The 52,237-nt window shown below is 74.3% G+C and carries 55 protein-coding genes, 1 tRNA gene and 2 pseudogenes (1 of these 58 only partly in view); 25 read left to right on the top strand and 33 right to left on the bottom strand.

What is annotated here, in order from left to right; all coding sequences use genetic code 11:
- Positions 1-1,779, bottom strand: the start of a protein-coding gene (locus ACIRS1_RS06810; RefSeq protein ID WP_402837446.1) for a Pls/PosA family non-ribosomal peptide synthetase. 2,214 nt of this gene lie to the left of the window's left edge; 1,779 of the gene's 3,993 nt are visible here — the first part of the coding sequence; its start codon is at positions 1,777-1,779; its stop codon lies off the left edge, out of view.
- 330 nt (positions 1,780-2,109) lie between these two features.
- Here ACIRS1_RS06810 and ACIRS1_RS06815 point away from each other — a divergent pair, with 330 nt between their 5' ends.
- The 3 genes from ACIRS1_RS06815 to ACIRS1_RS06825 all read left to right on the top strand — a co-directional run bounded on the left by ACIRS1_RS06815 (position 2,110) and on the right by ACIRS1_RS06825 (position 4,982).
- A complete protein-coding gene (locus tag ACIRS1_RS06815) occupies positions 2,110-2,778 on the top strand; it encodes a histone deacetylase (RefSeq protein WP_402837754.1) in 669 nt (222 codons plus the stop codon).
- 189 nt (positions 2,779-2,967) lie between these two features.
- Positions 2,968-4,425, top strand: coding sequence for a multicopper oxidase family protein (locus tag ACIRS1_RS06820; RefSeq protein ID WP_402837448.1), 1,458 nt, complete (start codon positions 2,968-2,970; stop codon positions 4,423-4,425).
- A gap of 203 nt (positions 4,426-4,628) precedes the next feature.
- Complete coding sequence (locus ACIRS1_RS06825) at positions 4,629-4,982, top strand: hypothetical protein (RefSeq protein WP_402837450.1); 354 nt, start codon at positions 4,629-4,631, stop codon at positions 4,980-4,982.
- 18 nt (positions 4,983-5,000) lie between these two features.
- On the opposite strand, the gene ACIRS1_RS06830 is transcribed toward ACIRS1_RS06825, so the two are convergent.
- Positions 5,001-5,240, bottom strand: coding sequence for a hypothetical protein (locus ACIRS1_RS06830; protein WP_402837452.1), 240 nt, complete (start codon positions 5,238-5,240; stop codon positions 5,001-5,003).
- Positions 5,241-5,470: 230 nt separating this feature from the next.
- Here ACIRS1_RS06830 and ACIRS1_RS06835 point away from each other — a divergent pair, with 230 nt between their 5' ends.
- Positions 5,471-5,872 (top strand): VOC family protein, encoded by a 402-nt coding sequence (locus tag ACIRS1_RS06835; protein ID WP_402837453.1) that lies wholly within the window; start codon positions 5,471-5,473, stop codon positions 5,870-5,872.
- A gap of 171 nt (positions 5,873-6,043) precedes the next feature.
- Here ACIRS1_RS06835 and ACIRS1_RS06840 read toward each other — a convergent pair whose 3' ends face one another.
- The 3 genes from ACIRS1_RS06840 to ACIRS1_RS06850 all read right to left on the bottom strand — a co-directional run bounded on the left by ACIRS1_RS06840 (position 6,044) and on the right by ACIRS1_RS06850 (position 8,700).
- Positions 6,044-6,535: a hypothetical protein gene (locus ACIRS1_RS06840; protein WP_402837455.1), complete on the bottom strand. Its 492-nt coding sequence runs from the start codon at positions 6,533-6,535 to the stop codon at positions 6,044-6,046.
- Complete coding sequence (locus ACIRS1_RS06845; RefSeq protein WP_402837457.1) at positions 6,532-8,001, bottom strand: tetratricopeptide repeat protein; 1,470 nt, start codon at positions 7,999-8,001, stop codon at positions 6,532-6,534. Before ACIRS1_RS06845 ends, ACIRS1_RS06840 begins: the two co-directional genes overlap by 4 nt.
- 243 nt (positions 8,002-8,244) lie before the next feature.
- Complete coding sequence (locus ACIRS1_RS06850) at positions 8,245-8,700, bottom strand: Lrp/AsnC family transcriptional regulator (protein ID WP_360206921.1); 456 nt, start codon at positions 8,698-8,700, stop codon at positions 8,245-8,247.
- Between the two features lie 76 nt (positions 8,701-8,776).
- On the opposite strand from ACIRS1_RS06850, the gene ACIRS1_RS06855 reads away from it, so the two are divergent.
- Together ACIRS1_RS06855 and ACIRS1_RS06860 are read left to right on the top strand one after the other, a co-directional pair.
- Positions 8,777-9,700: an SMP-30/gluconolactonase/LRE family protein gene (locus tag ACIRS1_RS06855; RefSeq protein WP_402837459.1), complete on the top strand. Its 924-nt coding sequence runs from the start codon at positions 8,777-8,779 to the stop codon at positions 9,698-9,700.
- 143 nt (positions 9,701-9,843) lie between these two features.
- The gene (locus ACIRS1_RS06860) at positions 9,844-10,476 is read left to right on the top strand and encodes a hypothetical protein (protein WP_402837461.1); all 633 of its coding nucleotides are present in this window, start codon (positions 9,844-9,846) and stop codon (positions 10,474-10,476) included.
- A 117-nt stretch (positions 10,477-10,593) separates the two neighbouring features.
- On the opposite strand, the gene ACIRS1_RS06865 is transcribed toward ACIRS1_RS06860, so the two are convergent.
- Positions 10,594-11,046 (bottom strand): hypothetical protein, encoded by a 453-nt coding sequence (locus ACIRS1_RS06865; RefSeq protein ID WP_360206911.1) that lies wholly within the window; start codon positions 11,044-11,046, stop codon positions 10,594-10,596.
- A gap of 370 nt (positions 11,047-11,416) precedes the next feature.
- Positions 11,417-12,337 (bottom strand): patatin-like phospholipase family protein, encoded by a 921-nt coding sequence (locus ACIRS1_RS06870; protein WP_402837463.1) that lies wholly within the window; start codon positions 12,335-12,337, stop codon positions 11,417-11,419.
- A 98-nt stretch (positions 12,338-12,435) separates the two neighbouring features.
- Here ACIRS1_RS06870 and ACIRS1_RS06875 point away from each other — a divergent pair, with 98 nt between their 5' ends.
- Entirely contained in the window at positions 12,436-13,017 is a 582-nt protein-coding gene (locus tag ACIRS1_RS06875) for a TetR/AcrR family transcriptional regulator (protein ID WP_396317044.1), read from the top strand.
- Positions 13,018-13,223: 206 nt separating this feature from the next.
- On the opposite strand, the gene ACIRS1_RS06880 is transcribed toward ACIRS1_RS06875, so the two are convergent.
- From ACIRS1_RS06880 to fusA, 6 genes are all read right to left on the bottom strand, one after another.
- Positions 13,224-14,498, bottom strand: a complete 1,275-nt coding sequence (locus ACIRS1_RS06880; protein ID WP_402837466.1) for a sugar ABC transporter permease — start codon at positions 14,496-14,498, stop codon at positions 13,224-13,226.
- Positions 14,495-15,283 (bottom strand): ATP-binding cassette domain-containing protein, encoded by a 789-nt coding sequence (locus tag ACIRS1_RS06885; RefSeq protein WP_360206900.1) that lies wholly within the window; start codon positions 15,281-15,283, stop codon positions 14,495-14,497. The genes ACIRS1_RS06880 and ACIRS1_RS06885 overlap by 4 nt, the downstream gene beginning before the upstream one ends.
- Before the next feature lie 169 nt (positions 15,284-15,452).
- Positions 15,453-16,547, bottom strand: a complete 1,095-nt coding sequence (locus tag ACIRS1_RS06890) for a substrate-binding domain-containing protein (protein WP_360206898.1) — start codon at positions 16,545-16,547, stop codon at positions 15,453-15,455.
- A 315-nt stretch (positions 16,548-16,862) separates the two neighbouring features.
- Positions 16,863-17,228 (bottom strand): hypothetical protein, encoded by a 366-nt coding sequence (locus ACIRS1_RS06895; RefSeq protein WP_360206895.1) that lies wholly within the window; start codon positions 17,226-17,228, stop codon positions 16,863-16,865.
- 232 nt (positions 17,229-17,460) lie between these two features.
- Positions 17,461-18,357 (bottom strand): neutral zinc metallopeptidase, encoded by an 897-nt coding sequence (locus tag ACIRS1_RS06900; RefSeq protein WP_387903581.1) that lies wholly within the window; start codon positions 18,355-18,357, stop codon positions 17,461-17,463.
- Positions 18,358-18,695: 338 nt separating this feature from the next.
- Positions 18,696-20,837: an elongation factor G gene (gene fusA, locus ACIRS1_RS06905; protein WP_402837470.1), complete on the bottom strand. Its 2,142-nt coding sequence runs from the start codon at positions 20,835-20,837 to the stop codon at positions 18,696-18,698.
- Between the two features lie 583 nt (positions 20,838-21,420).
- Between fusA and ACIRS1_RS06910 the strand changes: the two genes are divergently transcribed.
- Positions 21,421-21,906: an NADAR family protein gene (locus tag ACIRS1_RS06910; protein WP_360206885.1), complete on the top strand. Its 486-nt coding sequence runs from the start codon at positions 21,421-21,423 to the stop codon at positions 21,904-21,906.
- A gap of 89 nt (positions 21,907-21,995) precedes the next feature.
- Entirely contained in the window at positions 21,996-22,778 is a 783-nt protein-coding gene (locus ACIRS1_RS06915; RefSeq protein WP_402837472.1) for an HAD hydrolase family protein, read from the top strand.
- 105 nt (positions 22,779-22,883) lie between these two features.
- Here the strand turns inward: ACIRS1_RS06915 and ACIRS1_RS06920 are convergent, their stop codons facing one another.
- The 3 genes from ACIRS1_RS06920 to ACIRS1_RS06930 all read right to left on the bottom strand — a co-directional run bounded on the left by ACIRS1_RS06920 (position 22,884) and on the right by ACIRS1_RS06930 (position 24,975).
- A complete protein-coding gene (locus ACIRS1_RS06920; protein WP_402837474.1) occupies positions 22,884-23,456 on the bottom strand; it encodes a dihydrofolate reductase family protein in 573 nt (190 codons plus the stop codon).
- 125 nt (positions 23,457-23,581) lie between these two features.
- Positions 23,582-24,322, bottom strand: a complete 741-nt coding sequence (locus ACIRS1_RS06925; protein ID WP_402837476.1) for an SRPBCC domain-containing protein — start codon at positions 24,320-24,322, stop codon at positions 23,582-23,584.
- A complete protein-coding gene (locus ACIRS1_RS06930) occupies positions 24,319-24,975 on the bottom strand; it encodes an ArsR/SmtB family transcription factor (RefSeq protein ID WP_402837478.1) in 657 nt (218 codons plus the stop codon). The genes ACIRS1_RS06925 and ACIRS1_RS06930 overlap by 4 nt, the downstream gene beginning before the upstream one ends.
- 200 nt (positions 24,976-25,175) lie before the next feature.
- On the opposite strand from ACIRS1_RS06930, the gene ACIRS1_RS06935 reads away from it, so the two are divergent.
- The 3 genes from ACIRS1_RS06935 (at position 25,176) to ACIRS1_RS06945 (ending at position 26,867) form a co-directional block, all read left to right on the top strand.
- Positions 25,176-25,733 carry a DUF6328 family protein gene (locus ACIRS1_RS06935; protein ID WP_402837480.1) on the top strand — a complete coding sequence of 186 codons (558 nt, stop codon included), beginning with the start codon at positions 25,176-25,178 and terminating at the stop codon, positions 25,731-25,733.
- A gap of 226 nt (positions 25,734-25,959) precedes the next feature.
- Positions 25,960-26,571: an AAA family ATPase gene (locus tag ACIRS1_RS06940; RefSeq protein ID WP_402837482.1), complete on the top strand. Its 612-nt coding sequence runs from the start codon at positions 25,960-25,962 to the stop codon at positions 26,569-26,571.
- A gap of 53 nt (positions 26,572-26,624) precedes the next feature.
- Positions 26,625-26,867 (top strand): hypothetical protein, encoded by a 243-nt coding sequence (locus ACIRS1_RS06945; RefSeq protein WP_402837484.1) that lies wholly within the window; start codon positions 26,625-26,627, stop codon positions 26,865-26,867.
- 23 nt (positions 26,868-26,890) lie between these two features.
- On the opposite strand, the gene ACIRS1_RS06950 is transcribed toward ACIRS1_RS06945, so the two are convergent.
- On the bottom strand, positions 26,891-28,027 hold the full coding sequence (locus ACIRS1_RS06950; protein WP_402837486.1) for an FAD-dependent oxidoreductase: 1,137 nt from the start codon (positions 28,025-28,027) through the stop codon (positions 26,891-26,893).
- 96 nt (positions 28,028-28,123) lie between these two features.
- Between ACIRS1_RS06950 and ACIRS1_RS06955 the strand changes: the two genes are divergently transcribed.
- Positions 28,124-28,849 (top strand): TetR/AcrR family transcriptional regulator, encoded by a 726-nt coding sequence (locus ACIRS1_RS06955; RefSeq protein ID WP_402837488.1) that lies wholly within the window; start codon positions 28,124-28,126, stop codon positions 28,847-28,849.
- Positions 28,850-28,911: 62 nt separating this feature from the next.
- On the opposite strand, the gene ACIRS1_RS06960 is transcribed toward ACIRS1_RS06955, so the two are convergent.
- The 5 genes from ACIRS1_RS06960 to ACIRS1_RS06980 form a co-directional block, all read right to left on the bottom strand.
- Positions 28,912-29,874 carry a phosphatidylinositol-specific phospholipase C gene (locus ACIRS1_RS06960; protein WP_360206854.1) on the bottom strand — a complete coding sequence of 321 codons (963 nt, stop codon included), beginning with the start codon at positions 29,872-29,874 and terminating at the stop codon, positions 28,912-28,914.
- A gap of 171 nt (positions 29,875-30,045) precedes the next feature.
- Entirely contained in the window at positions 30,046-31,293 is a 1,248-nt protein-coding gene (locus ACIRS1_RS06965) for a hypothetical protein (RefSeq protein ID WP_402837490.1), read from the bottom strand.
- 118 nt (positions 31,294-31,411) lie between these two features.
- Positions 31,412-31,945: a SigE family RNA polymerase sigma factor gene (locus tag ACIRS1_RS06970; RefSeq protein WP_402837492.1), complete on the bottom strand. Its 534-nt coding sequence runs from the start codon at positions 31,943-31,945 to the stop codon at positions 31,412-31,414.
- A gap of 235 nt (positions 31,946-32,180) precedes the next feature.
- Positions 32,181-32,408 (bottom strand): hypothetical protein, encoded by a 228-nt coding sequence (locus ACIRS1_RS06975; RefSeq protein WP_360206845.1) that lies wholly within the window; start codon positions 32,406-32,408, stop codon positions 32,181-32,183.
- A 20-nt stretch (positions 32,409-32,428) separates the two neighbouring features.
- On the bottom strand, positions 32,429-32,626 hold the full coding sequence (locus tag ACIRS1_RS06980; protein ID WP_402837494.1) for a hypothetical protein: 198 nt from the start codon (positions 32,624-32,626) through the stop codon (positions 32,429-32,431).
- Between the two features lie 119 nt (positions 32,627-32,745).
- On the opposite strand from ACIRS1_RS06980, the gene ACIRS1_RS06985 reads away from it, so the two are divergent.
- From ACIRS1_RS06985 to ACIRS1_RS06995, 3 genes are all read left to right on the top strand, one after another.
- Positions 32,746-33,585: a Scr1 family TA system antitoxin-like transcriptional regulator gene (locus ACIRS1_RS06985; protein ID WP_402837496.1), complete on the top strand. Its 840-nt coding sequence runs from the start codon at positions 32,746-32,748 to the stop codon at positions 33,583-33,585.
- Positions 33,570-33,773: a DUF397 domain-containing protein gene (locus tag ACIRS1_RS06990; protein ID WP_402837498.1), complete on the top strand. Its 204-nt coding sequence runs from the start codon at positions 33,570-33,572 to the stop codon at positions 33,771-33,773. Before ACIRS1_RS06985 ends, ACIRS1_RS06990 begins: the two co-directional genes overlap by 16 nt.
- Before the next feature lie 227 nt (positions 33,774-34,000).
- Positions 34,001-34,717 (top strand): hypothetical protein, encoded by a 717-nt coding sequence (locus ACIRS1_RS06995; protein ID WP_402837758.1) that lies wholly within the window; start codon positions 34,001-34,003, stop codon positions 34,715-34,717.
- Positions 34,718-34,824: 107 nt separating this feature from the next.
- On the opposite strand, the pseudogene ACIRS1_RS07000 reads toward ACIRS1_RS06995, so the two are convergent.
- The 4 genes and pseudogenes from ACIRS1_RS07000 to ACIRS1_RS07015 all read right to left on the bottom strand — a co-directional run.
- A pseudogene (locus ACIRS1_RS07000) lies at positions 34,825-34,932 on the bottom strand (YrhB domain-containing protein); the annotation flags it as partial.
- A gap of 156 nt (positions 34,933-35,088) precedes the next feature.
- On the bottom strand, positions 35,089-35,772 hold the full coding sequence (locus ACIRS1_RS07005) for a C39 family peptidase (RefSeq protein WP_402837500.1): 684 nt from the start codon (positions 35,770-35,772) through the stop codon (positions 35,089-35,091).
- A gap of 146 nt (positions 35,773-35,918) precedes the next feature.
- Positions 35,919-36,623, bottom strand: a complete 705-nt coding sequence (locus ACIRS1_RS07010; protein WP_402837502.1) for an SMI1/KNR4 family protein — start codon at positions 36,621-36,623, stop codon at positions 35,919-35,921.
- 87 nt (positions 36,624-36,710) lie between these two features.
- Complete coding sequence (locus ACIRS1_RS07015) at positions 36,711-37,121, bottom strand: PPOX class F420-dependent oxidoreductase (RefSeq protein ID WP_402837504.1); 411 nt, start codon at positions 37,119-37,121, stop codon at positions 36,711-36,713.
- A 188-nt stretch (positions 37,122-37,309) separates the two neighbouring features.
- Here ACIRS1_RS07015 and ACIRS1_RS07020 point away from each other — a divergent pair, with 188 nt between their 5' ends.
- Positions 37,310-37,519, top strand: coding sequence for a DUF4287 domain-containing protein (locus tag ACIRS1_RS07020; RefSeq protein WP_402837506.1), 210 nt, complete (start codon positions 37,310-37,312; stop codon positions 37,517-37,519).
- Between the two features lie 291 nt (positions 37,520-37,810).
- Here ACIRS1_RS07020 and ACIRS1_RS07025 read toward each other — a convergent pair whose 3' ends face one another.
- The 3 genes from ACIRS1_RS07025 to ACIRS1_RS07035 all read right to left on the bottom strand — a co-directional run bounded on the left by ACIRS1_RS07025 (position 37,811) and on the right by ACIRS1_RS07035 (position 39,053).
- Positions 37,811-38,149 (bottom strand): hypothetical protein, encoded by a 339-nt coding sequence (locus ACIRS1_RS07025; RefSeq protein WP_402837508.1) that lies wholly within the window; start codon positions 38,147-38,149, stop codon positions 37,811-37,813.
- Between the two features lie 133 nt (positions 38,150-38,282).
- Complete coding sequence (locus tag ACIRS1_RS07030; RefSeq protein ID WP_402837510.1) at positions 38,283-38,636, bottom strand: VOC family protein; 354 nt, start codon at positions 38,634-38,636, stop codon at positions 38,283-38,285.
- Between the two features lie 90 nt (positions 38,637-38,726).
- Positions 38,727-39,053, bottom strand: coding sequence for an ArsR/SmtB family transcription factor (locus ACIRS1_RS07035; protein WP_387903645.1), 327 nt, complete (start codon positions 39,051-39,053; stop codon positions 38,727-38,729).
- A gap of 145 nt (positions 39,054-39,198) precedes the next feature.
- Here ACIRS1_RS07035 and ACIRS1_RS07040 point away from each other — a divergent pair, with 145 nt between their 5' ends.
- On the top strand, positions 39,199-40,380 hold the full coding sequence (locus tag ACIRS1_RS07040) for an MFS transporter (protein WP_402837512.1): 1,182 nt from the start codon (positions 39,199-39,201) through the stop codon (positions 40,378-40,380).
- 99 nt (positions 40,381-40,479) lie between these two features.
- Here ACIRS1_RS07040 and pgm read toward each other — a convergent pair whose 3' ends face one another.
- From pgm to ACIRS1_RS07055, 3 genes are all read right to left on the bottom strand, one after another.
- Positions 40,480-42,120 carry a phosphoglucomutase (alpha-D-glucose-1,6-bisphosphate-dependent) gene (gene pgm, locus ACIRS1_RS07045; RefSeq protein ID WP_402837514.1) on the bottom strand — a complete coding sequence of 547 codons (1,641 nt, stop codon included), beginning with the start codon at positions 42,118-42,120 and terminating at the stop codon, positions 40,480-40,482.
- A 254-nt stretch (positions 42,121-42,374) separates the two neighbouring features.
- Positions 42,375-42,674 (bottom strand): YciI family protein, encoded by a 300-nt coding sequence (locus ACIRS1_RS07050; RefSeq protein ID WP_360206804.1) that lies wholly within the window; start codon positions 42,672-42,674, stop codon positions 42,375-42,377.
- Positions 42,675-42,779: 105 nt separating this feature from the next.
- Positions 42,780-42,859, bottom strand: a tRNA-Tyr gene (locus ACIRS1_RS07055).
- Positions 42,860-43,652: 793 nt separating this feature from the next.
- On the opposite strand from ACIRS1_RS07055, the gene ACIRS1_RS07060 reads away from it, so the two are divergent.
- Positions 43,653-44,078, top strand: a complete 426-nt coding sequence (locus ACIRS1_RS07060; RefSeq protein WP_402837517.1) for a hypothetical protein — start codon at positions 43,653-43,655, stop codon at positions 44,076-44,078.
- 15 nt (positions 44,079-44,093) lie between these two features.
- Positions 44,094-45,584 carry an FAD-binding protein gene (locus tag ACIRS1_RS07065; RefSeq protein ID WP_402837519.1) on the top strand — a complete coding sequence of 497 codons (1,491 nt, stop codon included), beginning with the start codon at positions 44,094-44,096 and terminating at the stop codon, positions 45,582-45,584.
- A 141-nt stretch (positions 45,585-45,725) separates the two neighbouring features.
- On the opposite strand, the gene ACIRS1_RS07070 is transcribed toward ACIRS1_RS07065, so the two are convergent.
- Positions 45,726-47,237, bottom strand: coding sequence for a multicopper oxidase family protein (locus ACIRS1_RS07070; RefSeq protein WP_360206789.1), 1,512 nt, complete (start codon positions 47,235-47,237; stop codon positions 45,726-45,728).
- Positions 47,238-47,599: 362 nt separating this feature from the next.
- Here ACIRS1_RS07070 and ACIRS1_RS07075 point away from each other — a divergent pair, with 362 nt between their 5' ends.
- The 5 genes and pseudogenes from ACIRS1_RS07075 to ACIRS1_RS07095 form a co-directional block, all read left to right on the top strand.
- Positions 47,600-48,979, top strand: a complete 1,380-nt coding sequence (locus tag ACIRS1_RS07075; protein WP_402837521.1) for a pyridoxal phosphate-dependent decarboxylase family protein — start codon at positions 47,600-47,602, stop codon at positions 48,977-48,979.
- A 289-nt stretch (positions 48,980-49,268) separates the two neighbouring features.
- Positions 49,269-49,955, top strand: coding sequence for a hypothetical protein (locus ACIRS1_RS07080; RefSeq protein ID WP_360206783.1), 687 nt, complete (start codon positions 49,269-49,271; stop codon positions 49,953-49,955).
- Entirely contained in the window at positions 49,952-50,641 is a 690-nt protein-coding gene (locus ACIRS1_RS07085) for a DUF6875 domain-containing protein (RefSeq protein WP_402837523.1), read from the top strand. Before ACIRS1_RS07080 ends, ACIRS1_RS07085 begins: the two co-directional genes overlap by 4 nt.
- A gap of 266 nt (positions 50,642-50,907) precedes the next feature.
- Positions 50,908-51,690, top strand: a complete 783-nt coding sequence (locus ACIRS1_RS07090; RefSeq protein ID WP_402837525.1) for a maleylpyruvate isomerase N-terminal domain-containing protein — start codon at positions 50,908-50,910, stop codon at positions 51,688-51,690.
- 324 nt (positions 51,691-52,014) lie between these two features.
- Positions 52,015-52,237: pseudogene (locus ACIRS1_RS07095) on the top strand (hypothetical protein); the annotation flags it as partial.

Below are 52,237 nucleotides of genomic sequence, written 5' to 3' on the forward strand. Positions count from 1 at the left end.
GTCGAGGTAGTCGGCGAGGTCGCCGAGGACGGGGTGGGCGTAGAGGTCGGCGACGGAGACGCCGGGGTGGGTGGTGCGCAGGTCGGAGGCGAGGCGGGCGGCGGTGAGGCTGGAGCCGCCGAGGGCGAAGAAGTCGTCGTCGGTGGTGGGGGTGGTGCCGAGGAGTCGTTCCCAGTGGCGGGCGAGTCGCCCGGCGGTGCCGTCGGTGGGGGTGGGGCGGTCGTCGGGGGTGTGCTGGGGGGCGGTGGTGGTCAGCGGCCAGGGCAGGGCGGCGCGGTCGACCTTGCCGGAGGTGCGGGTGGGCAGGGAGTCGACGAGGGCGAGGACGGGCACGAGCGGGGCGGGGAGGCGTTCCAGCAGGTGGCGGCGGGCGTCGGTGAGGTCGGGGGTGGTGCCGGGGTGGGGGACGAGGTAGCCGACGAGCAGGTCGGTGCCGGCGGGGGTGGTGCGGACGGCGGCGGCTGCGGCCCGGACGCCGGGCAGGGCCTGGAGGGCGGCGTCGATCTCGCCGAGTTCGATGCGTCGGCCGGCGAGTTTGACCTGGTCGTCGGCGCGGCCGAGGAAGACCAGGCCTTCGGGGTCGTTGCGCACGAGGTCGCCGCTGCGGTAGACGCGGGTGCTGCCCAGGGCGGGGTGGGCGGTGAACTTCTCGGCGTCCTTGGCGGGGTCGAGGTAGCGGGCGGTGCCGACGCCGGCGATGAGGAGTTCGCCGGTGCCGTACCAGGGGACGGGGTGGCCGGCGGGGTCGACGACGGCGATCTCCCAGCCGTCCAGGGGGGCGCCGATGCGCACCGGGCGGCCGGGGAGCAGGCGGGCGGCGGTGGCGACGACGGTGGTCTCGGTGGGGCCGTAGGTGTTCCAGAACTCGCGCTCGGGCGTGGCGAGGCGTTCGACGAGTTCGGCGGGGCAGGCCTCGCCGCCGACGATGATCAGGCGGACGGCTTCCAGGCACTCCTGCGGCCACAGGGCGAGCAGGGTGGGGACGGTGGAGACGGCGGTGATGCGGCGGCTGACCAGCCAGGGGCCGAGGTCGGTGCCGGCTTTGACGAGGGCGCGGGGGGCGGGGACGAGGCAGGCGCCGTGGCGCCAGGCCAGCCACATCTCCTCGCAGGAGGCGTCGAAGGCGACGGAGAGGCCGGCCAGGACGCGGTCGCCGGGGCCGAGCGGTCGGCGGCGCAGGAAGAGGCGGGCCTCGGCGTCGACGAAGGCGGCGGCGGAGCGGTGGGTGACGGCGACGCCCTTGGGGCGGCCGGTGGTGCCGGAGGTGAAGATGATCCAGGCGTCGTCGGCCGGGCCGGGCCAGGCGGGGCGGCCTCCGGGCCGGGGGCCGGGGCCGGCGTACAGGTGCCGTTCGGCGCCCAGGACGGCGCAGACCCCGGCGTCCTGCCAGATCATCGCGGCGCGTTCGTCGGGGTCGTCGGCGTCGACGGGGACGTAGGCGGCGCCGCAGCGCAGGACGGCGAGGACGGCGACGTAGAGGTCGGCGGTGCCCGAGGGGATGCGCACGCCGACCCGGTCGCCGGTGCCGATGCCGTGGCCGGCCAGGACGCCGGCGAGGGTGTCGACCTCGTGCAGCAGGGTGCGGTAGTCGAGGACGGCGGTGCCGGTGTCCAGGGCGGGTGCGTGGGGGTGGGTCCGGGCGGTGGCGTCGACGATGTCGAGCAGGCTGCGCGGGTGGGCGGGCGGGGCCACCGGCCAGCCGGCGGCGGGGGCGGGGTGGGGGTGGGGGTGGGGGTGGTGCAGGGTGCCCGGGCCGACCGAGTCCTGGCGTGCGTCCATGGGGTGGTGTCCTCGGCTCCGTCGGTGCGGGTGCGCGGGTTTCGCCGCGTACGGGTGGTGCGGGGTGTCGCCTGGCGGGAAACGCCCACCCACCATGACTCCGCTGGGAGTTGGCTGGATGCAGCGGAGGTACGGTCAAAGGAAATTCTCATGATCGGTGCCGGCCGGGGGTGGCGGCCCGATGATTCGAAAGTCGTTTCGGGCGGGTGTGGGCGTTTTCGCTGGTGAAGGGTAGCCGCTCGGCGGCCCGGTGCCCGCCGCGCGGTGTGGCGGGCCCGCCGCACGCCCGCCACGGGGCCGGCGCTGCTAGCGTCCCCGTCCGTGAGCGCGATGCGGCCGGGGCCCGGCGCGGCGGCAGGCCACGGCGGCGCTCCGGCGGCCGGGAGCGGCGCGCTGGTCTGGTACGCCGCGTACGGGTCGAACCTGCACGCCCCCCGGCTCGCCCGCTACCTGCTCGGCGGGCGCCCCGAGGGCGGCGCCCTCGCCTGCCCCGGCTGCCGCGACCCGCGCCCGCCGCTGCGGGACGTGCCCGTGCTGCTGCCCGGGCTGCTGTACTTCGCCACCGAGTCCGCGGTGTGGGGCGGCGGCCGCGGCTTCTACGACCCGGACGCCACCGGACCCGCCCCCGGCCGCGCCTACCTGCTGACGCTCGGCCAGTTCAGCGACATCGCCGCCCAGGAGATGTACCGCTCCCCCGGCACCGACCTCGACCTCACCGGGGTGCTCGCCACCGGGCGCGCCACGCTCGGCCCCGGCCGCTACGAGACGCTGGTGCACGCGGGCGAACTGGACGGGCTCCCCCTGCTGACCCTCACCGCCCCCACCGGCCTGGCCGGCGCCGACCTCAACCCGCCCTCCGCCGCCTACCTGCGCACCCTGGCCGCGGGCCTGGCGCAGGCCCACGGCTGGGACAGCCGGCGCACCGCCCGCTACCTGGCCTCGCGTCCGGGTGCGGCCGGGCACTGGAGCGCGCAGGGTGTGCTGGAGGCGCTGGCCTGACCGGCCGCCGGGAGCGGGACCCGGCCCGGCCGGCCCGGGCCGCGGTGTCAGCCGTTCGTTCGGAGCACGAACATCCGAGCGGAAAGCAAGCCGATCTTGAGCCCCGTGCGCAAGGGTCGCCCCGCTGTTCTTCACCGCTTCGGGTGCCGCCAGGCGCCGGGAGCCCGACGTTCTCCCCGGGGGACACCAGTGATCACACGTAGGACCCTGCTCCGGACCGGCGTGGCGGCCAGCGCCACGCTCGGGACCGCCGGCCTGCTGCTCCCCGCGCTCACGGACGTCGCGCAGGCAGCCGACCTCGACGCCTCCACCATCCCGAAGTTCGCCCAGGCCATGCCCGTCCCTCAGCCGCTCGAGCCGTACTCCGACGACGGCGACGCGGACGTCTACAAGCTGACGATGAAGGAGACCACCGCCGAGATCGTGCCCGGCTTCAGGACCGCGGTGCGCACCTACGGCGACAGCTTCCCCGGCCCGCTCATCCAGGCCACCTCCGGGCGCCCCGTGGTGATCCACCAGACCAACCGGCTGAGCGTCGACACCTCGGTCCACCTGCACGGCGGGCACGTGCCGGCCAAGAGCGACGGCGCGCCGATGGACCTGATCGCGGCCGGCGGCGGCCGCCGGACGTACGTCTACCCGAACCAGCAGCCGCACGCGAACCTGTGGTTCCACGACCACGCCCACCACATGGAGTCGGAGAACGTCTTCCGCGGGCTCGCCGGCCTCTACCTGCTCACCGACGACGTCGAGGACGGCCTGGACCTGCCGGACGAGGAGCAGGACGTGCCGATCGCCCTGCGCGACGCCCGCTTCGACAGTGCCGGCCAGCTCGTCTACGTGATGGGCGACCGCCTGCGCAACGTGGTGCTGGCCAACGGCAAGGCCTGGCCGTACTTCGAGGTCGCCACCCGGCGCTACCGCTTCCGCGTGTTCAACACCTCCAACCAGCGGTTCTTCAAGCTCGCGCTGTCCGACGGCTCGGCGTTCCAGCAGATCGGCTCGGACGGCGGGCTGCTGCCCGCGCCGCTGACCACCACGAGCGTGTTCCTCTCCCCCGGCGAACGGGCGGACGTCGTCGTCGACTTCGGCCACTACCCGGTGGGCACCACCCTGGTGCTGAAGAACACCTTCGGCGACCAGAGCGCCCCCACCGCGCAGGTCCTGCAGTTCCGGGTCACCCGCCGGGAGCGCGACGACACCGAGCCGCTCCCGGACACCCTGCGCACGCTGCCCGAGCTGCCGGCGGCCACCACCACCCGCGACTTCAAGCTCAGCATGGACGAGGGCCCCGCCACGCCCGGCGCGATGCCGATGGCCTACATCAACGGCCTGGTCTACGACTCGGACCGGATCGACACGGTGATCCCGTACGGCTCCACCGAGATCTGGACCGTCACCAACACCAACCAGCGGATGCCGCACAACTTCCACCTGCACCTGGTGCAGTTCCGGGTGCTGGAGCGCGGCGGCAAACCGGTCACCTCCGGCCCGGAGTGCGGCCTGAAGGACACCGTGTCGCTGCTGCCGGGCGAGAGCGTCAAGCTGCAGGCGACCTTCACCGGGTACCGCGGCGAGTACCTGTACCACTGCCACCTGATCGACCACGCGGCGATGGGCATGATGGGGACGATGAAGATCGTCTGACGCGGCGGGCGCGCGGCGGGCGGGCCGTCCCGGCGGCCGCGGGGGCGCGGGTGCCCGGGCGGACCTTGCGGCCGCACCCGGCACCGCGGCACCGGGCCGACACGCCGCCCACTGGGGGAAGGTCGCCCACCACCGCCGCCGCGGCTCCTACTGTCGCCTGGCCCCGTTCGGGGCGAAACCCGACAGAAGCGGAGAAAACACCCATGACCCGTACGACCCGCAGCATCACGTGGACGCTGACCCTGCTCGCCGCCGCCGGCGTGGCCGCCGCCGTCCCGGGCACCGCCTCGGCCGACACGGTCTCCGGCGGCAACCACGGGACGGTGATCATCGGCAGCGGCAACCAGGTCGCGGGCTACGACATCATCAACGCGGGCAACGACGCCACCGTCGGCTCCCACAACGGCTCGGGCCAGGTGGCCGGCGGCGCGATGGACGACGCCGCGCAGGTCGCCGGCGGCAACGTCTGGACGGTGATCATCGGCGACGGCAACCAGATCGCCGGCGACGACATCATCAACGCCGAGAACGACGCCACCGTCGGCTCCGACAACTGAGCCCCGGGCCCGCGCCGCTCAGGCGGCGCGGGCCTCCAGCCAGCGCAGCAGGACCGCACGCTCGGTGCCGGTGATCGGGTGGTGCGGGTCCGGGGCCTGGGCCCAGCGGCGCAGGCGCTCCAGCGTCGCCGGGTCGAGATCCAGGTACAGCCGCCAGTGCGAGCGCGAGTGGCAGTCCGGATCGTGCGGTTCGCGACAGGTGTCGCAGTGGGTGAAGTAGGCCTCGATCAGGCGGTGGGCAGTCGACTCGTCCGACATGCGTCCGGCACTCTTCCTCTCTGCCTCACGGCCCGTGGTCTCCCTCCCCAGGGTGCGCGACCCCCCCCCCCGGCCGGGAGGGGACCAAAGTCCCCCGCCCCGACCACCCCGCCCCGACCACCGCGGTCCGGCGCCGGCCGGCGGGACCGCGGTCCTACTCCCTTCGTCGCAGGCCGGGCGGGGCCTGCGACCAATGCCCCGGCGCCCGGCGCCGCCCTACCTTGATCCACATGAGGATTCCCGAGCATCACCGGCACGCAGTCGTCCCCCACGTCATGGTCGACGGGGCCGCCGAGGCGATCGACTTCTACACGACCGCGTTCGGAGCCACCGAGCTCTTCCGGCTCGACGGCGAGGACGGTCGGATCGCCCACGCCGAGATCACCGTCCACGGCGCCACGCTGATGCTCGGCGACGCCCACGCCGCCCCCTTCGCCCCGCCCGCCCCCGGCGCCGCCTCCGTCGCCCTGCACGTCTACGTACCGGACGTCGACGCGCTGACCGCCCGCGCCGTCGACGCCGGCGCCCTGCTGCTCTCCCCCGCCGCCGACATGCCCTACGGCGCACGGCAGTCCATGCTCCGCGACCCCTTCGGCCACGTCTGGATCCTCCTGACCCCCCTCACCACCTGACCTGCCGGGCCCCGCGGGGGGCGTCGGGGCCCGGCAGGTGCGGGCCTCAGCCCTCCAGGCCCAGGCCGGTGCGCATGACCCGGCGCAGGGCCACCCAGTGGTCCCAGGCCACCGGCCACCGGAACGAGCAGGAAGTCGGCCCGGCCGACTTCCCACTCCGGCCGGGTCCGGTCAGCCGCCGGCGATCGCGTGGGCGATGGCGAGGGCGGCCACCTCGACGCCGATCCTGCGGGCGATCCCCAGGGCCCAGGCCCCGGCGGCCTTCAGGTGGGCGAGGGCGCCGCTCTCGTCGCCCTGCCGGGCGGCCACCTCGGCCTGGGCGACGGCGCCCACCGCGGTGTCGTGCTCCAGGGTGACCGCCTCGCTCTTCAGGGCCAGGCGCAGCTGTTCCAGCTGGGCCGCGAGGCCGGGCAGGTCCACCGGCGAGCCGTCCGGCATCCGCAGCTGGATGAACGTGTTGTCGCTGGCCTTGGCGTGCGGGCCGACCGCACCGGCCTGTCCGTCGACGTTGTAGGTGTCGCCCATGGTGAATCCTCCTTCGACGACCACCATCGCCGGTTGCCGGCCCTCGGTGAGGGCGCGCATCAGGGTCGGGAGGTCGGTGGTGTCGTTCTCGCTGAGCTCGATGATGATGATCCTGGTCCGCTGGGAGTCACCGGTCACCGCCGGTCTCCTGCGGCCTGCTCCCGCTCGGTGGCCGAGAGGTCGTCACGGCAGGCCAGCGTCAGGGGGTGGGTGTCGCCGAAGATCCGCTCGTACTGTTCGAGGGTGATCCTCAGCAGCACGACGGCCTGCTGCAGGCGCCCCGCGCTGCGGTAGGCGAGCGCGAGGTCCTGCCGGGTGGCAAGGGTGCGCGGGTGTTCCCCGCCCAGGAGTCGCTCCGACAGGGCGAGGTTGCGTTCCAGCAGCGGAACGGCGCGTCTCAGGTCCCCGGCCGCGCGGTACGCGCCGGCCAGGTTGTTGGCCGCGCCGAGGGTGCCGGGGTGCTCTTCCCCCAGGAGCTGCTCCGACAGGGCGAGGTTGCGTTCCAGCAGCGGGATGGCGCGGCCCGGGTCCCCTGCGGCCACGTACGCACCGGCAAGGTTGTTGCGGCTGGTGAGCGTGGACTGCTGCTCCGGCCCCAGGATCCGTTCGGAGGCGGCGAGGTTGTCCTCCAGCAGCGGGATGGCGCGTCCGAGGTCGCCGGCCGCGCGGTAGGCGCTGGCCAGGTTGTTGCGGCTGGTGAGCGTGGACGGGTGTTCCGGCCCCAGGACCCGGATGCGCTCCGTGAGGGTGGACTCCAGCAGCGGGATGGCGCGCCCGAGGTCGCCGGCCGCGCGGTAGGCGCTGGCCAGGTTGTTGCGGGTGGTCAGCGTGTCGGGGTGCTCGGGGCCCGAGACCCGCTCGAACGCTTGGAGGGTCGCTTCGAGCAGCGGGACGGCCCGGTGCAGGTCCCCGGCCTCCTGGTAGGCACTGGCCAGGTTGTTGCGGGCGGCCAGGGTGTCCGGGTGGTGGGGGCCGAGCAGCCGGGCGGATTCGGCGACGTTCCGCTCCATCAGGGCGGTGGCCTGCTCGAGGTCTCCCGTCGCGTGCGCCACGATCGCCTCGTTGTTGCGGGCGGTGAGGTCCTCGGCGGCGCCGGAGGCCCGGTCCCGGGCGGCGGCGTCCTGCGGGGGGCGCCGGGGGGAACCGTTCCCCCAGGGCGTTCGGACGTCCCCGATGGCACCCGCCTGGATGACGGTCCCGTGGAAGGCACCGCCGTGGATGGTGTTGGAGACGGACTGGGCGGCGATCGAGCGCTCACCGGAGGCGTTGATCGTCACGGTGTCACCGGGTGCCGGGAGCAGCGCCGACCATTCGCGGTAGAGGTCCACGCTCTCGCGCAGGGCCCGCCGCACGTGCATGCGCAGCGCGGCGAGGGCGTCGGGGTCGTGGGTGTCCTGCGCCAGGTCCGCCAGCACCGCTTCCAGGGCGGAGCGCCGGGTGGCGTCCTGGTGCTCCCAGACGGCCCGGAGCAACCGGTGCCCGGTTGCGGCGGCCCGGTCGGCCGTGGTCGGCGGCGACGGTGCGAGCACCTGCCGGCCGTGGGCGGCCACGGCCGCCGTCATCAGCGTTCCGGCCTGCTGGACCATCTCGGCGATGTCTGCCACGAACCGCATCTCCCCTGTGCCGAAAGCGATTTGGGGGAAGCCTAGCGGGACGCCCCGCGGCGGCGACGGGATTCGGCGATGTCCGGGGGGGGAAGCCACCACACTGTGGTCCGGGGTCCGCCGGGGCGGGTGGCGGGGCGGCGGGTGGCCCCGGAGGTCCACTCCCCGGGTGATGGTGGCCTGATGGCCGAACTCCCTTTGCCGCAGCGGCTGTCGATGTGGGGCTGCGGCGCCGGGCGCGTCCTAGCGGGTGGGGGAGGGCGGGCGTTCGAAGAAGGTCTCCAGGGAGACGGTCGCCTGGGTGCCGCTGACACCGTCGATGGCGTACAGGCGGCGCAGCACGTCCTGGAGCTGTTCGGTGCTGGGGGTGCGCACCTTGACCAGGACGGAGGCGCTGCCCGCGATGATGTGGGCCTCCTCGATCTCCGGGATCGCGGCGAAGGCCTGGGCGGAGTCGCCCATCCAGGCCGAGGACTCGACCATCACGAAGGCGAGGACGCCGAGGCCCAGCGCCTTGGGGTCGACGTCGACGGTGGTGCGCCGTACGACGCCGCGTTCGCGCAGTTTGCGGACCCGTTCGTGGGTCGCGCCCGCGGAGAGTCCGATCGCCTTGCCCAGTGCGGCGTAGGCCTGCCCGGCGTCCTGCTGCAGCAGCGCGACCAGCGCGCGGTCGGTCTCGTCGAGGTTCTCCGATGCCATGGTGGAACCATATCCGCTTCTGCCATACTCGTGGCGAACCGAATGAGGTTCGGAGTTGAGCAGCAAGGGGTGGACTGTGTCTGGCAATATTCTGTATGGCCTGTACGAGGTTCTGGACGACCGGTTCCGGGCCGGGAAGTGCGCCAACGGGGACGTGCGGCTGGAGAAGCTGCACGGGGACTGCCGGTGGGCCGAGGGGCCGGTCTACCTGCCCGCCTGGCGCCAGCTGATCTGGAGCGACATCCCCAACGACCGCATGCTGCGCTGGGACGAGGCCACCGGCACCGTCGGCGTCTTCCGCTCCCCCGCCGGCCACAGCAACGGCAACACGCTGGACCGCGAGGGCCGGCTCGTCACCTGCGAGCAGGGCAACCGCCGCGTCACCCGCACCGAGCACGACGGCACCCTCACCGTCCTGGCCGACCGCTACCGGGGCCGGCGCCTCAACTCCCCCAACGACGCCGTGGTGCACTCCGACGGCTCGATCTGGTTCTCCGACCCGGACTTCGGCATCACCAGCGACTACGAGGGCCACCGCGCCGACCCCGAGCTCGACGGCTGCCACGTCTACCGCATCGACCCCGCCGACGGCACGATCCGCCTGGTCGCCGACGGCTTCACCGGCCCCAACGGCCTGGTCTTCTCCGCCGACGAGCGGCAGCTGTACGTCTCCGACAGCCGGGCCCGGCACATCCGCGTCTTCGACGTGCGCGAGGACGGCACCCTCTCCGACGGCAAGGTCTTCGCCGAGGCCCCGGACAGCGGCTTCGACAACATCCGCTTCGACGACGGGGGGCGCCTGTGGGCGGCCGCCTTCGACGACGGCGTGCACTGCTACGACCCGGACGGCACGCTGATCGGACGCCTGCTCACCCCCGAGCCCGTCTCCAACATCGCCTTCGGCGGGCCGAAGAACAACCGCCTCTTCCTCACCGCGACCACCTCGCTGTACTCCGTGGTCATGGCGGTGACCGGACTCCCCCGGGTGCGCCGGGCCTGACGACCCGGCCGCCGCCGGGGTTGCGGGCCGGGACGTTCATCCGGTTCGCCGCGTCGACGAGGCAGACCACCACCAGGACGGCCGGCTGCTCCTGGGGCGAGGTGGCGGCGCCGGCCGTGACGCGGTCAGTAGGTGGTCGGGGCGTGCAGGGCGAGGGTGAAGCTGAAGCGGTCGCCGCGGTAGAGGGTGCGGACCTGTTCGAGGGGCCGGCCGGCGGCGTCGCCGCCCTGCAGGCCCGGGCCGACGAGAGCGGCATCCCGGCCGGCGCCAAGGGCTGGACCCACACCCCGCCCGCCGGCTGGAGCATCGACAACTCCCGGATGCCCGGCGGCGGCGTGACGGAGTGGCGCGGCTGGGCCTTCGCCACCGACGAGTTCTGGACCGCCGCCCAGCTCGGGCAGAGCCGCGAGACGAACGTGCGGGCGCGCAACGTGTTCGCCGTCGCCGACTCCGACGAGTGGGACGACAAGACCCACGGCGCGGGCCAGTTCGACTCCACCCTGGTCAGCCCCGCCTACCCGGTGGCCGGGCCCGGGCGGGCCACGCTGTCCTTCGCGACGGACTACAAGGTCGACGGCCCGCAGACCGGCGACGTGTACGCGGTCTTCGACAACGGCGCCCCGCAGCTGGTGAAGTCCTACCGCGCGGACCTGAACACCGTCGAGCACCTGCCGGTGACGGTGCCGGCCGGCGCGAGCAGCGTGCGCTTCCAGTTCCGCTACACCGGCACCAACAGCGCGTTCTGGACCGTCGACCAGGTCTCCTTCGACAGCTGACGCCGGCGGGCGCCCGCCGGCGCCGAACGCGCGACGGGCCGGCGCCGAACGAATGCCGAACGGGCGCCGCCCGCCGCCCCGGGGTACCTTCCGGGGCGGCGGGCGGCGCCGTACGGGCTACAGCGGCGGGAGCGTGCCGAGCTTGACGTCGCCCGTGTAGTGCTTGCCGAGCGCGTCGAAGTCGTAGTACAGGTGCACGTCGTCGCCCACCAGGTAGAACCTCTGCGTGCCGTTGACGAACGGCGACAGGCCCAGGTGGAAGGTGATGCCCTCGGTCAGGCTGCCCGAGGCGCTGCCGACCTTCTTCTTCCCGAGCAGCGGCACGTTGGCGTAGACCACGATGGACGCGGAACGGGCGGTGGTGTCGAGCGTGAGCGTGGTCTCCAGCGGACCGGTGACGTAGGTCCAGGTCTGCACCTCCGCGGCGGCGGTGGCGACGTCCTGGACCACGACGACCGGGGCCGGGGCCGCGGCCGGGGTGGCGGCCAGGGCCGCCGTGCTGCCGAGACCGGTGACAAGAGCGAGGCCGGCGACCACGACTCCGGCACGACGTACGAAGCGGTTCTTCATGGTTCCCTCCGAATGTGTGAACTGTTCGTCGGGCCCCCCGGGGGTGATGTCTATCAGTCAACTCGACTGTCATACCAGGGTGTTGAACATCACCACCCACTTCGGCGTGCCTCTGGTCTCACTCGTTCGGGTGACTTTCCTTGACTTTGCCATCACCCCCGTGCAGCGGCACTGCGGTGCGGGTCACCGCCTCATCCGGAAGCAACCCCACCGCCGCGGCGGCCCGCCCCGGCCCGCGGCCGCGCCCACGGTGGACCGCTCCGAAGGATCCCGCCCCACCGACCACCCGCCGATGACCACCCGCCACCGACCACCCGCCACCGGGGCGGCCCGGCCCCGGAGCCGCCGGGGGCCGAACCGCCGCACGCCGTCAGGTGGTCGACGCGCCCCACGCCGCCCGTACGGCCCGGGCCTGCCCGCCCGCCTGGCGCAGGCCCTCGCGGTAGGCCTGCTCCCAGGTGCCCCAGTCCGCGCGGTCGGAGTCCAGGACGGCCTGGCCGGCCGGGTCGGGGGCGAGGACCAGTTCGGCGTCCGCCGGCGGGCGCGGGAAGCGGTGGGCCAGCGGCTCGACCACCAGGACCGCGCGGGCGCCGGCGGCGAGGTCGGCGTTGGCGCCGGCGCGCAGCGAGCCGTCCATGCAGCGCCGCCCGTCGGGGAGGGTGACGGGCGGTTCGACGCCGGGGAAGGCGCTGCTGGCGGCGACGGCGTGCAGCAGCGGCAGGCCGTCGTGCGCGCTCCAGACGGCGGGTTCGCCGGTGCCGGCGTCGACGGCGGTGATCAGGAGGTGTCGGGGCCAGGGGTGGGTGCCGATCAGGGCGCGCCGGTTGTCCAGCAGGGCCTGTTCGGCGTCGGGGTCGGCGGTGTCGAGGGCGAGGCGGCCGACACGGCGGCGGGCCTCGGCCGGGTCCAGGCCCTGGCCGAGGACGGCGAACACGGCGCCCGCGGCGGCGGGGTCGGGCCGGCGGGCGCCGGGGCGGGGGGCGGTGCGGCGGGCGGGGTCGACGAGGTGGCGCGGGTCCTGTCCGGTGGCGAGCAGGGCGCCGACCACGGCGCCGGCGGAGGTGCCGACGATCAGGTCGGCGCCGGCCGGGTCGACCCCGGCCAGGTGCAGGCCGTGGACGAGTCCGGCCGTCCAGGCGGCGCCCAGGCGTCCGCCGGGGCCGAGGACCAGGGCCCGGTCGGGCGCCCCCTGCCCGTCGGTCCGGCGGGCGGTGTGGTCCTGCGCCCGGTCGCGTGCCCGCTCGGCGGCGTGGTCCTGCGCGTGGTGCGGTGTGCGGTCGCCGGTGTCCATGGCGGTATCCCCTCCCCGTTGTTGAAACAGTCGTACCATATACTCCTGGTGATCACTGACGCCGCCTCAGCGCGGCACCGGCGGAAGGACGGTCGCCCGTGGGACGCCCCCCGGACCCCGAGCGCCGCGGGCGCACCCTGGCCCGGGCCACCGACTACGTGCTGGCGCACGGGCTGGCCGGGCTGAGCCTGCGTCCGCTGGCCGCCGCGCTCGAGACCAGTCCGCGGATGCTGCTCTACGACTTCGGCAGCAAGCAGGAGTTGGTGGCGGCCGTCCTCGCCGAGGCGCGCCGCCGGGGCGCGGCCCGTCTCGCCGAGCACCTGCCGCCGCACCGCGGGGCCCCGGGCGCCGTGCAGGCCGGCCCGCGCGAGCGGCTGCGGGGGATCTGGGCGTGGATGAGCGCGCCCGAACGCGCCCCGTTCGTACGGCTCTTCTTCGAGGTGCACGCCGACCTGCTGGCCCACCCGGAGAACTACCCGGACCAGGCCGGGGCCGTCACGGACTGGTTCGTCCCGCTGCGGGCGGCCCTGCACGACGTGACCACCGGGCCCGGGGACACCGCCACCCCCACGCTGGTGATGGCCGTGGTGCGGGGCCTGCTGTTCGACCTCACCACCACGGGTGACCGCGAGCGCTGCGACCTGGCCCTGGAGCGCTTCGCCGGCCTGCTGCAGGCCTGAGACCCGCCCGTTCCCGGGGCCCGGTCCGCGGGCCGGTGTCACGTCCGGGCGGGCCGCTTTCCTCCGAGGAGTGACGGCCCCGGGCCCGCGGCCGGGCAGGTCCTCAAGACGCGGACGCCCCGGTGCCCCCGCCGGGAGGGCGGGGGCACCGGGGCGTCGGTGCGCGGCGGAGCCGGCGGTGGAGCCGGCCGCGGATGGTCCGTCCGCTAGCGGGCCGCTGAGGCGCGGGTGCGGCGGGAGACGGAGTCCAGGACGACGGCGGCCAGCAGGACGGCGCCGGTGATCATGTACTGGATGGCCTGGGCCGCGTGGACCATGTCCAGGCCGGTGGTGATGGACTGGATGACCAGGATGCCCAGCAGCGCCGACCAGGTCTTGCCGCGTCCGCCGAACAGGCTGGTGCCGCCGATGACGGCCGCCGCGATGGCGCTCATCAGGACGTTGCCGCTGCCGAGCTGCTTGTCCGCGGAGCCCTGCTGGGAGGCGATGAACAGGCCGCCGAGCCCGGCCAGGAAGGCGGAGAACATGAAGACGGAGATCCGCACCCGGGCGACGTTGATGCCGGCGCGGCGGGCGGCCTCGACGCCGCCGCCGACGGCGAAGATCTGCCGGCCGTAGGAGGTGCGGCGCAGCATGAAGTCGGTGAGGACGACGGCGCCGAGCAGGACGACCAGGGGCAGCGGCAGGCCGCGGTCCTGGTTGAGCATGTAGGCGCCGACCAGGGCGAGGACGGCGAGGGCGCCGGTGCGCAGGGCGATCTCGCCGGTGCTGCGGGCGGGCAGGCCGGCGGCGGTGCGGCGGCGGGCGTCCAGGAGCTGGGCGGCGAGGAAGGCGGCGATGGAGAGGAGGGCGAGGAGCCAGGCGTAGAGGACGTCGCCGTCGCCGAGGAAGTAGGTGTCGAGGTTGGCGACGATGCCGTCGTTGATGTTGTTGACGGTGCCGAGCTTGCCGAGGACGTAGTCCTGCAGGCCGCTCCAGGCGAGCATGCCGGCGAGGGTGACGACGAAGGCGGGGACGCCGATCTTGGCGAAGAAGAAGCCGTGCAGGGCGCCCATGGCGACGGCGGTGGCGAGGGCGAGCAGGATGGCCAGGCCCTCGTTGAGGCCTTCGCGGACGGCCAGGACGGAGGTGACGGCGGCGGCGACGCCGGCGACGGAGCCGAGGGAGAGGTCGATCTCGCCCAGGAGCAGGACGAAGACGACGCCGACGGCGATCAGGCCGGGGCCGGCGATCCACTTGGTGATGTTGGTGAGGTTGTCGGCCTGCAGGAAGTGGCCGGTGACGCTCTGGAAGATGATCGCGATGAGGATCAGGCCGATGATGACGGGCAGTGAGCCGAGGTCGCCGCTCTTGATCTTGCGGCGGAACTCCTCGGCGTAGCCGGCCAGGCCCTGCTGGCGCACCAGCAGCCGGGGGTCGGTGGCGGGGGCGGCGGGGGCCGGGGTGGGGGTGGGGGTGGGGGTGGTCTGGCTGGTGCTCACTTCGCTTCCTCCGCGATGCGTGCCTGGCGCCGGGTGACGGCGTTGTCGGTGGCGCCGGTGATGGCGGAGATGATCTCCTCGTGCGAGGTGTCGGCGACCGGGAAGACCCCGTTGTTGCGGCCCAGGCGCAGGACGGCGACGGTGTCGGCGACGGCCTTGACGTCCGCCATGTTGTGGCTGATCAGGATGACGCCGAGGCCGCGCTCGCGCAGGCGCTCGACGAGGTCGAGGACCTGGGCGGTCTGCTCGACGCCGAGGGCGGCGGTGGGTTCGTCGAGGATGACGATCCGGGGGTCGCCGACCAGGGCGCGGGCGATGGCGACGACCTGGCGCTGTCCGCCGGAGAGGGCGGCGATGGGGATGCGGACGCTGGGGATGCGGATCGAGAGGGTGTCCAGCAGTTCCTTGGCGCGCCGTTCCATGGCGACCTCGTCGAGGGTGCCGCGACGGTGCAGTTCGCGGCCCAGGAAGAGGTTGGCGACGACGTCGAGGTTGTCGCAGAGTGCGAGGTCCTGGTAGACGGTGGCGACGCCGAGGGCCTGGGCGTCCTGGGGGCGCTCGATGCGGACCGGGCGGCCGTCCCAGCTGATGGTGCCCTCGTCGATCGGGTGGACGCCGGCGATCGTCTTGACCAGGGTGGACTTGCCGGCGCCGTTGTCGCCGACCAGTGCGACGACTTCGCCGGCGTGGACGTCGAGGTCGACGTCGGTGAGTGCCTGGACGGCGCCGAAGCGCTTGGAGACCTCGCGCAGCGCCAGTACGGGTGCGCCCGTCACGTGAACCATCTCCTGCGGGGTAGTGCGTGGTGGGGTGGGTGGTGGGTGCGCGCGGGGCGGGGCACGGCCGGGCGGCGCTCCCCGCCGGGGCGGGGAGCGCCGTGGCCGCGTCGCGCGGGCGGGCGTGGTGGCGGGCGGTGCGTCCGGCGGGATGTGCCGGACGGGCCCTGGTGCCGGGTTACTTGATGCCGGCGGCGGTGCAGGCGGCGGCGAAGTCGGCGGTGCAGATGTCGGCGGCCTTGTAGAGGCCGTCGGCGATGACGGTGTCGTTGATGTTCGCCTTGGTGACGACCTTGGGCTCGAGCAGCTTGGCGGGGATGCCCTTGTCGGTGGCGCTGTCGATGGTGGAGGACGCGACGGCCTTGACGTCCTTGCCCTGGAGGAGGTCGACGGCGAGCTCGGCGGCGTTCTCGGCGAGCGGCTTGTAGGCCTTGTAGATGGTGTAGGCCTGGTCGCCGGCGACGATGCGCTGGACGGCGTCGAGGCCGGCGTCCTGGCCGCCGACGGGGACGCTGATGCCGGCGGACTTGAGCTGGGTGATGATGGCGCCGGCCATGCCGTCGTTGGCGGAGTAGACGGCCTGGAAGCCGGTCTTGCCGAACTGGGTGATCGCGGCGCCGATCTTCTGGCCGGCGACGGTGGGCTTCCACTCGCCGGACTGCTCGTAGACGACCTTGCGGACCTTGCCGTCGAGGACCTTGTGCGCGCCGGACTTGAACTGGGCGGCGTTGGGGTCGGCCTCGTCACCGTTGATCATGACGATGTCGGAGTCGGCGGCCTTGGCGCCGAGCGCGTCCAGCAGGCCCTGGCCCTGGAGCTCGCCGACCTTCTCGTTGTCGAAGGAGACGTAGGAGGCGACGGGGCCGGTGGCCAGGCGGTCGTAGGCGACGACCTTGACGCCCTTGGCGGCGGCCTCCTGCACCCAGGACTGGGTGGACTTGGCGTCGAAGGCGTCCAGGACGATCACCTTCACACCCTGGGTGATGAGGGTGTCGAACTGCTGCTTCTGCTTGGCGGCGCTGCCCTCTGCGTTGCTGTAGAGCACCTTGCAGTCCGCGCACAGCGCCTTGACCTTGGCCTCGATGAAGGGGCGGTCGAAGGACTCGTAGCGGGTGGAGGAGGCGTTCTCGGGCAGCAGCAGGCCGATGGACTTGCCGTCTCCGGCGGAGGCGCTGTCCTTCTTGTCGCCGCCGGCCTTGCCGCAGGCGGCCATGGACAGGGCCAGCGATATGCCGGTGGTGGCGATGACGGCGCGACGCATCGTGGCGTTCATGTGGGGGTGCCTCTCCCTGACGTCGCCGCGGCTCTGCGGCGGGGTGTGGGGAGTTAAACCTGAGCGCAGGTATGGCGTCAATAAGTAAATCCATGCAGGCCGAAATATGCCTCTACTCGTTATCTTTGTGAACGCTGGGCCGGGGGTTGAAACCTGGAGGAACCTCCAAACGGTGAGGCGGCGGAGCCGGCGTCGCGGGGCGCCCTTCAAGAGTTCGATCAGCCCGCCGCAGCAGGTCAGGGGCACGTCAAGCGGGAACGGGGGGTGCCCGCCGCTCCCCCGTGCGGCGGGCACCCCCCGGTCGGTGACGTGGCGTCAGGGCCGGTCGAGGGTGATCGAGTTGATCGGGCCCAGGTCGTACCAGACGCCGTTCTGGGCGGCGATGTCGTAGACGCAGTTGCCGCCGCCGGAGCTCTTGCACAGGTGCGCGTGGGCGCCGCCGGACTGGTTGTTCAGCACCCAGTGGTTGCCGTACTGGTTGCTCAGGTTGTGGGCGCCGTAGCTCCAGTACACCTCGCTCGGGCTGGAGGCCGGGTCCTGGTTCTGCGGGTACACGCAGACCGCGCCGTACGGGCAGCCCGCCCAGGAGCCGTCGGCGGCGTCGGCGCCGGTCGCGCCGAGCGTGGTCAGGGCCGCGGTCGCCAGGGCGAGGGCGAGGGCGGCGTGGGTGATCCTGCGCATGGGTGGTTCTCCCTTGGCTGGTGGGCGGCCCTGACGGGTGGTCGGGCCGGTGACCAGCAGCCTAGGAACGCGGGGGCGGCCGCGGTCCCTGACATCTGACAGGGGCGCGCCGCCTCGCCCCGCGCCGCTGCTTCGGCTACGGAGGGCCTGTGCGGCCGCGGGACGCCGCGACCACCGGGCGTCCCCGCGGCGCCGCGGGGGCGGGGCCGCCACGGCTCCGGGGCGGGGGCGGCTACCGGGCGGCGAAGGTGTCGCACCGGGCGAGGTCGCCGGTGCGGTAGCCGGTGGTGAACCAGGCCTTGCGCTGGTCGGAGGAGCCGTGCGTCCAGCGCTCCGGGTCGACCCGGCCGGTGGCCTGCCGCTGGATCCGGTCGTCGCCGACGGCCGCGGCCGCGTCCAGGCCCTGGGCGATGTCCTGGTCGGTGAGGGCGGCGATCAGCGGCCGCCCGGTGGAGGGCTGCGGGGTGGTGGTGGCGTGGTGCGCCCACACCCCGGCGTAGCAGTCGGCCTGCAGCTCCAGCTTCACCGAGGCGCTGTCGGCGCCCTGGCGGTCGCCGCCGACCTTCTGCGTGGTGCCCAGCAGGTTCTGGATGTGGTGGCCGTACTCGTGGGCGACGACGTAGGACTCGGCGAACGGGCCGCCCTTGGCGCCGAAGCGGCTGGAGAGCTCGTCGAAGAAGCCGAGGTCGACGTAGGCCCTGCGGTCGGCGGGGCAGTAGAACGGGCCGACGGCCGAGGTCGCCGGGCCGCAGGCGGTGGAGACCCGGTCGGTGAACAGCACCGTCTCGGCGCCGCGGTAGGCCGCGTTGGTGCGCCGCGGCAGCTCGGTGCGCCAGAAGTCCTGCAGGCTGTTGGTCACCGCCACGATCCGGCAGTCCTGGCGCTTGTTGGCGTCCGCGCCGCTCTTGCAGGCCTGCTGCACCTCGCCGGTGGTGCGGGTGCCGGCGGAGGTGGTGGAGCCGCCGCCGGAGGACAGGCCCAGCAGCTTGGGGTCGACGCCCAGCAGGATCGCCAGCAGGGCCACCACCAGGCCCACGGCCCCGCCACCGATGGCGACCTTGCCGCCCGGGATCCCGCGCCGGTCGTCCACCTGGGAGGTGTCGAGGTCGCCCTGGTCGTCGAACTGCATGCCCCTGCCCGCTTCCGTCGCGCTCCGCCGTGTGCTGCCGCCCGTGCCGTGGTGCACCGCCCTTCCGGCGGTTGCGCCCTGTTCGTCCGCTTCGGTGACGGTCTGTTCCGGTGACGGCCCGCCCAGCCTACGGGCAGCGGGCGGCGGCGCGGCGCAGCGGGGACGACCGGCGGACGGCGGGCGGACGGCGGGCGGACGGCCGGCGGACGGCCGGCGGACGGCGGGCGGACGGCCGGCGGACGGCGGGCGGCGGGCGACGGGCGGCGGGGCGGCGGGCGGTGCGGTGGCGGTGCCGGGGGCCCGCCCCCGCGGGTGGGCGGGGGCGGGCCGTTCGCGGCTCAGGCGGTGGGCGCCGGGGCCGGGGTGTAGCCGGCGGGGCGGGTGGTGAAGGTGGCCCGGCCCTGGGTGCGGCTGCGCAGGCGGGTCGCGTAGCCGAAGAGTTCGGCGAGCGGGACGAGCGCGGTGACGGTGGCCGCGCCGGTGCCGGTGCCGGCGTGGCTGCCGGTGCCGGCGGCGGTGGCCTGGACGTGGCCGCGGCGGGCGGCGAGGTCGCCGAGGACGGTGCCGAGCGCGTCCTCGGGGAGGGTGACGTCCACCTGGGCGAGGGGTTCGAGCAGCTGGAGGCGGCCGGTGCGCAGGGCTTCGCGCAGGGCGAGGCGGCCGGCGGTGCGGAAGGCGAGCTCGGAGGAGTCCTTGGGGTGGGTGGCCCCGTCGGTGAGGGTGACGGCGACGCCGGTGACGGGGTGGCCGCCGAGCGGGCCCTCGGTGAGGGCGTCACGGCAGCCGGCCTCGACGGCGTGCACGTACTCGCGCGGGACGCGGCCGCCGGTGACGGTGGAGGTGAACACCAGGTCTCCTTCGGTGGTGTCGTCGGGCAGGGGGTGGACGTCGAGGACGAGGTGCGCGAACTGGCCGGCGCCGCCGTCCTGTTTGGCGTGCCGGTAGACGAAGCCCGTCACCCCCTCGACGAGGCGTTCGCGCAGGGCGACCTGCGGGCGGCCGACGACGGCGTCGACGCCGCTGTCGCGGCGGACCTTCTCCACGGCGACCTCCAGGTGCAGTTCGCCCAGGCCGGACAGGGTGCGCTGGCCGGTCTCGGGGTCGGTGCGCAGGCGCAGCGAGGGGTCCTCCTCGGCGAGGCGGGCCAGGGCGGTGGCGAGTTTGTCGGTGTCGGTGGTGCGGCGGGCCTCGACGGCGACGGTGACGACGGGTTCGGCGCTGACGGGGGCTTCCAGGAGGATCGGGTGTGCGGGTGCGCACAGGGTGGCGCCGACGCGGGCGGCCTTGGGGCCGATCACGGCGACGATGTCGCCGGCCAGGGCGTGGTCGGTCTCGGTGGCGAGGTCGGCGGTGATGCGCAGGATGCGGGCGATGCGTTCGGTGCGTCCGGTGGCGGTGTCGAGCACGGTGTCTCCCTTGCGGAGGGTGCCCGCGTACAGGCGCAGGTAGGTGAGGCGCCCGGTGGGGGCGGCGTTCACCTTGAACGCCAGGGCGGTGAGGGGCTGTCGGGGGTCGGCGGTGCGCTGTTGGCCGCTGGTGTCGGCGGCGTGGACGGGTGGGGCGTCCAGGGGGGAGGGCAGGTAGGCGGTGACGGCGTCCAGGAGGGGTTCGATGCCGCGGTTGCGGTAGGCGGAGCCGCACAGCACCACGACGGCCTCGCCGGTGCGGGTGAGGTCGCGCAGGGCGGTGGTGAGGGTGTCGGGGGTCAGGGTGGCGTGGGTGCAGTACTCCTCGAGAGCGGTGGGGTGCAGTTCGGCGACCGTCTCCTCCAGGGTGCGGCGGCGCCGGGCGGCGCGGTCGGCGAGGTCGGCGGGGACGGGGCCGGTGGTGAGGGCGCCCTCGTCGTTCCAGGTGTGGGCGCGCAGGTGGACGAGGTCGACGACGCCGGTGAAGGAGTCCTCGGTGCCGATGGGCAGTTGGACGGCCAGTGGGGTCGGGTGCAGGCGTTCGCGGATGGAGGCGAGGGCGGTGTCGAGGTCGGCGCCGGCGCGGTCGAGCTTGTTGACGAAGCCGATCCTGGGCACGCCGTGGCGTTCGGCCTGGCGCCAGACCGACTCGCTCTGCGGTTCGACGCCGGCGACCGCGTCGAAGACGGCGATCGCGCCGTCCAGGACGCGCAGGGAGCGTTCGACCTCGTCGGCGAAGTCGACGTGGCCGGGGGTGTCGATGAGGTTGATCCGGTGGCCGGCCCAGGCGCAGGTGACGGCGGCGGAGAAGATGGTGATGCCGCGGTCGCGTTCCTGCGGGTCGCAGTCGGTGACGGTGGTGCCCTCGTGGACCTCGCCGCGCTTGTGAGTGAGGCCGGCGAGGTAGAGGATCCGTTCGGTGACGGTGGTCTTGCCGGCGTCGACGTGGGCGAGGATGCCGAGGTTGCGGACGGCGGCGATGGCGGCGACGGTGCCGGCCGTGGTGGTCGTGGTGGTGCCGGCCGTGGCCGTCGTGGTGGTGGTGCCGGTCGTGGTGGTGAGGTCGGTGCGCATGGCCCGGTGCCTTTCGGAGGTGATCCGCGGGGTGGGTGGGCGCGCGATGGGGCCGACGGTCCGTCAGACGTGGTGCCGGGGTGGCCCCTTGGGCGGGGCGCCGGGATCCCGCGGCGGCCGCCGGGCGGCGGGCGGGTCGGGTCCTCCGGCTCGCGGGTGTGAGCTCGCGGGTGTCAGACGGTCGTGGGCGTGCCCCGGTGCCGGCCGCGCAGCGGGCACCGGAACAGCGGGGACACCAGGATCACCTCGTACCGCGACGCGGGAGAGGGGGCGGCGGCGTACGGCTTCGGCACGGCCGGTCCTCCCTCTCGGTTGCTCGTCTGCGGGTCACGGGGGCGCGCCGCGGCCCCGGGCTCTGTCCGGGGCGGGCTGCGGCTCGTCCGAGTGGCGAGTGTAGGGACGTCGGGGCCGCGCGGTCACCGGGTTTTCGGCGCCGGCCCGGGCGCCGGGGTACGGCCGGCGGTGCGGCGCCGGGCGGGGCGAAACCGCTTGCGCGTGCGGCCCGGTGCCTGGAACCCTGCGCACGCCCCACCACCGACCACGGCCGGCCGCCCTGTGCCGGCCGCCGACCCTCGAGGCCCGGGTGACGATCTTCTTCTACGGCGCGGACGACGTGCCCTACGGCTGCTTCTCCAACTTCTCCGCGCACGGCCTGGAACTCGACGGGCAGCTGTGGCCGACCTCGGAACACTACTTCCAGGCCCAGAAGTTCGCGGGCACCCGCCACGCCGAGCTCGTGCGCCGGGCCCGCACCGCGCTGCGCGCCGCCGAGCTGGGCCGGGACCCGTCCAGGCCGCTGCGCCGGGACTGGGAGCGGGTCAAGGACGACGTGATGCGCCGCGCCGTGGAGGCCAAGTTCCGCACCCACGACGACATCCGGGCCGTCCTGCTGTCCACCGGCGACGAGGAGATCGTCGAGGACACCGGCACCGACCACTACTGGGGGCGCGGTCGCACCGGAACGGGGAGGAACGTGCTCGGCCGGATCCTGATGCGCACCCGCACCCGGCTGCGCGCGGAGTTCCCGGCCGCCGACGGCCCGTCCGACCGGTCCCGCCGCCGCCCGTGAGCGCCCCCGCACCCCCGCTCCCCCGCGCGGCACCCCACCCGGGGGCGGCCGGTCGATCGTGTACGGGGACGGCTCGGTACCATCGCCCGGTGATCGACTCCAGCGCCCGCACCACGGTCTTCGACATCGACGGCACGCTCTGCTTCGACGGCCGGTCCATCGACGCCCGCATCCTCGCCGCGCTCGAGGCCTGCGAACGCGCCGGGCGCCGGCTGGTGTTCGCCTCCGCCCGCCCGGTGCGCGACCTACTGCCCGTCCTCGGCGGGGCCTTCCCCTCGGCGCTGCTGATCGGCGGCAACGGCAGCCTCGTCTCGGCCGACGGCCGGGTCCGGGCGCGGGCCGCGTTCGGCCGCGCCGAGCTGGCCGCGCTGCTCGCCGAGGCCGAGCGCCACCGGGCGGGCTACCTCGCCGACGGCCCCTGGGACTACGCCTACACCGGGCCGGCCGACCACCCGATCCGCGCCCGCGTCGACCAGGGCGGCCTGGCGCGCCGGGTCGAACTCGCCGAACTGCCCGAGGTGGTGAAGTTCCTCGTCGTCGACGCCACCGACCTCGCGGCCCTCGCCGAGGCCGGACGCGCGCTCGGCATGACCGTCAACCACCACCTCGACGAGGCCATCGTCGACTTCGCGCCCGGCACCACCACCAAGTGGGAGGCGCTGGCCTCGCTGGGCATCGACGAGTACGACGCCTTCGGCAACGACGTCAACGACCTCGACCTGCTGCGCAACGCCCGCCACTCGGTGCGCGTCGGCTCCCACCCGGGCCTGGACGGCGTCGCCCGCGTCACCGTCGCCGCCGACCCGCAGGCCGTCGCCGCCGAGATCACCCGCCTCGCCGCGGCCACCCCGGCGCAGGCCACCCCGGCGTAGCCGGCCCAGGCACAGGCCCGCCCCGGAGGCGTCCCCGGTGGGTGAGCGTGCTTCGACTCCCACCCGGTGACGGTGCTGCCGGCGGATCGGCGCGCGGCGGTGCGCTCAGCGGACCACGTCGAAGACCTGCTTCTGCAGGCCGTTGGAGTAGGCGGCGTGCTCGACCAGGCGCAGCTTCCGGGCGTCCTTGTCCGTGGTGCTGAACAGGCGCTTGCCGGCGCCGAGCAGCAGCGGGAAGACGAGCAGGTGGTAGCGGTCGACCAGGCCGGCATCGGACAGCGCGTGGTTGAGGTCGGCGCTGCCGTGGACGATGATCGGGCCGCCCTCGCCCTCCTTCAGGGCCGCGACCTCCTCGACCGAGCGCAGGATCGTGGTCTCGCCCCAGTTCGGGACCAGGTCGTCCTCGGTGAGGGTGGTGGAGACGACGTACTTCGGCAGCGTCCGGTAGCGGGCGAACTCCGCCATGTCCGGCCACACCGGGCTGAAGGCCTGGTAGCTGACCCGGCCCAGCAGCATCGCGGCGGCCTCCTCCTGTTCCCGTCCCTTGATCTCGAAGGCCTCGGGGACGAACTCGACGTCCTTGAAGGTCCATCCGGCGTTGCGGTAGCCGGACTCGCCACCTGGGGCCTCGACGACGCCGTCGAGGGAGATGAAGGCGGTGCTGATCAGAGTGCGCATCGGAGTTCCTTGACGTCTCGGTACGGGGTGGTGGGGGGTGGGTTCCGGCGCCCCGGGTTCGGCACCAGGGTTTCGGCGCGCGGGTTTCGGCGCGCGGGTTTCGGCGCGCGGGTTTCGGCGCGCGGTCAGCCGAGCAGGTCGTTCAGCCAGCGCTGCCAGGCGGCCTCGGCGGCCCGGCCGGTGTCCGGCGCGAACAGGTGGTGGAACATCAGCACCACGCCGGGGCCGTGGTGGAAGGTGTAGAGGCCGTCGGCGGTGCGGACCCCGAAGCGTTCGTCGTCCGCCCAGACCACCTCGCCGTCCAGTGCCGGCAGGCCGGCGGGTTCGGCGTGCACCCGGGCGCCGACGGCCGCCGGGTGCGGCAGCGACAGGGCCGCGGCGAGCGCCGCCCGCACCTGTTCCACCGGCCGCCCGGGGGTGGGCGCCACGGCGAAGACGGGCAGCGCGGTGCGCCCGGGGAAGTGCGCCAGGTACTCGTGCAGCGTGTGCAGGTGGAAGGGCCAGCCGCGGCGCAGCGCGTCGTACTCGTCCTGCCAGTCGTCGCCGAGCATGCCGCTGTGGACGACGCGCAGCACGGTGGCGGCGCCCTCGCGGCCCTCGACGAGGTACTCGAAGGCCATGAAGCGGCCGTCGTCGCCGGTGGCGGTGCGGGTGGCCAGGCGCTTGCCGGGCTCGTAGGCGGTGATCAGCGCCTCCGCGCGGTGGCCGCCGGTCTCCATGACGGCGGTGCCGCCCTCGCGCGGGTCGATCTCGTTGCGTCCCATGAACCAGGAGTTGACGCCGGGCCCGGTGGCGATGGCCTCCCAGACCTGTTCCGGGCTCGCCGGCAGGGTGGTCTCCAGCTCGATCTCGAACGGGTGGGTCATCGCTGGTCCTCCTGCTGCGCGGCGTCCCCGTCCTGCGGGGTGCCCGGCCGGGTGTCCGACGGGCTGTCGGGCTGGGCCGCGGGGATCTGGTGGAGCCCGACGACGACCCGGTGGGTGCGGCCCTGCGGGGCGGATTCGTCGTGGTAGCGGCTGACGAGGGCGGCCACGGCCTGGGCGAGTCCGTCGGCGAAGGCGGCCCGGTCGGCGGCGGAGGCGAAGCGCACCTCGGCGTCGATGCCGAAGGTGGCGACCCGCCGCCGGGCCCGGGAGGCGCCGCCCAGCAGGGCGCCGACCTCCTGCACCAGCCGCGAGCCCAGGGCCAGCAGCCAGTGCGCGGAGAGCTGGTCGGGCGAGCGGGCCGGGTCGGGGCTGACGGCGGCCAGGACGCTGGGCGAGATCACGTAGGAGGCGGCGGTGGCGCGGTACACCCGTTCGGTGACGTTGCCCTTGCGCCGCTCCTCGACCAGCTCGACCAGGGCGTGGCGTTCCAGTTCCTTCAGGTGGTAGTTGACCTTCTGCCGGGGCAGTCCCAGGCGCCCGGCCAGCATGGCGGCCGAGCCGGGCTCGGCCAGGGCCGCGAGGATCCGGGACCGTATCGGGTCCAGGGAGGCCTCGGCGGCGGCGGGTTCTTCGATCACGGCGACGTCCAGCACCCCTCCAGGGTCCCGCCGACAAAAAAATTTGTCAAGACAAACCTGCTTGTCGGTGAGTCGCGGGGGCGCCGGCAGGCCGGACCCGGGGGCACCGCCGGGCTGGCGGGGCCGCCGGCAGGCCGGGGCCGTCCGCGGGCCGGGCGTCGTGCCCACCCCGGTACCGGGCCGACGGCGCCGGCCCCGGCGCCACAATGTGACGCATGACCAGCACCCCGCCGCCGTCCCAGCCCGACCCCGCCCCGCGGCCCGAGCCGCAGGCCTCCCCCGGGGCGCAGGCCTCCCCCGGGGCGCAGCCCGGGCAGGAGAGCCCGGCCGCGCGGGCCGACCGGCGGCTGGTGGAGCTGCTGCAGGAGCTGCGGGTGCTGCAGACCGGTGTGCAGATCGTGTTCGCGTTCATGCTGGGGGTCGCCTTCACCCCGCGCTTCGTCGAGCTCTCCGGCGCCCAGCAGGACATCTACGTCACCACCCTGCTGCTGGCGGTCATCGCATCCGCCGTGCTGGCCACCCCGGTGGCGCTGCACCGCGGGCTGTTCCACCACCCGGGCAAGGCGCGGATCGTGCGGGTCTCGGCCCACATCGCCCAGCTGGGCCTGCTGCTGCTCGCGTGTGCGCTCACCGGCGCAGTGCTGCTGGTCCTGGACGTGGTGCTGGGGACGGCGGTGGCCGTGGCCATGGCCTGCGTGGTCGCGCTGATCTTCGCCGGGCTCTGGTTCGTCCTGCCCTGGGCGGTGGCCCGCCCGCTGCCCGACGGCGACTGACCGTCCGCCGCGGGTTCGCGCGCCCGTGGGCCGTCACCCGCGCCGCGGTGGCGGCCCGGGGGCCCGGGTGGGCGCGGGTGACGGACGGGACCGGGCCTGGTCCGGCTGTCGGGCGCCGGGGGCCGGGCTCGGGGAGCCCCGACCGGCCTCCCCTCCACCCTCCTGGAGCCCCGGGGCACCCGAAAACGCTTACCGCCCGGTGCGGGCGGGCCGGTAGCGTGCCCGTGTGCGAACTACCACGAGGGCCTGGGACGTGTTGCTGATCGGCGGGGCCTCCGGCGTCGGCAAGAGCCGCGCGGCCGCCCGGATCGCCGGGGAACTCGGCGCGTTCGTGGTCGAGTTCGACGACGTCGTCGCCGCCCTGCACGCCGCCACCAGCGCCGAGCAGCACCCGGGCCTGCACCTCTTCGACGCCTGGCCGGACCCGGAGGCGGCGCTGGGCGCCGAGGAGGTGCTGCGGCTGCAGATCGCCACCGCCCGCGCCCTGGAGGAGGCCGTGCTCGGCGTGGTGCGCAACCGTCTGAGCGTGGACGTGCCGGCCGTCGTCGAGGGCGACTACCTCACCCCGGCCGCCGCGGCCCGGGCCTGCGCCGAGGCCGCCGGAGCGGGCCGCCGGGTGCGGGCGGTGTTCCTCCACGAGGGCGACCCGGCGGCGATCGGCGCCAACTACGCCCGGCGCGAGCCCGGCCCGGGCCCGCAGGAGCGCAGGGCGGCCGTCGGCGCCCGCTACTCGCACTGGCTCGCCGCCCGGGCCCGCGACCACCACCTGCCCGTCCTGGACTGCCGCCCCTACCCCACCCTCCCCGCGCGCCTGCACCGCGCCGTGGGCGGATCCTGACGTCCCGTGCCCCGGTCGCGGCGTCCGTCGTCCCCTGTGGCACGATCCGGGGCATGTACCTGGCTGTGGACGGAGAGACCCCGGTCCCGCGGTTCGTGATGGTCGACGACATCGGGAAGGCGGAGGGCTACTTCTGCGCGCTGAGCAGCCCGCTGTTCCTCGCGCCGGGCGACCGGATCCTGTTCGACGGCATGAGGAGCGTCCTGACGGTGACCCGGGCGACCGGCGAGGTCCTCTCCCCCGCCGGCACGTGGGGAGTGCGCTGCGGCTCCGCCCACCTGGGGCCGCGGGCCTGACGTCCGCGCGAGCGGGACCGGCCTCAGGCGAGCTTCGCGTCGGGGGCGAAGGCGGGCAGCCTCTCCAGGCTGGTGCGCACGGCCTCGGCGCCATACGCGAACATCTGCCGCTCGTAGTCGGCGACCGCGTCGAGCAGGTCCCGGCGGCCTTCGGCGGCCTCGGTCAGGCGGCGGCGCAGCAGGTCGGCGTCGCGCAGGGCGGTGTTGGCGCCGTTGCCGCCGGTCGGGGAGGTGGCGTGGACGGCGTCGCCGAGCAGGGTGACGGGGCCGGGCGCCCAGCGTTCACCGGGTTCGACCACCCGGATGGACAGCAGTGTGGTGTTGTCGGGGTCGGCCTGGCGGATGAGCGCGCGAAGCTGCGGGTGCCAGCCCTCCGTCCTGGAGAGCACGGCGTGCTGCGCGGTCGGGTCTTCCGACGGGGTGTTCGGCGTGGTGTCCGGCGGCAGGATCATGGCCCAGCGCACGTAGTCGCCGATGTCGGGCAGGGTGACGTCGGGGGCCAGCTGCTCGGCGGCCCGCTTCGGCGGGGTGCGGAAGCGCATCGCGCCGAGCAGCAGGCTGACGCCGTTGCCCGTGATCTTCGAGCCGTAGGCCTTGGACAGGGCGGTGAACTCGTCGGTCAGCGGGGTGCGGCCGATGACGAAGCGCACGCCGGTGTCGGTGGGGGCGGTCTGCGGGGACAGCACCCCGCGGACGGCGGAGGTGATGCCGTCCGCGCCGACGAGCAGGTCGGCGGTGGCCGGGTCGCGGTGGGCGAAGCGGGCGCGGACCCGGCCGTCGGCCGCCAGGTCGTAGCCAGTGAGCGCGGCGTCGGTGTGCACGGTGAGGCCGGTCAGCAGCAGGTGGCGCAGCACCTGACGGTCGACCACGATGCCGGTGCGGCCGGCGCCGAGCCTGCCGATCTCGTTCAGCTGCGGGTCCAGGACCAGTTGTTCGGCGGAGGCGGGCATGACGATCTCGTCCAGCAGCGCGTGCCAGCGCGTCGGCAGGCAGTGGCGCAGCGCCTGGAAGCCGGTCGGGTCCAGGACGAGGCGGTAGCCCTGGAAGCGTGCGGCGATGCCGGGATCGCGTTCGAAGACCTCGGTCTCGATCCCGGCTCCGCGCAGGCCCTGCGCGAGGGTCAGGCCTCCCAGGCCGGCTCCGACGACGGAAACTCGCATCACATGCCTCCCGGGACATCGTGACGAACTTAGTTCGTTCGGACGATCTAAGTTCTAATTGACGAACTTAGATCGCGTCAAGCTACAGTGGTCGGCATGTCCGACGATCCCCGCCGACGCCGCGCGGCCCGCCACGCCCAACCCGCGGCGCAGGCCCCCGGGGCGCCGGCGCGCAAGAGGCCGATCACCGTCGAGCGGATCACCGACGCCGCGCTGGAGGTCGTCGCCGCCGAGGGGTACGACGCGCTGACCATCCGCCGGGTCGCCGCCGTGCTCGGCACCGGCCCGTCCTCGCTGTACACGCACATCGTCGACAAGGACGACCTCGACGACCTGCTGATCGGCCGGCTCTACGGCGGGGTCGCGGTCCCCGCACCGGACCCGGACGCCTGGCGCGGGCAGCTGGTCGGGGTGTACACGCAGATCCGCGACCTGTACCTGGAGTTCCCCGGGGTCTCGCGCGCGGCGCTGGCCGTGGTGCCGACCAACCTGGCGACGCTGCGGGTCGGCGAGGGGATCCTGGCGATCCTGCTGGCGGGCGGCCTCGACCCGAGGACGGCCGGCTGGGCCCGCGACGCGCTGTCCCTCTACGTCGGCGCCTACGCCCTGGAGCAGTCGATGGTGCGGCAACGGCGCCGGCACGAGGACCAGGAATGGGTGCTCGGCCCCGAGGAGCTGCTGGAGCGCTTCGGCGCGCTGCCCGCCGAACAGTTCCCGCACACCCGGCGCCATGCCGCCGAGCTGGTCTCCGGCACCGGGCACGACCGCTTCGCGTTCGCCCTCGGCCTGCTCCTGGACGGCCTGCGGCCCGCAGCCGACTGACGCGGGGAAGGACCGGAGCCCCCTCCCCCGCCGGAGGGGGCTCCGTTCGGGATCGGCGCGTGCTAGACGAAGTTCTTGTCGATCAGCATGTGCAGCACGTTGACGTGGAAGTCCGGGAAGTCCATCGGGACGATGCCGAACCGGGCCCGCTGCTCGGTGCGGGCCTTCAGGTACGGGTAGACGGTCTGGTCCATGAGGGTCTGTGCGTTGCTCTTGGGCCAGTTGCCGTTGGCGAAGCTGATGAAGTTGACGAACATCTGCGAGGAGCCCGGGTTCAGGAAGGCCTTGTCGAACTGGGCGACGATGTACTTCCCCTTCTTGACCAGCGGGAAGGTCTCGTCGATCTGCCAGACGTCCTGGGTGTCGAAGTAACTGTTCTGGCTGCTGGACCAGTTGATCAGGCCCCAGTCGTTGGCGAAGTCGGCGAGCAGCACGACCTTCCCACGGGCGGCGTCGATCGTGGGCCAGCCGTAGAAGTGGAACAGGCTGCGGAAGCCCAGTTCGTTGAAGTAGTAGTTGACCCGCCGGCGGAACTCGACCTCGTCGAGCGCCTGGCCGCCGGCGTTCTCGTTCTTCAGCCGCATCACGACGGTCTCGGAGGGGTGCGCCTGCAGGAAGGAACGGCACTGGTTGAGCACGTCCTGGAGCCGGATGTACTGGTAGGCGTTGGAGTGGTAGATCCCGAGCTCGTTGGGCGCGCCCTGCAGGCCGTTGCAGCGGATGTCGAGGAAGCGGATACCCTCCTGCAACTGCTGGGTGATGCCCCAGTTCTGGGTGTGCGACCACTCGGTGCCGTAGTTGGGGTTCTCGCAGCAGGAGTCGTGGGTGCCCGGGATCGTGAGGCTGCGCAGGGGCACGCCGTCCTTGATGTAGCGCATCCAGCTGTCGGTCGGCATCCCGCGCGGGGTGGTCCGGGCGCCGGCCCAGGCGGTGGAGGGCAGGGCGAGGCCGCCGAGGCCGGCGACGGCCGCCGCACCGCCGACTCCCGCGCTCCACCTGAGAAGGTCACGACGTGCTATGCCCATGGTGTGGCTCCTTCGGCCTTCCGTTCGGCGGCGCGTTGCGCGCCCCTCTCCTGCGAACGTGCCCACCGCGCGGGCGGGTTCACCCCCCGACCGGGGCCCGGTTCACCGTCGCCGGCGCACGGTCGGCCCACCGGCGCGCGGCCGGGCCCGGGTGGGCCCGGCGCGGCGCCCTCAGTGCCGCCAGCCGGGGGCGGTGGCGATGGCCTTGAGCTGATTGGTCGTCAGGGCCGGTGTGCCGGGTGCCATCTGGGTCTCGTCGGCGCCGTTCCACTGCGACACCCGCACCCGCGTCCCGTCGGCCTGCCGCACCTCCACGCTCCACAGCACCGTCGGCCCGCCGCCCGACTTGGTCGCACCGCTCTCGCGCACCAGCACGCTCGACCCGTCGGCGGCGTGCGACAGCGCCCCCGGCTCGGCGTCCGCCTCGAAGCCCGCGCGCCCGCCGCCGTCCGTGTCCGGGCCCGGCGTCACGGAGACGGACAGCATGCTGGTGCGCCCCTCCAGGGTGACCGAGACGTGCGCCCGGCCCTGGGTGTGCTGCGCGGCGCCGCTGTCGGTGCGCGTGCCGGCCGGCAGCGCGCCCGTGACGGTGGCGAGGATGCGTTCCGGGTCGGGGCCCTGGGGCTGCGGCGTCGAGCCCTGGGCGGCGCCGGCCGGGCTCGCGCCGTGGCCGGGCTGGGCGAAGAGCGGGTCCCAGGCGCTGCTGGTGGCGGCCGCGACGAGCTGGTCGGCGCTCAGCGGCGGCTCCTCACGGCTCAGCGGCGGACCGAAGCTGGTCGAGTTGACCTCCCAGATCTGCACCTGCCGGCCGTCCGCACTGGTGTAGGTGGCCTGCCACTTGCGGACCTTCATCGGTTCGACGGGCTTCAGCTTGGCGACCACCACGATCGAGCCGTCCGGGCGTACCGTCCGCTCGCACGCCTCGGTCGGCGCCTCGACGGGGTCGGGGCACTCGGTGCCCCACGTCGAGGCGCGGATCGGCAGGGTGGCCCGGTTCACGGACAGGGTCACCATCCCGGCGCCGTGACCGTCGTCGTAGACCAGGTGCGCCGTCGGCGCCAGCCCCGCCACCGGCCCGTCGTTGCTTCCGCTGCCGCCCGCGGCGGTGACCTGGCCGGGCGGCAGCACCGCGGTGAGGGTGTCCGCCATGAACGCGGCGGTGATCCGCTCGGGCCAGCCGCCGGCCGGCGCGGCGGGGGCGGTGTCGGTCGGCGCCGCCCAGGGCCGCAGCGCCACCGCGGCCACGGCGGCCAGCGCCACCACGCCCGCGGTTCCGGCCAGCGCCGCCTTCCGGCGCCGGGCCCGGCGCCAGCGCCGCTCGGCGCCGTCGGCCAGCAGCGCGCCGGGCGGGTCAGGAGCCAGGTCGGCCGCGTCCCGGAGGATCCGGGCGAGCTGTTCGTCGTGCGCGTCAAGGGACATGCCGGTACTCCGCTTCCTCGTCGGTGGTGGGTGCCCGGGCGGACGGTCCGGGCCCGGGGGTCCGCTCGTCAGGAGCGGGCGGGTGCTCAGGAGCGGGCGCTCGGGAGCAGGTGGGTGCTCAGGAGCGGGCGAGGTCGTCCAGCTCGGCGCCCAGGACGGCGCGCAGCCTGGTCAGGGCCCGGGCGCTGCGCGAGCGCGCGGCGCTGACGCTGATGCGCAGCGCCGCGGCGGTCTCCTCGACGCTGCGGTCCTCCCAGAAGCGCAGGACCAGGACCGCCCGGTCGTGGGCGGGCAGTTCGCCCAGCGCGCGCAGCAGGGTGACCCGCAGGGCGGGGTCGGGGTCGCTGACGGCGGCCTCGGCGAAGGTGTCGGTCACGTGCTCGGCGCTGCTGCGCCGGCGGCGGTGGGAGAGGAAGGCGTTCACCAGGACGGTCTGGGCGTACCCGGCGGGGTTGTCCAGGCGCGCTATGCGGCGCCATTTGCCGTACAGCTTGCCGAGGGCCTCCTGGGCGAGGTCCTCGGCGAGGTGTGCGTCGCCGCCGGTGAGCAGGAAGGCGGTCCTGACCAGGTGGCGCCCCCGTGCCGCGGCGAACTCCCGGAAGTCGAGCGGTTCGCCGCCCGGCTCCGGGCTCTTCGTGGTTGTGCGGTGCATGTCTGTCTAACGCGGTGGGGGCCCGATCACGTCGCAGGTGACCTTCTCGCCGGGCCGCCCGTGTGCCGTTTCGTCCTCGCGCGTCCCCGTCCTCGTCCTCGTCCTCGACGGCGGCACCGTCACCACCGACCGCATCACCGCCCTGCCCCGCCACCGTAGTGCCCTCCCGCTCGTCCGGCACGGTCAGCAGCGGGGATCGCGTATCAGGGGGGCCTTGCTCAGGGCGAGGAGATCGTCAGTCGTCATACGTCAGGCGCTCGTAGCGCAGCCCTTTGCGCAGCAGGTCGACGATCCGCAGCACCTCGGGCGCGCGGGCGGATCCGAGGCCGATCAGGTAGCAGCCGGTGCGGTGCCCGTACTCCCAGTCCACCTCGACGGAGGGCAGCGTCACCCCGCCCAGGGCGAGCACGGTGGTCAGGTCGTCCAGGGCGTCGGCGGCCTGGCGGCGCTGGTCGGCGGTCACGCGGTTCAGGGCGGATCCCATCACGCCCCCAGGGGGCGCGGCGGCTCGAACTGCCGCCACGCGCTGAACGCCGCGTCGAAGGACGTGAACCCGCTGAGCTCCCCGGAGGGTTGGCGCAGCCACTCCCCCACCCGCTCGTTGCGCACCCGGTAGCACCGCCCCTGCGGGTCCCACCGGACCCCGTAGCCGTGGAGCTTGGGCGCTTGGTCATGAGCCATGAGGACGGAACCCTCCGCGATCGTTCTTTCACGTTCCGTGCCCATGGTGGCCCTGGGTCGCCTAGCATCGGAAGTGAAATGCGACTTGCCGGTGGGCCGGTCGCGAGTTGGGGGTTGCCATGAACAAGAAGACCATCGACCCGACGTCATCCCCGTGGGCTGCCTTCGGAGTCCAACTCCGCAGGTCACGAGAGGCCGCTGGGCTCACCCAGCTCCAGCTGTCGAAGAAGGTGGACTGCACCGCCTCCCACCTCTCCTACGTCGAACTTGCGCAGCGGCCGCCGAGCCTGAAGCTGGCGGAACTCGCCGACCAGGAGCTGAAGACCGGCGGCACGCTGGTCCTGATGTATTGGCAGCTCAAGCACACGGCGTTGCATGAAGGATTCCCGGAGTACGTCAACTACGAGACGCGTGCAGAGCAGATCCGTGTTTTCGAAATCAACGTCGTTCCTGGACTCCTACAGACTCGCGCCTACGCGACCGCAGTCGAGGTCGGATACGCCCGACAAGGCAACGCGACGCTGGAGAAGGCCAAGGAGCGTGTCGAGTTCCGGTTGGCTCGGCAGCAGGTCCTGGACAGGGATCCGCCGCCGGTTCTGCATGCGGTACTCGACGAGAGCTGCCTCAGGCGGCTGATCGGTGGGCGAGACGTCATGGTCGAGCAGCTGCTCCACCTTGAACGACTGGCCGACTACTCGAACATCGTCATTCAGGTGGCACCCCACGAGTTGGGAGAGCGACTGCCGTTCACCCGCATGATCCATCTCCTTACCATGCCCAGCCGCAAAGTTCTCGCGTATGGCGAGACCGAGCAACGTGGCTACATCGACCGTGACCTTCAGTCGGTTGAGGCGGTGACCAAGGGCTACGATCGGCTCGGGGTCGAGTCCATGAACCAGGCCGACTCATTGGCCATGATCCGTATGGTCCGGAGGGATCTCGAATGGACGTCGAACTGACCAACGCCCACTGGCGCAAGAGCTCGCACAGCAGCAGCGGCGGTGCATGCGTCGAAGTAGCCGACGGCTTCACCGGCGTCATGCCCGTTCGCGACTCCAAGGACCCCGAGGGCCCCGCCCTCCTCTTCCGTTCCTCCGCCTGGCAGGCCTTCGTCACCGCCGTCCGCACCGGCGAGTTCGACGCGTAGCCCGAGCAACTCCCGACCCTCGACGTGGGAAGTCGGCCCCGCCGACTTCCCACTCCTGGACGACCGGTTCCACGGGGCTCACTGGACGTCGGGCGGTCAGCGCACACCCGGCTGGCCGCCCGTGCGGCTCGACGGCGTACCCTTGCGGCATACACATTCTCGACGACCCCACCGTGTCGCCCCGGCTCCGCACCTTCCTTGAGCCACGTGCGCGGCGGCGTACACCGATGTCTCCCGACCGGATCAGGCAGGAGGCGACGACCGTCGACGACGCCGGCTTCGAGCATCCCGCGGAGCCCTCGATCGTGGACGCGATGGTCCGGTTCGAGGAACGCTACGGCGGCCTGATCTACTCAGCGCGGGGCGGCAACCCCGACGAGTACGGTCTGGACGGGGTTCCGTCCGCCCACCGGACGTCCCACGGCTGGGCCTTCCCGGGCATCCTCGACGGCCCCGGGACCGTCCGGGTGGACGTCCTCGCGGACGGCCGCACCGCGATACCGGTGCCGGGGTCGGCGCACAGGGTGCTCAACAGCAGCGTCGAGCAGCGGCTGGAGGCCGACGCCCTGTTGGCGGGCGTGTACCGGTGGCCGCACCTCGTCCTGCGGACCACCACCAGCCTCGGAGTGGCCCCGCGCGTCGCCGAGGAACACCTGCCACCTCGCGTACCCGAGGCGACCGGCCCCGCCGACACATGGTGGTTCGACGGCAGGTGGGCCTTCCACCTGGAGCTCTACAGCTGGTGGACGCCGCGGACACTCCGCGACACCTGGATCGTGCGCTGCTTCGCACGGGACGGCGCGGGTCTCGACCGAGCCGAATCCGCCCTGCGGGCCGCAGTCCCCGCACTCACCACCGCCCCCTTCGACTGGTGCTCACTCTGCGGCCGGGCCCTGGACGCGGGCCGCTCCTGCTCCCCCGTCCTTCCGTCGGCAGAACGGTAGGAGCTCCACCGGCAACACCATGAAGCACAAGGCGGGGAGCGGGAAGTCGGCGAGGCCGACTTCCCGTGCGGGCAGGGTGACGCAAACAGCGGGGCCGAACGCCGCTGCTGGGCGAGGTAGGGGCCGCTGCCGGCCAGGCTGTCGCGCGGATCGCGGGTGCGCGCGTACTGCGCCGAGTTCCAGAGGACGAGCCAGCCGACCGTGTGCTCCTCCACCTCTCAGACGACCGGCTCGGAGAGCGGCCCCGCCCATGTCGGCCGCTCGTCGGCCAACGGCGACTCGACGAGCTCGACGGCGCGTTCCTCGGAGATCACGCCCTCGTCATTCACCACAGGTCAACCGGGTTTCCGGCCCGGAGTCCGGACCGTGCGTCAGTCGACGACGACGGCCATCCGGCCGTAGGTGGCGTAGCCGTTCTCGAAGTCCCGCTCGGAGACGATCGTGCGGCCGCGGGCGGGGTCGTTGATCGACACCGTCCCGTCGCCGAACCCGGTGACGACGACGGCGTGTTCGGCCGGTCCGGCGTACAGGACCTTGACGCCGTCGTAGGCGGTGTAGGTGGTCGACCTGAGGTGGCGCCACAGGTAGTCGACCCAGACGATGGCGGGGTGCCCGGCCGCCAGGGCGTCCTTGAGCGTCTGGACCGCGATGCCCGAACCGGACTGGTTCACGGTGAGCCCGTAGGCGCGGGCGGCGTTCGCCACCGGCGGGGCGTACACGCCGAAGCCGGTCCCCTCGGCCTCGGAGCCGTCCGGGTCGCCGACGAAGGCCACGTTCGGGTCGCCGGAGCGCGGGCCGGAGTGCCCGAACTCGGGGTGGTCGAAGTCGACGCCGATCTTGTCCAGGACGTCCTGGTCGTCGGTCTGCACGCCGCGTGCGGCCAGGACCATGCGCAGGGCCGTCGCCTCGCAGTCGTTGGCGAGCTGCTGGGCGTAGATGGGCACCGAGGTGGCCGCGACGGAGCCGGTGGCCTCCGCCGTCCCGGTGCCGGCCGTCAGGACCGCGCCGACGAGGGCGGCAGTACCGGCCGCGCGTACGCTCGCAATGATCTTCACGGGCCCGACGCTACAAAGCCCGGATGCGCGGCGCAGCCGCTACGACTCGAACGGGTGACGGGCGGCCGGGCCGGGGGCGCGGCCGACGCGACACGGGAAGTCGGCCCTGTCGACTTCCCACTCCCGAGGGGCCCTGGGCAGCGTGATCACCCGTCGAGCCGGTCTCCGGGCACCGCGGCGCGCAGCCGTTCCAGAGCCGCCTGCGTTCGGGCTCGGGCGTTCAGGCCGTGGCCGTCGAGTGCGCGGATCAGGACGTCGTCGTCGGCGAACCAGCGCGCGCCGCGTCCCACGGCCGGGAGTTCCCGCAACCGCTGCGTCAGGCCGGTCTCCTCGGCGTCGGCCTCCAGGAAGTCGGTGAAGCCGCCGTCGAACAGCACCGTCTCGGCCATCACCATGGCGATGCAGGCCACGGTCAGGCTCGGCTCCCAGGGCTCCCACCGCTCGCGCGTCGTGTCGGCGAGGTCCGTGCGGATCACGGTGCCGGGGTCGCCCCCGGCCCGGCTCGCGTCCAGGTCCGCGAGCAGGACGCCCCAGGAGGCGGCGCCCTGGTTCTCCACCCGGTACACCAGGGCGCCGTCGAGGACGTGCAGCTCGTCGGGGCGCAGCGGTGTGTCGTGGTCGGCGGTGAGGTCGCCGCGCCGGCCCAGGAGCAGGTACGTCTCGCGCAGGGCGGCCGGCAGGGCCGGGCCCGGGCGGTGCTCGCAGGCCGCGGGCTGCTCGGCGCTCCGGCCGTCTCCGGGCCGCAGGGGCTGGTGCCAGGAGGCCGCGAAGTCGGCGATGGACCGGCGGGTTCGGGCGCGGTCGGTCAGCGCTGCGGGCAGGCTGGTGTGGATGTCGAAGGCTCCGGTCATGCCCCGCACCTGCGCAGCGGTGCGGACGGCGCCGGTGCGGGGAGCGGGGGCCCTGAAGGGGCGCTCCTCGTGCGGTCCTCGCGCGGGTCAGTCGACGGTGCGGGTGGTGCTGCCGCGGGTCTGAAGGTTCCAGGTGATGACCCGTCGGGGGTGGATGCGCAGGATGTCGTGGCTGAAGTGGTCGGGTGCCACGGGGGGCACGTCGACGGTGAGGGTCTCGGCGTGGCCCCGGATCTCGACGCCGCGGCCCCAGCCGGGCGCGACCGGGTCGTCGGCGGGGGCGAGGTCGTCCACCAGGACGGAGACTTCGGGGCGGGCCTGGGCGTTGCGGTACTTGCGGCTGCGGGCCATCGCGGGCCCGCCGATGTCGATGGTGCCGTCGGCGTTGAGGCGGAAGCCCACCGGGCGGACCTGGGGGCTGCCGTCGGGGCCGGTGGTGGCCAGGCGGGCCAGCGGTTGGGCGGTGAGGTAGGCGCGTTCTGTCTCGGTGAAGATCACGCACCCGACCGTAGGAGCTCAAGCGCTCTTGAGGTCAAGGCCGCCGGGGCCGGCGGCACGGACTCCGGCCGGGTGTGACTCAGGCCACACCGTGGGGGCGATGAGTTCCGGTCGGCGTCCCGGTCCTATCTGTGGGACGCCGCCACCGCGGAGATCTTCTCGCTCGACACCGATGGGACCATCTGATCATGACCGACACCGTGAAGGGCCCCGCCAGCTACTTCCCCTCGATCGAGAAGAAGTACGGCCGGCCGATCGCCTACTGGCAGGACCTCGTCCGCACCTCCCCGCTGAGCAAGCACATGGAGCTCGTCGCCTGGCTCAAGTCCGAGCACGGCCTCGGCCACGGCCACGCCAACGCCCTGGTCGCCCACACCCTGGCCCAGAAGCAGGCCTGACGCCTGACGCCCCCTCACCCCGGCGACTCCCCCGGGCCCGGGGCCGCTGCCCGGTCCGGCAGGATCACCACTCGCTCGATGCCCAGCCGCCCGCCGACACCTGCGGCACGGGAAGTCGGCCCCGCCGACTTCCCGCTCCCCCGCCGCCCTGGAGCCGTCCGTCATCGGCCTTCCAGGGGATCAGTGCACGGCCGGCCGGCTGCCGGGGCGCACTCCCCGGCCAGGAGGAGGCCGGGGAGGGACGTGCTCGGCGCGGGCCCGGACCCCGCCGGCGCCGCGGTCACGCCGGGATCACTGCACCGGGCCGGGAGTGCCTTGCGTCAGTGCGGTGCGGCAACGGGCCACCTGCTCGGCGACCAGGTCCATGAACCAGCGCATGACCTCGTACGGGATGACGTGCTCGTCATGGCCGTGCACGTGGACCGTCGGCTCCAGGTCGGGATCCTCGTCGGGTATGACGGCCACCAGGAAGGCGGCCCCGGGCAGGTGGGTCTCGGCGCCGGGGATCCCGGCCCACGAGGCCGGCGCGGGCACGGCCTCGCTCAGTTCCACGCACCAGGCGTCGTCCGGCAGGGCGTAGTGGAACCGGACGGCGTAGTGACGGCCTGCGTGCTCTCGAAGCTCCGACATGCCCGCAGGCTGCCACAGTTACGGAAGCGGCCCCCGGGGGCGGGAGCCCGCCCGCGATGGCGATCGGCGTCGCAGGGCGATCGCCGCTGCGGCGCGGCCCGGCGTGCGCGCCTCGATGCGGCTGCGGGGGTGGTCAGGCGGGTTGCCAGAGTTCGATGCGGTTGCCCTCGGGGTCGGTGACCCAGGCGAAGCGGCCGATGCCGTCCATGTCCTGGATGCCGTCGGCGACGTCGGCGCCCTTGGCGCGCAGTTGGGCGAGCATGGCGTCGAGGTCGCGGACGCGGAAGTTGAGCATGGTCTGCTGGGTGCGGGAGCCGAAGTAGTCGGTGCCGGTGTCGAAGGTGGCCAGCACGGTGGGGCCCGCTTCCTGGTGCCACAGGCCGTGTTCGTCGGTGTCCAGGCCCAGGCAGTCGCGGTACCAGGCGTTGAGGGCGGAGGGGTCTGCGGCGCGCAGGAAGTAGCCGCCGATGCCCAGCACGTGTTCCATGGCGCCATCCTGCCAGGGCGGCGGCCGGCCGGGGCCGAGGCGGCGTCGGACGGCGCTCAGGCCGGCGGCGCGCTCAGGCGGGTGGGGCGCTCAGGCGGGTGGGGTGGCGGCGAGGAGGGCGTCGAGGAGGCCGGGGAAGCGGGCGTCGAGGTCGGTGCGGCGCAGGCTGACGAAGCGGTTGCGCCCGGCGACGCGGGTGGTGGTGACGCCGGCCTCGCGCAGGACGCGCATGTGGTGGGAGACGGTCGACTTGTGGAGGTGTTCGAGGCCGAGGTCGCGGGGGGCGCAGGAGTGTTCGGCGCCGTCGGCGTAGCTGAGCAGCAGGGTCATGCGGACGGGGTCGCCGAGGGCGTGCAGGACCGTGACGAGGTCGATGTCGGCGGTGTCGGGCTGGGGCAGCCGCTCGTCGTCGGGCATGGCGGTGGTCCTCACGGGGCGGTGGCGGGCGGTGGCCGGCGGGTGGCGATGGTTTGACAATCATCCACCCGTCCCTGATTGTTTGACGAGAATCAAACTGTTGCATGGTGATCAAACAATTGCGATCGATCCGGGGGGTCCTTCCGTGCCCGTACGCCTGCTCCTGCTCGCCCTCGGCACCTTCGCCGTCGGCACCGACTCGATGGTGGTGGCCGGCATCCTCGCCCCGGTGGCCGCCGACCTCGGCGTGTCGGTGCCCGCCGCCGGCCAGCTGGTCACCGTCTTCGCCCTCGGCTACGCGCTGCTCGCCCCGGTCCTGGCCACGCTCACCGCCCGCTGGCCGCGCCGGCGCCTGCTGCTGACCGGACTCACCGTGTTCGGCGCGGCCAACGCCCTCAGCGCGCTCGCCCCCACCTACGACCTGCTCCTGGCCACCCGGGTGCTGGCCGCGACCGGTGCCGCGCTGTACACGCCCACCGCCAACGCCGTGGCCACCGCCCTGGTCGCCCCCGAACGGCGCGGACGGGCGCTGGCGACCGTCCTGGGCGGGATGACGGTGGCCACCGCGCTGGGCGTGCCGCTGGGCACCTGGGTGGGGCGCACCGACTGGCGGCTGACGATGTGGCTGGTCACCGCCCTGGGCGCGGCCGCGCTGGCCGGGATCGCGCTGCTGCTGCGCGACCTGCCCGCACCGAGCGCCGCGGTGGGGCTGCGCGCGCGCCTGGCGCCGCTCGGCCGGCCCCGGGTGCTCGGGGCCGCGGCCACCACCCTGGTGTTCTTCCTGGCCTTCCAGTGCGTCTACATCTACCTGTCCACCGCCGTGGCGGGCGCCACCGGCGGCGACGCGGGGCGGCTGAGCCTGGTGCTGCTGACCGCGGGTGTGATGTCGGTGGCGGGCAGCTGGCTGGGCGGGCGCCTGGTGGACCGGGTCGGGGTGCGCCGCGTGCTGCTGGCCGGCTCGGCGGCGGCCGCGGCGACGTTCGCGGCCCTGCCGTGGCTGGGGCGCAGCATGCCGGGGGCGCTGGTGTACGCGGTGGTGGTGCCGTTGGCGGGGTGGGCGGTGTCGGTGGCGCTGCCGCACCGGTTGGCGTCGATCGATCCGGGCAGTGCGCCGCTGCTGATCTCGTTGAACAGCAGTGCGCTGTACCTGGGGACGGCGGCCGGGGGTGTGGCGGGCAGTTGGGCGATCGCGGTGCTGGGCGGGCGGTGGTTCCCGTTGGCGGCGGCGGGGCTGGCGCTGGTGGCGGCGGGGGTCGCGGCGGCGACCACGCGGGACGCGGCGGCGGGGGCGCCGGCAGCGGCGGAGGCGGGCGCGGCCGCGGCGTAGCGGCCGGGGCCGGGGGCCGGCGTACGGGCCCGGGTGCGCCGGTGCCCCGGGCCGGGGGTCCGGTCCGGGGCACGGGCGGTAAGCGGTGCGCGGGGCGGGTCAGGCGCCGAGGACCTCGCCGACCAGGGTGCGGGCCTCGTCCTGGACGCGGGCGAGGTGGTCGTCGCCGAGGAAGGACTCGGCGTAGATCTTGTAGACGTCCTCGGTGCCGGAGGGGCGGGCCGCGAACCAGGCGTTGTCGGTGCAGACCTTGATGCCGCCGATGGGCGCGCCGTTGCCGGGGGCGTCGGCCAGGACGGCGGTGATCGCCTCGCCGGCGAGTTCGCCGGCGCTGACGCGCTCCGGGGACAGCCGGGCCAGGCGGGCCTTCTGCTCGCGGTCGGCGGGCGCGTCGACGCGGGCGTAGGAGGGGGCGCCGTGGCGGGCGGTCAGCTCGCGGTAGTAGGCGCTGGGGGTGGCGCCGGTGACGGCGGTGATCTCGGAGGCGAGCAGGGCCAGCAGGATGCCGTCCTTGTCGGTGGTCCACACGCCGCCGTCGCGGCGCAGGAAGGAGGCGCCGGCCGACTCCTCGCCGCCGAAGGCGATGGAGCCCTCCAGGAGGCCGTCGACGAACCACTTGAAGCCGACCGGCACCTCCAGCAGGTCGCGCTTGAGGTCGGTGGCGACGCGGTCGAGCATCGAGGAGGAGACCAGGGTCTTGCCGACGGCCGCGTCGGCGGGCCAGTCCTGGCGGTGGCGGTAGAGGTAGTCGACGGCGACCGCGAGGTAGTGGTTGGGGTTCATCAGGCCGCCGTCGGGGGTGACGATGCCGTGGCGGTCGGCGTCGGCGTCGTTGCCGGTGGCGATGGCGTACTCGGCGCGGCGCCCGATGAGGGAGGCCATCGCGGCGGGCGAGGAGCAGTCCATGCGGATCTTGCCGTCCCAGTCCAGCGTCATGAACCGCCAGGTCGGGTCGGTGACCGGGTTGACGACGGTGAGGTCCAGGCGGTGGGTTTCGGCGATGCGCGCCCAGTAGTCCACCGAGGCGCCGCCGAGCGGGTCGGCGCCGATGCGCAGGCCCGCGGCGCGCACCGCGTCCAGGTCCAGCACGGCGGGCAGGTCCTCGACGTAGGTGCCCAGGAAGTCGTGGCGCCCGGTGGTCGCGGCGGCCAGCGCCCGCGCGTAGGGGACGCGCTTGACGCCGCGCAGGCCCTCGCGGATCAGCTCGTTGGCGCGGTCCTGGATCCAGCCGGTGGCCTCGGAGCCGGCCGGCCCGCCGCTGGGCGGGTTGTACTTGAAGCCGCCGTCGCGCGGCGGGTTGTGCGAGGGGGTCACCACGATGCCGTCGGCCAGCGCCTTGGGGCTGCGGCGGTTGTGGGCCAGGATCGCGTGCGAGACCGCGGGGGTGGGCGTGTAGCCGTCGGCGGCGTCCAGCAGGACGTGCACGCCGTTGGCGGCCAGCACCTCCACCGCGGTGGCCTTGGCCGGCTCGGACAGGGCGTGGGTGTCGGCGCCCAGGAACAGCGGCCCGGCGATGCCCTGTTGGGTGCGGTACTCGCAGATCGCCTGCGTGGTCGCGGCGATGTGGTCCTCGTTGAACGCGGCGTCCAGCGAGGAGCCGCGGTGCCCGGAGGTGCCGAACGCCACCCGCTGGGCGGCCTCCTGCGGGTCGGGGTGCAGCGCGTAGTACGCCGTCACCAGCCGCGCCACATCCACCAGGTCCTCCGGCTGCGCCGGCTGCCCGGCCCGTGCGTGTGCCATCCGTCTTCTCCCGCCAACTTCCCGGTCGCGTCCTTGCCCCGTGCTCACCGATCGTAGCCAGAACGCGACCGTGCCCCGTACCCGGCGGGCGGGACGGGGACACGAACGGGACGCGAACGGGACGCGGACGGCGCGTCGACGGGCATGCGGACGCAGCCCCGCAGGGCCCGTGCGGGGCCGTCCGTACCCGTGCGGGGCCGCGCGTGCCGGGCCGTGCGTGCCGGATGCAGCGGCCCGGTGGTGCGGCCCGGGTGTCAGGCCGGCAGCTGCTGGCGGAAGGCGTCCAGGGCGGGGGCGGTGGTGGTGGCGAGGAACTCGGTGACGGTGTACGCGACCAGGCCCTCGCGGGAGAACGGGTCGGTGCGGGTGAGTTCCTCGATCGCGGCGCGGTCCTCGCCCAGGGCGATGATCACCCCGCCCTCGCGCGGCACCTTGCGGCCCGAGGCGAGGAAGGTGCCCGCCTCGTAGTGCGCGTGCAGCCACTGCACGTGCTGCGGCAGGACGGCGTCGATGCGCTCCAGCGGGGCGGTGTACGTCAGCTCCAGTACGAACATGCGACCAGGCTAGCCAGCACCCCGCGCGTCCCGGGCACCAGGGGGGCGCGGACGCGGCGGCACGAGGAGGCGAACGCGCGGCGGCGCGAAGAGGTGAACGCGCGGTGGGCGAGGGCGGATTCGAACCGCCACAGCCGGAGCGGGGGCTTTACAGGCCCTTGGGCTCTCCAGTGCCCAGCTCGCCCGGGAGATCCCGACTCCCGTGCCCGGCAGGCACGCAGGACGCACCAGGGGGCGGGGAGGGGAAGGAGGACGGGGGTGCGCGACGCGGGGCGGGCGCGGCGGACGGCAGGCCGCGGACGGGCCGTCAGCGTGCGGCGCGGGCACGCGGGGAGCGGCGATAACGGCGGCCACGGGTGGTCGTGGTGGTCATGGCGGGCTCCTTCCTTCGCGGCGCGGGCGGCGCACGGTGTCGCCGGCCACCACGATGCCGCTTCACCGGCGGGAGCGGCAACGGGTTTTCCGCACCGGGGCTCCCGGCGGGCGGCGCAGCGGCCGCGGGAGGGGGCGAGGCGGCGCAGGGCGGTGCGGTGCGGGGGCGGCGGGAGGGTGCCGGGTCCCATCCTGGCAGGTCGCGGGGGGGTTCGGTAGGACGCAGCGCACGCGGATCGTGTCTTGTCGCCGGGGGCGCGCCGGCTGCAGACTCGTCGGCATCCACTCCTGCGGCCACGCGCCGGCCACCCCGTCCACGGGGGGCCGGTGTGCGTGCGTGTCGTGCTGCGCCCGGGCGGCAGGCGGTGGGCGGTGGGCGGACGAAGGGGGTGTCTGACAATTCGCGTCGGATCAGCGGGCGGTGTCGGGGTGCGTGCATCGCAAGGCGGAGGAGGGAGTCCATGCGGAGCATCGGCGACTGACGACAACGCGGCGAGGTGCGTGCCCCGGCACCGCCCGCCCGGCGGGAATTGTCAGACACCCCCTACGGGGGTTGTGCGGGTGTCGGTGCACGGGGATCTGGTGCTGAGGGCGCGGATGCGGTTGTTGAGTCATGACGGGCGGGTGCTGCGGGGGCGGGAGGGCCTGTGGGTGTACCGGGTGCTGTTCGGGGTGAGCCCGCAGGTGTACGGCTCCAAGCTCGCCCACGTGTTGGTGGAGGCGAGCGGGTGGGTGCAGGTGGCGGGGCGGCCGGCGGCGCGGCGGGCGCTGCTGGAGGAGGCGGTGGCGGCGGCGGGGGTGCTGGAGGTGGGGCATCCGTTCCGGGCGAAGGTGCTGGGGCGGGCGCTGGAGGCACTGGCCGCACTGGAGCGGCAGGGGCGGCAGGGGCCGCAGGAGCAGCGCGGGCCGCAGGGGCGGCAGGGGTCGCAGGGGCAGTGCGGGGTGGTAGGGGCGGCAGGGGTCGCAGGGGCGGGCGGGGTGGTAGGTGGTTGCGGGGTGATTGCGGTACAACAATCCGTATTTGACGACTGATCGGAGAAGTCTGGTATGAGCGGGTCGCAACTGTCGCGGCGGGCGGTGCTCGCGGGTGCGGGGGCCGCGGTGATCGGGTGGAGCACCGCCCGGGGGGCCTGGGCGGTGGAGGAGGGTGGCGACGTCGCGCGGCTGCCCGTGCTGGACGGGTCGGTGACGCTGTCCGGCGAGGGCCTGGAGCGGTTCGCCGGGGACTTCGGGCACCTGGTGTCGCAGCGGCCGCGGGCGGTGCTGCGGCCGGGCTCGGTGCGCGACGTGCAGCGGGTGGTGGCGTTCGCGCGCCGTCACGGGATCCCGGTGGCGGTCAACGGGCAGAGCGGGGACGCGGGCACGGCCGGGGCGGCGGGGCTGGAGTCGCACTCCAGCTTCGGGCAGGCCAACCCGCGCGGCGGGATCGCGGTCGACGCGCGCGGCCTGTCGCGGATCGTGTCGGTGGGCCCGGGGCGGGCCGTGGTGGAGGCCGGGGCGACGTGGGCGCAGCTGACGGACGCGGCGCTGGCGGTGGGGTGGATGCCGCCGTGTCTGACGGACTACCTGCACCTGTCGGTCGGGGGGACCCTGAGCGTGGGCGGGATCGGCGGTGGGGTGCAGCGGTTCGGGTTGCAGGTGGACACGGTGGAGTCGGTGGACGTGGTGACCGGCACGGGTGAGCTGGTGACGGCCTCGCGGGCGGTGAACCGGGAGCTGTTCGAGGCGGTGCTGGCCGGTGGCGGGCAGGTGGGGATCATCGTGCGGGCGCAGCTGCGGCTGGTGCCGGCGCGGGAGCGGGCGCACGTGTTCTCGCTGTTCTACGACGATCTGGGGGCGTATCTGGCGGACCAGGAGCGGGTGATGGCGCAGGGGCGGTTCGACCTGCAGGTGGGTGACGTGCAGCGCAGCGCGGACGGGTCGCGGTGGCGGTACAAGGCGGAGCTGGTGGCGTTCGCGGACGCGGGGCGGGGCGTGGATGCGGGGGCGTTGTTGGCGGGGCTGCGTCCGGTGGCGGGTGAGACGCAGGTGGTGGAGCAGAGCTGGCGGGAGTACGCGTTCCGGGTGGACGCGTTCGCGGGGTACCTGCGGGCGGCCGGGTTGTGGGGGCTGGCGAAGCCGTGGCTGAGCCTGTTCCTGCCGGCGTCGCGGGCGCGGGTGTTCATGGAGGAGGCGGCGCGGGTGCTGTCGGCGCAGGACCTGGGGGCGGGGTTGTTGTTGTTCTACCCGTACGCGCGTTCGCGGGTGGGGGCGCCGTTGGCGGTGTTGCCGCGGGAGGAGGTGGGCTGGCACTTCGACCTGTTGGCGTTCCCGGGGCCGGGGGCGGACACGGGGGCGATGCTGGAGCGCAACCGGCGGTTGTACGAGCGGGCGGTGGAGCTGGGTGGGAAGCGGTATCTGATCGGGGCGGTGCCGGGGATGACGGGGGCGGACTGGCGGCGGCACTACGGCGGTTTGTGGGGGCGGGTGGTGGAGGCCAAACGGCGGTGGGATCCGGCGGGGATCCTGACGCCTGGTCAGGGGATCCACGCGTCCTGAGGCGGCGACGTCGGTGCCGGGGCCCCGGCCGTGTTGCGCGGCCGGGGCCCCGGGGGGCGGGCCGGCCCGGGGGGCCGGGCGGCCGGGGGGCCGGGGGGCCGGGCGGCCGGGGGGCCGGGCGGCCGGGGGGCCGGGGCCGGGTCAGGCGATCTCCATCTGGGCCATCATGCCCATCGCGGAGTGGTCGAGCAGGTGGCAGTGGTAGGGGTAGCGGCCGCGGTAGGAGTCGAAGACGGCCTGCAGGCGCACGCTCTCGCCGGGCAGCAGGCGCACGGTGTCCTTGAGGCCGGCCTCCGCGGGTGAGGGGGCGGCGCCGTTGCGGGCCAGGACGCGGAACTGCACCAGGTGCAGGTGGAAGTTGTGCGGGACGTCCTTGTTGGCGTTGACGACCGTCCAGATCTCCGAGGTGCCGTGGGCCACCCGGGCGTCGACGCGGGCCGGGTCGTAGACCTTGCCGTCGATCAGGCCGCGGGGTTCGGCGCGCCCGTCCTCGTCGACCTGCAGCACCACGGTGCGTTCGCGGGCGGGCGCCGGCAGGGCGGGCAGGGTGCGCAGCACGGCCGGGACGGAGCTGGGGTCGTGGGCGGGGCGGGTGATGTCGAAGCGCAGGACCTGGCCGACGTGTTCGGTGGGGCCGGGCGGCAGGGTGTTGGTGAGGGCGATGCTGCTGCCCACCGGGTAGCGGGAGAAGTCGATGACGACGTCGGCGCGTTCGCCGGGCGACAGGTCGACGGTGTCGGTCAGGTGGGGGCGTTCGAGCAGGCCGCCGTCGGAGCCGATCTGGGTGATGGGGCCGCCGTCGGCCAGGCGCAGGGAGAAGAAGCGCAGGTTGGAGGAGTTGAGCAGGCGCAGGCGGTACTTGCGGGCGGCGACGTCGACCTTGGGCCAGGGGCGGCCGTTGGCGAGGATGGTGGTGCGGTTGAAGGGGTCGTCCATGCGGTAGACGAGGTTGCCGTCGGTGTCGAAGCGGGCGTCGCGCAGGGCGATGGGCAGGTCGTACTGGCCGGAGGGCAGCGGCAGGGCGCGTTCGGTCTCGTCGGTGAGCAGGTAGAAGCCGGCCAGGCCCCGGTAGACGTGTTCGGACTCCAGGTGGTGGGCGTGGTCGTGGAACCACAGGCTCGCGTGGGCCTGGTCGTTGGGGTAGGTGTAGGTGCGGGTGCGGCCGGTGGCGAGGAGGTTCATCGGGTCGCCGTCGCTGTCGGTGGGCACCCGGGCGCCGTGCAGGTGGACGGAGACGCCCTCGTCGAGGAGGTTGGTGTGGCGCACCACGACGGGGCGTCCGGAGCGGGCGCGGATGACGGGGCCGGGGAAGGAGCCGTTGTAGGTGAGGACGTCGGTGCGCAGGCCGGGCAGGATGCGGGCGGAGGCCCGCAGCATGGTCATGGTGTAGGTGTCGGTGCCGCCGGCGGTGGAGACCGGGGTGAGCAGCGGGGGCACGGGCATGGCGGTGGTGAACTTGGGGGCGAGGGCCGGTCCGGCGTCGGGGCCGGGGTCGTCCTGGGGGGTGGCGCCGTGGGTGTGGGCGTCGGCCTGGTCCTGGGTGCGGGCCGCGACGGTCTGGGCGGAGGCGGCCGGGCGCACGGTGGTGCGCATGAGCAGGACCCCTCCCCCGGTCGCCAGGGCGGCGCCGATCATCCTGCGTCTGGTCACCATGGTGTGTCCTCCTGCTCGCTGCCGGGTGCCGGGGGGCGGCCGGGTGCCCGGGGCCCGTTCGCCTGTCCGCCCGCTGCCCGGGCGGGTGCGGTCCGGGCCGGTGGCGCCCCGGGGCCGTCTTCGCCGTCTTCCAGGGGGTGATTGCAGCAGCGGTTCCTAGCGCGCGGTTGGGGTCCGGCTGAGGCGTGGGGGGTGTGCGGCGGGCCGCGCCGGGGCGGGCCCTACCGGCCGGTACGGGGGGTGGGTGCGGGCGGGGGCGGGGCGGGTGCGGGTGAGCTGCGGGTGTTGCGGCCGGCTTGCGGGCGCAGGTCACCGTGGCTCGCGAAGCACTGGAGGATCCCTCGAAGGGAAGGGGCCGGAGCGTGGACCTGCGGTACTGGCTGCCGAGGGCGGCCGAGGTGGCCGAGCGGTGGGGCGAGCGGTTCGGGCCCTTCCGCCCGCACCCCTCGCACCAGGTGGAGGACGCGGACTTCGCCGTCGCGTTCGAGCGTTTCGCCAAGCGCCTGGAGCACAACTACCCGTTCTTCCATCCGCGCTACGCCGGGCAGATGGTCAAGCCGCCGCACCCGGCGGCGATCGTGGGCTATCTGACGGCGATGCGGTTCAACCCCAACAACCACGCCTACGAGGGCGGGCCGGCCACCAACGACATGGAACGCGAGTGCGTGGAGCAGCTCGCCGCGATGTTCGGCCTGCCCCGGCACGTGGGCCACCTCACCAGCAGCGGCACCATCGCCAACCTGGAGGCGCTGTACGTGGCCCGCCAGAGCCATCCGGGGCTCGGGGTGGCCTACAGCGAGCAGGCCCACTACACGCACAGCCGGATGTGTCACGTGCTGGGGGTGGCGGGCCACGCGGTGGCGGCCGACGCGGCCGGGCGGATGGACGTGGACGCGTTGGAGGAGGTGCTGCGCACCGGGCGGGTGGGCACCGTGGTCGTCACCGCCGGGACCACCGGGGCGGGTGCGGTCGATCCGGTGCACGAGGTGCTGGCGCTGGCCCGCCGGTACGGGGTGCGGGTGCACGTGGACGCGGCCTACGGCGGGTTCTTCGCGCTGCTGGCCGCCGACGACGCGCTGGCGGCGGAGCTGGAGCTGGACCCGGCGCCGTGGCGGGCGGTGGCGGGCTGCGACTCGGTGACCGTCGACCCGCACAAGCACGGCCTGCAGCCCTACGGGTGCGGGGCGGTGCTGTTCGCGGACCCGGGGATCGGGCGCCACTTCGCCCACGACTCGCCGTACACCTACTTCACCGACGCCGAACTGCACCTGGGGGAGATCAGTCTGGAGTGCTCGCGCGCCGGTGCCTCGGCCGCGGCGCTGTGGCTGACCCTGCAGCTGCTGCCGCTGAAGCCCGACGGGCTGGGCGCGGTGCTGGCCGGTGCGCGGCGCAGCGCGCTGGACTGGTCGCGCCTGGTCGGTGCGGACGGGCGGCTGACGGCGTACCAGGAGCCGCAGCTGGACATCGTCACCTACTTCCCCACCCCGGACGGGCCGTTGTCGATGTCGGGTGTGGACGCCGCCAGCGAGCGGGTGCTGCGCCGGGGCATGGCGGCGGAGGACGATCCGGTCTACCTGAGCCTGCTGCGGGTGGACGCCGCCGACTTCACGCGCCGCCACCGCGGTGCGCTCGCCGACGCCGCTACGGCGGGGGTGCTGCGCAGCGTGCTGATGAAGCCCGAGGCGCGGGAGTTCCTGCCGGCGCTGCACGCCCGGGTGGCGGCGTTGGCCGCCGGGGGCTGACCGGGGGCGGCGTCGCCACCCGCGTGGCGTGCCGCGCCGTTGCGTGCGGGCGCCGCCGTCCTGCCGCACCGCGCCGCCGCCGTTGCACAAGCGCCGTCGCCGTTGCACAGCGCCACCGCACGGAGAACAGCTGCACCGCGCGGCACCGCCGCGTCCGATCGCACCGCCGCGCCGCACCGGTGTACCCGCCGCGCGCCCTGCACGCGCGGCACGGCGTGCCCGCACCGCCGGGCCGCGCCTTGCCCCACCGCCCGCCCGTTGTCCGCTTGTCTGCCGAGGAGCGTGTCCGTTGACCACCGCCACCGTCCCGCCGGGCGCCCCCGCCGCCCGCCCGGCCGAGATCCCCAGTGCCCGGCCCGAGGGGCACCCCGTCGTGCGGGCCGCCCGGCCCGGCGAGGAGGCCGCCCTGTCCCGGGTGCTCGCCGCCGCGTTCCAGGACGACCCGCTCACCCGCTGGGCCTTCCCCGACGCCACCTACCGGGCCCGTGTCCTGCCCGCGTTCTTCCGCGTCTACGTCGACCAGTGCCTGGCCCACCGGGGGGTGCTGACCACCGAGGACCTGGACGCGGCGTTACTCTTCCTGCCCCCGGGGGTGTGGGAGCACCCCGACCACCACGGCCAGGACGCGGCCCGCGCGCTGGACGAGGCCGTGGACGCGGCGGCCCACCCGCAGAGCGTGCTGCGGCTGGCGGCGATCACCCGCCTGCAGGCGCGCCGTCACCCCCGCCACCGCCCGCACTACTACCTGGCGTTCATCGGCGTGCGCCCCGAGCGCCGTCACGACCTGACCGCCGCGGCCCTGCTGCGGACCCTGCTCGCCGAGGTCGACGCGGCCGGGCAGGCCGCCTACGCCGAGACCAGCTCCCCCGGCGGTGCGCACCTGTGCGCCCGCAACGGCTTCACCCGCTTCGGCGACGCCCTGGCCCTGCCCGCCGGCGGGCCGCAGCTGACCCCGGTGTGGCGGGGGCCCCGGTGAACGCGCCCGCCGCCGAGGCCGGCCTGCAGGTCTTCGCCGCCGACGAGATCGACGCCGGGGCCGCCGACGCCCACCCCGAGGTCGCCGAGATCCTCGCCTGGAGCCGGCAGTTCCTCACCACCGCCCACCCCGACCTGGGGCGCAGCGGCCCGGTCTGCCCCTACACCCAGCCCTCGCTGCGCCGTGGCCTGTTCCACGTCGCGGTGGCCGCCGGTGGCGCGGCCGGTGACGGCGGGGGAACGGGGGCCGACCTGCCCGCGCTGGTGGGTGAACTGCGGTCCTGGTACGAGCAGTTGGTGGGTGCTCTGACCGAGGAGTCGGACCGGGAGCTGCTGACGGTGCTGCTGGTGCTGCCCCAGCTGGACCGGGCCGATTCCACGGTGCTGGACGAGTTGCAGCGCAAGGCCAAGGACGAGTTCGTCGAACAGGGGCTGATGATCGGTCAGTTCCATCCGGTGTGCGAGGAGGGCGGTCTGTGGAACCGCTCGTTCCGGCCGTTGCGCGCTCCGGTGCCGTTGCTGGCGGTGCGTAAGCTCCTCGTCTTCGACCTGCCGTTCCTCGTCGACGACCAGGCGCATCTGGCGCACTACCTGGCCCGGTTCGCCCCCCAGGTGCCGGCGCGCATCCGTGACCAGCTGGTCACCGGGATGACGGAGCACCGGCGCAACGTGCGCCTGACCGCCTGAGCCCCTGACCGCCGGAACCCCTGACCGCCTGAGGCCCTGGCCGCCGGAACCCCTGACCGCTCGACCGCTTGAGCGCCGTCCCCCTCTTCGGGCGCGGCCCCCGGGCGCGCGCGGGGCGCCACCGCCCCTTCCCCGATCGGCCGGGCCGGCCGGCCCCGGGGCGGGGCCCTGCGTCCCGCGCGCGCCGCCGCACGCCTGCCCGCAGGGCTTGCGGCGTGCGGAAATTCGGTTGCCCCGCCCCCGCGGTGGGGTGATAGACAGCCCGCGTGGACACCATTCTCGACTTCCCCGCCCTGCTGCAGCTGATCGGCGAACGCTCGGACGCCTTCCGCGCCGCCGTCGCCGCCGCCCCCGACCTCGACGCGCAGGTGCCGACCTGCCCCGAGTGGACGCTGTTCGACCTGGCGCAGCACATCGGCGAGGGGCGGCGGCGCTGGGCCGCGACCGTCGCCGCCGGGCCGGCCGACGCCCCGCCGCCGGCCTCGGTGTGGGAGGGTGCCGCCCCGCGCGGGCGCGAGGAGCTGTCGCAGTGGCTGGCGGAGTCCACCCGTCTGCTGCTGGACGCGCTGGGCCAGGCCGGTCCCGACCGGGGCTGCTGGACGTGGTGGGGCCCGCAGTCCCCGCCCACCAGCGGCGCGGTGGCCCGCCACCAGCTCCAGCAGCTGGCGGTGCACACCTACGACGCCCAGCTCGCCGCGGGCACGGGTGCCACCGAGCTGCCCGAGGAGGTGGCGCTGGACGGCGTCGAGGACTTCCTGTTCACCTGCTGTGCGACGACGGCGCCCTGGCCGCACGAGCCGTGCGTCGTGGACTACCACGCCAGTGAGGGCCGCTCGTGGCGCCTGGCGCTGTCCGCCGCCGGCGCGCACACCACCCGTCTGCCCGCGGGCGGCGCGCAGGCCGGTGCGGATGCGGCCGCCTTCAGTGCCCTGGGCACGGCCGGCCAGCTGGTGCTGGCCCTGTACGGGCGGATCCCGGTGTCGGACCTGAAGGTCGAGGGCGATGTGCGGATCTTCGAGCAGCTGGCGGCCTGGGAGCCGGAGGTGTAGCCCCGACGGGCCGTGCCTTGACGGCACGTCACCCTTCGTTCGGCCCGGCACCGCCGTCGCCCCCCCCTGTCTTCGACCTGGGGGGCGGCGGCGGTGTTCTTCGTTGCGGCGCCGATGCGGGTGGGTGCGGTGGCGGCCTTGGCGGGGGTGGTGGGCGATCTTCGCGACGCTCTGGTGTCACCGGCGTGACTCTGACACCATCTCAGCCGAGGTGAAGGGACCGTGTGCCAAGCGTTCACCTCGTCTGCATCAGCGTCGCCGTCGAGCGCCGAGAAGATTCCGAGGCCTGTTGTGAAGACCCTACGTACCCGCATACCCCACGTGGTGACGGTCGTGCTCATGCTGCTGGGCATGGTGAGCGCGACGGCCGCGACCGCGCAGGCGGCCCCGCAGCGCACCGCCGCGTCGATCGTCTGCTCCAACTCCCCCATCCCGCCGGGGTGGGTGATCACCAGCTCCTACAGCAGCTCCGGTTGTCCGGGCACCGGCGTCGCGTACACGATCGCGGACGTGAGCGGGCTGAACGGTGCGACGGTCTGCTCGATGT

This window comes from Kitasatospora sp. NPDC101176 (genome assembly GCF_044768035.1).
Lineage (GTDB): Bacteria > Actinomycetota > Actinomycetes > Streptomycetales > Streptomycetaceae > Kitasatospora.

Excerpts from the sequence above, each read along its gene's own strand:
- ACIRS1_RS06815 (WP_402837754.1), top strand. The coding sequence starts at position 2,110 with ATGCGGCCGGGGCCCGGCGCGGCGGCAGGCCACGGCGGCGCTCCGGCG.
- ACIRS1_RS06825 (WP_402837450.1), top strand. The coding sequence starts at position 4,629 with ATGACCCGTACGACCCGCAGCATCACGTGGACGCTGACCCTGCTCGCC.
- ACIRS1_RS06830 (WP_402837452.1), bottom strand. The coding sequence starts at position 5,240 with ATGTCGGACGAGTCGACTGCCCACCGCCTGATCGAGGCCTACTTCACC.
- ACIRS1_RS06835 (WP_402837453.1), top strand. The coding sequence starts at position 5,471 with ATGAGGATTCCCGAGCATCACCGGCACGCAGTCGTCCCCCACGTCATG.
- ACIRS1_RS06850 (WP_360206921.1), bottom strand. The coding sequence starts at position 8,700 with ATGGCATCGGAGAACCTCGACGAGACCGACCGCGCGCTGGTCGCGCTG.
- ACIRS1_RS06865 (WP_360206911.1), bottom strand. The coding sequence starts at position 11,046 with ATGAAGAACCGCTTCGTACGTCGTGCCGGAGTCGTGGTCGCCGGCCTC.
- ACIRS1_RS06870 (WP_402837463.1), bottom strand. The coding sequence starts at position 12,337 with ATGGACACCGGCGACCGCACACCGCACCACGCGCAGGACCACGCCGCC.
- ACIRS1_RS06885 (WP_360206900.1), bottom strand. The coding sequence starts at position 15,283 with ATGGTTCACGTGACGGGCGCACCCGTACTGGCGCTGCGCGAGGTCTCC.
- ACIRS1_RS06890 (WP_360206898.1), bottom strand. The coding sequence starts at position 16,547 with ATGAACGCCACGATGCGTCGCGCCGTCATCGCCACCACCGGCATATCG.
- ACIRS1_RS06895 (WP_360206895.1), bottom strand. The coding sequence starts at position 17,228 with ATGCGCAGGATCACCCACGCCGCCCTCGCCCTCGCCCTGGCGACCGCG.
- ACIRS1_RS06900 (WP_387903581.1), bottom strand. The coding sequence starts at position 18,357 with ATGCAGTTCGACGACCAGGGCGACCTCGACACCTCCCAGGTGGACGAC.
- fusA (WP_402837470.1), bottom strand. The coding sequence starts at position 20,837 with ATGCGCACCGACCTCACCACCACGACCGGCACCACCACCACGACGGCC.
- ACIRS1_RS06920 (WP_402837474.1), bottom strand. The coding sequence starts at position 23,456 with ATGCGCACTCTGATCAGCACCGCCTTCATCTCCCTCGACGGCGTCGTC.
- ACIRS1_RS06925 (WP_402837476.1), bottom strand. The coding sequence starts at position 24,322 with ATGACCCACCCGTTCGAGATCGAGCTGGAGACCACCCTGCCGGCGAGC.
- ACIRS1_RS06935 (WP_402837480.1), top strand. The coding sequence starts at position 25,176 with ATGACCAGCACCCCGCCGCCGTCCCAGCCCGACCCCGCCCCGCGGCCC.
- ACIRS1_RS06945 (WP_402837484.1), top strand. The coding sequence starts at position 26,625 with ATGTACCTGGCTGTGGACGGAGAGACCCCGGTCCCGCGGTTCGTGATG.
- ACIRS1_RS06950 (WP_402837486.1), bottom strand. The coding sequence starts at position 28,027 with ATGCGAGTTTCCGTCGTCGGAGCCGGCCTGGGAGGCCTGACCCTCGCG.
- ACIRS1_RS06955 (WP_402837488.1), top strand. The coding sequence starts at position 28,124 with ATGTCCGACGATCCCCGCCGACGCCGCGCGGCCCGCCACGCCCAACCC.
- ACIRS1_RS06960 (WP_360206854.1), bottom strand. The coding sequence starts at position 29,874 with ATGGGCATAGCACGTCGTGACCTTCTCAGGTGGAGCGCGGGAGTCGGC.
- ACIRS1_RS06965 (WP_402837490.1), bottom strand. The coding sequence starts at position 31,293 with ATGTCCCTTGACGCGCACGACGAACAGCTCGCCCGGATCCTCCGGGAC.
- ACIRS1_RS06970 (WP_402837492.1), bottom strand. The coding sequence starts at position 31,945 with ATGCACCGCACAACCACGAAGAGCCCGGAGCCGGGCGGCGAACCGCTC.
- ACIRS1_RS06980 (WP_402837494.1), bottom strand. The coding sequence starts at position 32,626 with ATGGCTCATGACCAAGCGCCCAAGCTCCACGGCTACGGGGTCCGGTGG.
- ACIRS1_RS06985 (WP_402837496.1), top strand. The coding sequence starts at position 32,746 with ATGAACAAGAAGACCATCGACCCGACGTCATCCCCGTGGGCTGCCTTC.
- ACIRS1_RS06990 (WP_402837498.1), top strand. The coding sequence starts at position 33,570 with ATGGACGTCGAACTGACCAACGCCCACTGGCGCAAGAGCTCGCACAGC.
- ACIRS1_RS06995 (WP_402837758.1), top strand. The coding sequence starts at position 34,001 with ATGTCTCCCGACCGGATCAGGCAGGAGGCGACGACCGTCGACGACGCC.
- ACIRS1_RS07010 (WP_402837502.1), bottom strand. The coding sequence starts at position 36,623 with ATGACCGGAGCCTTCGACATCCACACCAGCCTGCCCGCAGCGCTGACC.
- ACIRS1_RS07020 (WP_402837506.1), top strand. The coding sequence starts at position 37,310 with ATGACCGACACCGTGAAGGGCCCCGCCAGCTACTTCCCCTCGATCGAG.
- ACIRS1_RS07025 (WP_402837508.1), bottom strand. The coding sequence starts at position 38,149 with ATGTCGGAGCTTCGAGAGCACGCAGGCCGTCACTACGCCGTCCGGTTC.
- ACIRS1_RS07030 (WP_402837510.1), bottom strand. The coding sequence starts at position 38,636 with ATGGAACACGTGCTGGGCATCGGCGGCTACTTCCTGCGCGCCGCAGAC.
- ACIRS1_RS07035 (WP_387903645.1), bottom strand. The coding sequence starts at position 39,053 with ATGCCCGACGACGAGCGGCTGCCCCAGCCCGACACCGCCGACATCGAC.
- pgm (WP_402837514.1), bottom strand. The coding sequence starts at position 42,120 with ATGGCACACGCACGGGCCGGGCAGCCGGCGCAGCCGGAGGACCTGGTG.
- ACIRS1_RS07050 (WP_360206804.1), bottom strand. The coding sequence starts at position 42,674 with ATGTTCGTACTGGAGCTGACGTACACCGCCCCGCTGGAGCGCATCGAC.
- ACIRS1_RS07065 (WP_402837519.1), top strand. The coding sequence starts at position 44,094 with ATGAGCGGGTCGCAACTGTCGCGGCGGGCGGTGCTCGCGGGTGCGGGG.
- ACIRS1_RS07070 (WP_360206789.1), bottom strand. The coding sequence starts at position 47,237 with ATGGTGACCAGACGCAGGATGATCGGCGCCGCCCTGGCGACCGGGGGA.